This window comes from Pseudarthrobacter sp. alpha12b (assembly GCF_054130495.1).
The window spans coordinates 1939863-1997533 of sequence record NZ_CP196746.1; the positions used below are offsets into that span (position 1 = coordinate 1939863).

Consider the following 57671-nt stretch of genomic DNA (forward strand, 5'->3'; position numbering starts at 1 on the left):
TCCGGGATCTCGATGGAGTCTGTCTGCTCGATCAGCGGGATGACTTCAACGGCCGCGAATGACGTCTGGCGGCGGCCCTGGTTATCGAAGGGGCTGATCCTGACAAGACGGTGGGTTCCGGCTTCAACGCTCAAGGTGCCGAACGCGTAGGGAGCTTTTACCTCGAAGGTGGCCGATTTCAGGCCGGCTTCCTCCGCATACGAGGTGTCCATGACCGTGGTGGGATATCCGTGCCGCTCAGCCCAGCGCAGGTACATACGCATCAGCATTTCCGCGAAGTCCGCCGCGTCCACGCCGCCCGCGCCGGCCCGGATGGAAACCACAGCTTCGCGTTCGTCGTACTCGCCGGACAGCAGCGTGACCACTTCAAGGTCCTTCAGGGCTTTCTTGATGGACTCAAGTTCCGCAGCGGCCTCCCCCATCGAGGCGGCGTCGTCCTCGTCCTGCCCGAGCTCCACCAGGACCTCGAGGTCATCAATCCGGGCGGCCAGGTTGGTGAGGCGCTCCAGCTCGGACTGGCGGTGGGAGAGCCGGGAGGTGATTTTCTGCGCGGCCGCGGGATCGTCCCAAAGGTTCGGTTCCCCCGCCCGCTCGCTGAGTTCGGCGATGTCTTCCTTGAGTGCCTCGACGTCGGAGACGCGTTCGATGGACTCGTAGGTGGCGCGAAGCGCCCGGATTTCAGCGGAAAAATCAATATTGGCCATGGTGGTTTAAGCCTACGCTATCGGTGCATACGGGCCGGCTTGGCCCTTAGCTATGGTTTATCGGGTCAGCCGCGAGCGTGCAGTGGACGTCGCCTCGATGGGGATCCCGTCGGGAATGAGGAAGTTGACCACAGGCGGGTGCACTGCTGCCGTGAGGACAACGACGGCGGTGGAACCGTCCGGCGTACCCGTTGCCCCAGCGACGGCAAGACTCGAGAAGCGCTGCGAAGCGGGGCTCCTCGCAACGAAGTCGGCAGCCACGTTTCGGACGCGGGCCGGGTTGAGGAACGCCGAGGGGCTGCCGCTTTGTGCTGAAACTTCGCCCAACGTGTAACTGTCGGCAGCAGCGAGCGATGCCCCATCCGCCAGGGACAGCAGGCGTTTATGCTCCAAATAGACGGCCGATATCCCGATGACCACGGTCGCCACCAGGAGCGCCAGAACCACGTAGCCGACGATCATGACCATCAACTGGCCGCTCTCGTCCGGTTTCCTGCGCTTCACCGGTACCGCCCCACCAGCTGGGTGGAGGACGCTTCAACTTCTGTGGCGGACAACCCTTCAGCAAACGGGATGAACGGCAGCGGCACGCTCAGGTTCACGGTCACCGTCACTGTGCTGCCCGCGGCCTGGCAGTCAGCGGGGTTGCAGGTGGTGGTCATGCTGGCCCGGTCCGCCTGGTGCCCGAAGTCGGAGAGGGCAAGCGCCACCGCCTTCTCCGCAGCGGCCTCGGCGGTGGACGCATCGGGCTGGGCCACGTAGACCTTCGCTGCCTGGTCCGCGGCACCAACGACGGCAAAGGAGCCTCCCTGGATCTGCCCGACCGTGATGACAAAGTACACCAGCGGGACCATCAGCAGGAGTGCGAGAAGCGTGAATTCGACCACCGCGCTTCCCTGCTCGTGGTTCAGGACCGGCCGCTGGCGCCGCTGGTCCTCCCGGTGCTGCCGGTGCTCCCAGCGGGCAGGTGCGGAGCCCTGGAATGTATCTGTCGGGCCGGCGTCTCCGCGCCACTCCCGGCAGAGTGCTTCTGCCAGGCGGGTCCGGAAGCCTAACCGTACCTGTGAGCGCAGCACCGGTTTGGGGCGGGACATTGTCTGGGACCTGAACGAGGCAGGGCCCGGATCAGGGCTGAACAGCAGCATGCCCTTTCACCTCCAGCATGTCCCGCGGCCCGATCAGGCCGATGACGGGCATTGGGGACCGGACAGTCACTTCCAGGGTGCGCAGCCCCCGGACGTTTACTTCCTGCGTACTGACCTGTTCAGCAAAGCCCTCATTCAGTGCCATGCCAATGAGGCTGCGGGTCCGTTCTTCTGCGTCCGAGGCGTTGCGGTCGGCGAGCGTTCCGTACCGGGCGCCCGACGCGGCAGCATCGATGAGCGTGTTCCGGACGTGCAAAACCAGGGTCAACTGGATTATCGCCAGGAAGAACATCGTCAGCAGGCCACCAACCAGGACGAAGTCCACCACGGCCGAGCCCTGCTCACCCGCCCGGGACAGCTCAGGCCGCACCCCGGGCACCGGAGCGGACCTCCCCATGGTTCAGTTCCCCACCTTGTCCATTGCCTGGTTGAACATGGCCTCCAAGGCGGGGCCCGCGAGCGCCAGCAGGGCTGCAACCAGGACCGCGGACATCAGGGTAATCATCACCCAACCCGGGACGTCACCGCGCTCAGCGTCGTCGCTTGCCCCTGCCGGAAATACGCGGCTGTTGTTCCGGGTGCCGTCGCGTTGCGCGCCCTGAAGGCGGCGCGGCCGTACAGCACGCCTCATCTGAAGCTGCAGCAAAGCCGCAAGGCCAAGAAGCAGCATCACGCAGCGGTTTCCCATGGTTTTCATCTTGGGTCCTATTCCTGTTTCGTTGAGGGGACATGCAGTTGTTAGTGAAGTGCGGGCTGGATTTCCTCTTCATCAGAAGCCCAGGTTGATTGCCGCGAGGCCGGGGAAAACCGCAAACACGACGGTCAGGGGAAGCACTCCGAATACCAGCGGGACCATCATGGCGATCTCCTTTTTCCCTGCTGCTTCCATGAGGTCGCGCTTGGCTGAATCGCGTACGTCCTGTGCCTGGGCGCGGAGCACGTCCGCGAGGGGTGTCCCTCTTTCCACCGCAACGATGATCCCGTCGACGAACCTGACCAGCGGTGCAAGGTCCGTGCGTGCGGAGAACTCCTGCAAGGCCAGGACCAGAGGCTTACCCGCCCGTGTCTCCGCGAGGATTTTCGAGAATTCCTTGGACAGTTCACCTTTGGCACTTCTGCAGACCCGGTCCAGGGCACCTGTTGCGCTCTCCCCGGCGCCCACTGCCAGGGCCATCAGTTCGGCAAGGCTGGGAAACTCTGCCATCATCCGGGTTTCCCGCCGGCGGACCTGGGCGCCAAGCCAGTAGTCCCGCAGCACAAAGCCAGCTGCAGCGCTGCCAATGATCACCGCGGCCGCGAGGAAAGGGCTGAACCGCCCAGCCGCGGCACTAATGAGGATGGCGGTCAGCGAGAGAACGAAGCCTGCCGCCGCCCACAGCAACTGCTCCGCACGGAAATCGATGGGTGACTTGTTGATCCCCGCCTGCGCCAGCCGCCTCCCTGTGGCGCCCGGTGAGGGATTGAGCTTTCCCAAGGCAGAGAGCCAGTCCCGGAAGAAAGGACGGAGGATCCGCTCAAGGGGGCCGAACGGTGTCAGGTTCTGCTCGCCGGCACGGAGGAGCCGCGACTCCAGGTTCTGGGACTTCAGTTGGGGTTCAATCCGGTCCGACAGTGTTAAGGGGCGCATGGGAGGAGACCGGAAGATCACAAGCCACAGTCCGAAGCCGAGGCCCATTCCGCAAAGCACAGCTGCAGGGGAAACGATCATCGTCACCGGAGCACCCTTTCATCCTGCGGCAGGGCCCCGATCTTCAACATGGCCGTGTAGCAAACCAAAGAGACCACCAAGCCGCCGACCAGAACGGCGGCGCCCATGGGCGTGTTGTAGGCCTGGATTGCTTCCGGCCTGGTGGCGAGCAGGATCATGACGATCCACGGCGCAGCAACAGCAAGCCGGGCGGCATTGATGGTCCAGGACTGCCGCGCCTCGAGCTCGCTGCGGGTCCGGGCGTTTTCCCGAAGGAATTCTGCCAGTGTGCCCAGGAGCTTCCCCAGGTCGGAGCCGCCGACTTCCCTCGTCAGCCGGAGTGCCTCGATTATGCGGTCAGCCACGGGGTCGGCCAGTCGCTGTTTCAGCTTGTTCAGGGAGCCGTCGAACTGGCCACCGGCGCGGTAGTCGGCGCCGAACTCGCGAAAGATGGGCCGCAGTTCCTCGGGCCCCTTATCTCCAAGCTGGATGAGAGCCTCAGGCAGGGGCAGTCCCGCCCGGATCGCAGAACGGAGGTGATCGACGACATCAGGCCAAAGTTGGCGGAGCATCGCCGTCCTCTTCTTGGCCCGCCACCGCAGGATGGTAATCGGCAGCCACGCACCGAAAAGGCCGAAGCAGCCGGCAATGGGCCAGGAACGGCTAACGGCGTAGAAGACCAGCGCCACGAAGATCCCCAATCCAAGGCAGGTTCCCAACAGGGCGCGCGCCGAGACTTTGTCGACCCCCGCGGCTGCCAGCAGGTCAGCCAGGCGGCCAGGCTTGCGTTCCAGGTTCCCCCGGTTTGGCGTTTCCCAGCAGGACCACCAGATGAGGAAGAGGCCCACCCCCGCCACCGTTCCCACCAGCGCGGAGGTCACCGCGGATCCAGCAGCGCTGCGACGTCGTACCCTGCCCGCGAAAATTTCTCCGCGGACGGCATGGCGTTGGCGCGGGGATGCAGGACCCCGCTCTCCAGCGCAAACACCAAAGACGATTCGATGATGCCGTTTTCCACGCGGCGGCCCAACGAAAGGATTTCGGTAACCTGCCGCCGTCCATCAGCGTGCCTGCTGCAGTGCACTACGAGGTTGATGCAGGATGCAACAGTGGGAACAACGAACGCACTGGAGATGTTCTCCCCCGCCAGCAGCGGAAGTGTGCATATCTTGGTAACTGCATCGTGGGCCGAGTTCGCGTGGACCGTACACATTCCCGGCAAGCCCGGAAATTGTTCACACGCTATCCACTCGCTCGCTGGGTTGGCTTACCCGTGCCACCCGTACTATGGCTTCTATGTCCGATCCCAACAGGCCCCCCTGCCTCTTTTGCAACCAAACCACCGCCGCCACATCAGACGAGCACGTCCTACCGCACAGTTGGAAAAAGAACTTCCCCTCAGGCGATGGAGGGCAAGTCCAAATAGGTAGGGATAGGGATGGGCGCGATCGGACACCAGTCGAGAAAAAGCAGGTTTCACCGTACGACCTCAGGGTCAAAAAGGTGTGCAAAGACTGCAATGGGGGCTGGATGCGTCCCATGGACGAGGCAATCAAAGACATGATCTTTGACCTGGCGTGGGGCAAATTGGATCATCTCACCAGCGAGCAGGTCGAGCAGCTGTCGACTTGGTGCACCAAGATAGCTCTCTTGCGAACCCACCTCGACCGCAGCCGGGAACAGGAAAGCCCTTTGGAGTTGACCCACCGCTTCAATGCTGAGCGCAAGGCGCTGGGGCCGAATACAGTTCAGGTTGCGCGGGTCCTTGACACGGACTCAGCACTGTCCGGCAACATAGCCCGGGAGCTACGGGGGCCAGACAATTCCTCAACGAATTCCGGCGAACGGCTTGACGCCGTTCACCTTGTCACATTCCAAATTGGGCAGTTCTTTTTTCAGGTCGGGCTTTCTACGTCGTCCGACTGGTCCAAGCGAGAAATGAAAAGCCTACTGGCCGCTGGCCGCCGGAACAGGACGGAGAGGGTGCACATCCTTCGCGCTGGCGAGGATGTTGCCTTCGGTGACGGTCTGACCCAGGCGGAGGTATTGGACGTCATCGAAACCTGCCGGATGGTCTCGCAGGTATCGGCGCATCGAGAGACTCAGCTTATGAGGAAAGCCATGGCAAGCGTGGCTCGTGGGACGCGTGCTGGACTGTAATTCCGAGCCACCCCACGCAGCTAAACTACAGGCTGGGATTGACCGCCGCACTAAGGGAGCATCGAGGGTGGAGAACCGCTGGAATTTCAAGGGCACTCGTTACGGCAGCGCAGCCGATCGTACCGATCAGCCGCTGGTCTACAACTGGTATCTCCAAAGTGACTGGATCTCGGACGACTACACACCCAGTGAGATTTCGGCGTCCCGCCTGCTCGACCTCTGGCGCAAGAAACTGGACGTCGACACCGTACCAATCCACTGGATAGTGGAATGCGTGGGCGAGAACGCACCTTTCACGGGCGAAGACGAGGACTTCTTGAGCTTCTATGGATGGCCAACTCATGCCCTCTCCGGAGAAGCGGTGAACTGGCTCGCCGTGCCAGTTCAGGACAAGGGGTGGAACGAAGAAGCCGCCGACAAGGGCGGCTTCATCCAGGAAGTGTTGAAGTGGAAGCCTTCTCCACTCCAGGCTACGGTTCACGTTCCCACTCTTTTGCGTGCTGCCGGCATAACAATCTGAGCACACCCTTGGCTGCTTAGCGCTGGCCACGCCAGCGGATGCCGTGGTCCCGGCTATGAAAGGCTGTCTGCCATTTACATTCTGACCCTTGAAGCCGAGGCAACATCAGCTCAGGCTCTTGCCACTCACGGTGTCAACGCTCTGGAGCACCTAAGTAATGCCGCTACCGATGCGGACCCGGTACTGGCTTGCTTGGCTTTGGCATCCGAGAAGATGCTCAAGATGACAATAGGGATGACCTTGGTGGCCATGGGTGAGCCATGGCCCGACCGCAGACGGATGCAGGACTACAGCCACGGCATTACCAAGATGAATCGGGAAGCCATGGCTCTGCTCATGCAGCGAGTTGAGGAGGCGACCCATCCCCCAGTAGTGCTTAACACGGCCCTCGCCTCTGTGGATGTCTCTTGGACAGAACCGCTCCTCGCAGCCTTGTCCGACTACGGTTCCGGCGGACGGTTCTACAACTTGGACACCCTCGCTGGAACTGACCATAAATACCCCTCCCCCTCCCAGATGTGGATGACCATGGAGGACGCGGTCATTGCCGCCCATCCTGAGGTTCTTGATTTCATCGCCAACAACCGGGGCAGTAACGCCGAAGCCCGAGGACCCCTGAACGCTAAGCTGGCGCACGCGTTCAGAAGCTGGTGGGCTGTCTACGCCACCGCCTGGAAACATGGGCTCGCGGGCGAGGAAGCCCGCGCTCTTGGTTGGACCATAGGACTGGGCCGGTAGCTGGGGGCCATTCCGCTTGCAGGCTCCATGCCCCTTGAGCACACGACACCGCGACCACGGGCCTCTTCGCTGAGGCTACGCGGCCCCCACATCTTCACCCCGAAACAGCAGTGGTATTGCCCTAACTCTTGCTGGTGCGAAATGAGGGTTTTGCTTTCCGCGTTCCTTTGATTCTGTGGCATCCGCGACTCCCGGTAGGATCTTTCCCGGTAGTTATATAGGACAGATCGAGGCTCGTAATGGCAAGACCGAAAGCAACGCAACAGCGGAGCTGTCTTCGTTGTCTGGTGACGCTTCCCAGACACGAAAAGCCACCCGCGCACTACGCCGAGGGCCTATGTGAGAAGCACTACCGCCAAGAACAGCGAAAGCTACCCAAGTGCAAAGCCGACGGATGCAGTGCCCGCCTGAAGGGCAATCAGTCCAGGCAGGGATACTGCCGCATGCATGAACCGCTCCTGCTCAAGGAGCCTATCCGGAGTGCCGAGGCGATCGACCGCACCCTGCAAAAGTTTGTTGCTGGCATCACTCCGACTCGCGACGGCCTTGATGGCCTGTTCGGGTGCTGGCCGTGGACGGGCCGCAGGAATAAGGTGGCATCCGGTTCGGATGGAAAAGTCCGTCCAGGCTACGGCTTGATCAGCATCGGCAACCATGACTGGTTGGCGCACCGCTTCTCCTATAACTACTTTGTAGGTGGCCACCGACCCAAACTCACGCTGGATCACATTTGCCAAAATTCCTTGTGCGTAAGGCCGGATCACCTTATGCCGATGACTCAACGCCGGAACAGCGAGCTTGAACACCACCGGGCGTCGGATGACCCCGACGCTGTTCTGCGGGACCTAGCAAAGATTCCCAACATGCAGCCGGGTGTGGTGCTGTGGGCCACGTTGAAAAGGCTTCCTGTTGGACGTGGTAAGCCCGGGGAAGAGCCCTTCCCTTATGGTCTGGACGGGGAGGCATTCGAGTATGATCTGGGACCTGCTTCGTTTCCCTCCGTCAAAGAACTATTCCGCCCCAGCGGATCGCTTCTCGCCGTCCGCACCTAAGGCAGCATGAACAGCCCGGTCACCGTCGCCGCAAAGCTCATGGCCACGCCCGTGATGCCGAGCAGTGGACCACGGGCCTTGTCCCATCCGCGCTGTGGGCTGAAGTAAGGGGTTCCGTCAGTATCTTCTAACACGCTTGGCCGCCCGGACCACAGAATTCCAATCACCGCAGCAGCCGAGCCAATGACGCCGAGGGCAAGTAATACGAGCTTCGTTGAAGTCATGGTTGTTATCATGCCAGCCATCCAAACTGCCCCCTTCCACGGGTCGAAAACTTCAGAACCCGTACGCAACAAGAGGTGCTAACACCACCGGGGGGCCGCGCAACCGCGCCGGGGGTTACCCCCCCTCCCCCCTTGGTAGTAGTGGACGCAGGTGGGTGTCAGCGGTAGATCGCAAGGATGTCGAGCATTAGTGCTGGACCGTGCAGGTACTGGTCCTCCTTGCCCGCTTCTGGAGCTTGCCGCTCCATCTTCCTACGCTGCTCACGGGAACCCGCCCCCATTCCGGGGAAGCTCATAAATGGCTTCCATGTCCCGGCAGACATCACCTTTGTCACCTTGCCCACAACACGAGCTGGTCCGTCCAGCTCGCCATGCAGGTATTGGTCGTTGATCTGGCCAGCGACCTTCCACTCCGAGGTTTCGTCGTCTCCTACTACCAGCACCTTGACATTCACGCCCTTGAGAAAGTTGGAAGTCGCTTCCAGCGTGTCCTCACTGGGGAGCGGTTCCTCAGTCTGCAACCCCAAGCTCTTGGCAGCGGGCAACAGGGTGCGCATCATGTCAATCGCTCCAACCATCTCGCCAGACGCCGACATCATGCGAACGAACTCTGGAACATAGACCTCGCATTCCCACGAGACCATTGCGCCCACGCCAATGTTCTTGAAGTCCAGATCCGGCTGGGTGACCTCCACCCAGGCGAGCGCTTCCGCATCCTGGTCAGCGGCTTTCAGCAGTCGGTCGAACTGCGCCTCTTGAGTGTCCGCGTACTTGCGCGTTTCCTCATTCTCATGGCCACGCTCCATAGAGGCATCGGCAAGCTTGACGTTGACACCACCCTTGCCGCCGCCACGCTTTACCAACCGGGTTGTGGCCTCCGTAGTGAGCCCACCCTCCAAAGCGGCGATGTACTGACTGAGAGCTTGTGTGTTGAGGTAGAGGAAGTTGCGCAACATGGGATCACTCTACATCGCCTGTCTCACAACCCATGGGATTTAAGACACTTCGGTTATGAGACACATCCGCCTACGGAAGTGCCAGCAATGTGTCTCGTTGGACTGTCTCGAAAGTTCCTGTTAAGTTCAAGGTAATCAAACACTGTTGTGAGACACATAGAGAGGAAGTAGGACCATGGGAAAGCTGATCGGCTACGCGAGGGTTTCAACCAAGGCACAGGACACCGACAGGCAGGAGCAGGACCTTATCGCCGCTGGCGTGCGACGGGATGACCTGTATGTGGACCACGGGGTGAGTGGCGGCAGGGCTGAGCGCCCCGGCCTGACCCAGGCTAAGAGCGCTCTGCATGATGGAGACACATTGGTTATCACCACGCTGGACCGCTTGGGGCGGTCCACGCAGGACATGCTCAAGCTTGCCGAGGAACTGAAGGCACGCGGCGTCGGGCTCCGCGTGCTCAACTTGGGGGGCGGGGACGTGGACACGCGCACGCCCACCGGACAGATGATGCTTACCATCTTCGCCGCACTGGCTCAGATGGAGTTGGAGATCAAACGGGAGCGCATCGGTGACAGTGTGAGCAAGCGCCGCGCCGCCGGAAAGGACCTCGGTGGACGTAAGGCTCAGTTCACGACAAGCCAGATCAAGAACGCTATCCGCTTGATTGAGTCAGGCCAGCCAGCATCACAGGTCGCAAGGGATTACGGCATGTCCAGGGCAACCTTGTACCGCCGGATTGAAGCACTTCGCACAACCGACAAGCAATAGCCTTTAACGACCCCCGGGTTGCCGGGGGTCAGCCGTTCCTTCGGACACACACAGACACCGCCCGGGGACGACCCACAAGGGCCTAACAAGGGCGCGGTGGCCCCCGGGTACTCCCAAGCAATTTGAGGGCCTTAAAATCCCTCCTGCATCATCAGTCACAGGCAGGCAGGCAGGGGGCGTGCCTATGAGGACTTCCTGCTGAGTATCTCTTCTCTGATCGCCGCAAAGGTGGCATCCTTTTCCGCTGCCTTCGCAAACCTCTCGTTGTGCTTGCGGGACCTGTCGAAAGTGTTGCCGAACCGGTTGTCTCGGAAGCGCTGAAGCCACTTACCTGGGTCGTCGCCGAGAGAGGTGCGCTCCAAGGTAGCAATCTCGTCGCCATCCAGTAGGCGACGGGCCTCCCCCGGCTTCTTCAGGTGGACACTGACGGTGTTCGGATCGAAGGTGCGTGCCGATCCTTCGGTGTGGGGGTGGAGGATTACGTGGAATCGTGAGCGGATGTAGTCGCGCCGATCGTCGATCGGCAAGGCCAGCCATTCATTGAACCGCTGTTCTGTCGTGAACATCTCGCGGTCGAACTTTGCTAGAGGGTCCAGGTCCTCGCTTTGGTGAAAGCCAAGCTCGGCCATACGCCCCTCAAGGGCCTCACGCTGCCGGCGGATTGCTTCGTTGAACTCCCTCATCTGACCAACCGTCAAGTCACCGGCGGCGAGCGCACTGCCAGCTTCCCGCTCCCGCACTCCGAGCGCTTCCAGTTCAAGTGTGATGGTTTCCCGTTCCACCTTGTCCTCGGGGCTCTCAGATTGAGCCCCGACTGTCTGTGATATGTACCGGAACACCCAAAATTCCACCGCAGCGTCCACGTACTCTTCACGCTTGCCAACGTGCCCTTCGCCCTTGGAAGGACACCTATAGGCGATGTGTTTCTTTCTGGTCCCGGTCGTGGGGTCCTTCCGACCATATACGGTCCCCGACCGTACGGGCTGGCCGCAGTGGCACTGCGCAATTCCCGACAGGAGGTGAACGGCCTTGTTGCTCTGCGAGCGCCGCCGTTCTGGTGCTTCCAAAACCCGAACGACTGCACGCCAGATAGCCTCCGAAACTATGGGCGGGATTTGATCTCGGCTTAGTACGTCCCCGCGAAACTCATAGAGACCGGCGTTCCGGGGGCGCAGGAGCGCCTGGCGTAGTTGTGCGTATCCCCACGGCTTAGAGGCCGTGGTCATCAGCGGCTCTCCATCCCAGCCCTCTTCATTCCACTGCGCGATGATCGCGCCAAGGGACCTTCCCGCAAGCACTTCGGAGTGCGCCGCCGCGAGCGCCGCCGCTTCCCTCTCGTTGAGGACCAAGCGCCCGTTCTCTACGTTCCACCCGAACGGTCGCCTGCCGCCAGTCCAACGACCGTCGGAGGCCAATTGTTCAGCCTTGGCCCTTGCCCTGTCTCGTTTGGTGGCGGACTCAAACCTTGCCACCTGCCCCATGATGCCCGCTCGGAGCAACCCGTCTGCGGTGGAAAGGTCAACGACTCCACCACCCGTAACCGGGTATGTCAGGATCGGCGTATCTGTCCGCTTCCCTATGCAGACCTCTGCATACTCCTCGAACTCCATTGGGCGGCGGTGCAGCCTATCCATCCTCCAGCAGATGACTGCTTCGACGTCCCGGGCCTCCAGCCGCTTGAGCATGGCAACGTAGGCAGGTCGAGTCCTACCGCTGAACGCAGATGTTGAGTTGTCGCTGAACACCTCCAGCACTTCCATGCCGTGGCGTGCCGCGTACTCCCTGCAAGCTTCTTCTTGGCGCTGGACGCCCAGACCTTCCGCTCCCCTGTCTTGGGAAATGCGGGTGTAGATGAAAGCGCGTATGGTCACGCTGCCAGTCTATAGTGCATTGTGCATGAGTAATGTTCGGGAAGCCCGAGTTCAGTGCGATGAGCATGTCCAGGCTCTCGGCTTCGCGCACCTCCCCCACTACCAGCCGGTCCGGACGCATGCGCAGTGCTTCCTTCACCAGCCGGCGGAGTGGAATTTCACCCTCCCCTTCGAGGTTCGGTTGACGGCACTGAAGACCCACCACGTCCCGGAGCGGAAACTGGAGTTCAAAGATTTCCTCCACGGTGATGACACGCTCCCGGCTTCCGATGCTGGCCGCCAGGCAATTCAGCATGGTGGTCTTGCCTGCCTGGGTTGCCCCGGAAACGAGTATGTTAAGGCCGCTGGACACTGCCGCACCGAGAAAGCGTGCTGCTTGCGGGGACAGCGTTCCCAAGTCCACGAGATGTTCAAGCCTGCTTGCTTTCACTACAAACTTGCGAATGTTCACGGCCCAGTGGCGGCGGGTCACATCTGGGATGACCACGTGAAGTCTCGAGCCGTCCGGCAACGCGGCATCGACAAATGGCGATGACATGTCCAGCCTTCTACCGGAGCTTTTGAGCATGCGTTCCACGAGATCACGCACCTGCTGCTCCGTGAGGCTCAGCGAGGTCAGTTCTGACTCACCATTGCGCGCCACATAGATTTCGTTGGGTGCGTTGAGCCAAATCTCCTCGATCGAGGGATCATCGAGGAGCGGTTGAAGTACACCAAACCCTGCGACGGCGTCGAAGAGGAACCGGCGGGCTGCGTCAAGGGGACCAAGGGGCGGCAGAGGCCCCATCAAGGCCCGCTCGTCGTAGTCAGTGACCGCGGCTTCGACGAGCCGCCGGACCTCTCCTGCCTGCCTGAGCGGATCCAGCCCGCGGCGACGGATGAGCTCGCGGACTTCGTCCTCGACAATTCCCAGCGCGTCCATATGTTCCCCCATACAACTGCCGCCCCCGGCGGAGGCAGTGCGACTGGGGTACAGCCTAGGGAGCGTGCCCCTGCCGCAACAAGTCATCATTAGCGTTTGTGGATAACCGAGGAACCTCAAGATTCTCCCCGCGAGTGCTCAGGATTCCATCCAGATGACCACAGGATTCACATAAGTAACACCAGAATCACTGGTTCCGCTAGTAACACGGGTGCTATGGTGAGCGCGTTATTTATCGAAATAGCACTATCAGGTGCCTTCCTGGGGAAATCACCTGAGCAGTATCCAAAGAGGTGCTCGGGGGAGCGCCGCATTGTCTCCGGAGCACATATGAAGCGGAACCTGTCTCAGTCCCGTCGCCTAGTCCTGAGGTCTCTCGGGACCGCCCTGTTGGCCGTCTCGTTGCTCCTCGGCCCTGGCATAGCCGGAGTGGCCTTTGCGGTCGAGCCCAGCCCCACGCCTGCGCCAGCCCAAACTTCCGCAGCGCCATCGCCACAGCCAACCGCCACGCCGTCCCCGGCCCAGGCCACTGCAGGACCGACGCCCACAACCACGGCGTCTCCGCAACCTTCCGCCCAAGCGAGTTCCCCGGCGTCGGCTACCGCTGAATCCATGGCAAAGGCCATTGGAACCGGCGGGGCCCAAATGGGGCAGCGTTCAAAGCGGGTGACCTCTTCATCCCCCTCCGCAGCTGTCCAGAAGCTCAATACGGAGTCACTGGCCACTCAAGGCACGTGGATGCCTTCGTTTGGTGTCCAAGGGCTGGACGTCAGCGGATACCAGCCCAACGTCGACTGGCAACAGCAGTGGAACATGGGCGCCCGGTTTGCGTATGTGAAGGCCAGCGAAGGCAGTTACATGACGAACGACTACTTTGGGGCGCAGTACCAGGGAGCCAGAAACGTCGGCATGATCCGCGGCGCTTACCACTTCGCAATACCCAACTGGTCTTCCGGGGCAGACCAGGCGCGCTACTTCGTTAACAACGGCGGCGGCTGGTCAGCCGATGGATACACCCTGCCGCCGGTCCTCGACTTCGAGTTCAACCCATACGCGGGACGGACCGATATCCCGGGGTACACCCCTGGCAACACCTGCTACAGCATGTCCGCAAGCCAACTGGCTTCCTGGGTCCGGGACTTCGGCAATACGATGCTTTCGCTTACGGGGCGCCTCCCGGTGATCTACACCAACACGAGCTGGTGGAACCAGTGCCTCGGTACCCAGACCGGCTTTGGCGACTACCCGCTTTGGGTCGCAGCGTACCCCAGCTCCCCCAGCGATAACGCCGGCACCGTCCCCGCAAGCTGGAGCACTTACAGCATTTGGCAGTACAGCAGCACCGGGCCCCTTGCCGGCGACTCGAATGTTTGGAACGGCGACTACGCATCCCTCCAGCGCTTTGCGGGAAGCAGCACGCCCGCTATTCAGGTCCCATCCCAGGCGACCCAGCAAATCGCAGCCTATGCAAGCAGCCACCCGTCACTGAGCAGCCCAACTACCGCCATCACGTGCGGGTTGACCAGTGGCGGCTGCTACCAGGGGTTCCAAGGTGGAACGGTCATGTGGTCCTCCGCCTCAGGAGCCTTCGCTGTATCGGCAGGGCCTGTCACCGGCGCGTGGCAAGCCCTCGGCGCAGAACGCAGCCCGGCAGGCTATCCGACAAGTGACCTGATCTGCGGCCTGAAGAACGGCGGTTGTTTCCAGAACTTCCAGGGCGGCAGCATCATGTCGTCCCCGGCCACGGGTGCCGCGTTCGTTCCGTTCGGCGCCATCAGGGACTCCTGGGCAGCGCAGGGCTACGAGAACGGCCCGTGGGGCTACCCAACGAGCAATGCGACGTGCGGACTGCGGTCCGGCGGATGCTTCCAGCTTTTCCAGGCGGGGTCGGCGCTTTGGAGCCCTTCCAGCGGCGCCCACCTGGTAAAAGCAGGACCAATCCTGGACGCGTGGGCCAAGGACGGATTTGAGAATGGCCTCCTGGGGTTCCCAAGCAACGATGCAACCTGCACGGCGTCTGACTGCACGCAGCAATTCACCGGCGGGGTCATCGGATCGACATCCACAGCCGGCGCCTGGCCCATCTACATGGGCATCGGTGACACGTGGAAGGCAGCGCGGGCAAAGGGGGAACCGATCGGATTCCCCCTGGCCAAGGAAGTCTGCGGACTTCGAGGTGGCGGCTGCTACCAGCTGTTCCAGGGTGGAAGCATCCTTTTCTCGCCCGGGTCGGGGGCCTACGCCGTGACAGGTCGGATCCTCAACTACTGGACGCAATCGGGCTTCGAAAACGGCAAGCTGGGCTACCCGACCGGCCCGGCCAGTTGCGGCTCCGTTCAGAGCGAATGCTGGCAGCCCTTTGAAAACGGCATCGTCGCCTACTCCGCCACGACTCAGATCCAGACAATCCCGGCTGGCGCCATGGCCCAGGCATGGACGAATCTTGGTGCGTCCGGAGGGGCCCTCGGCTACCCTACGTCCGCACAAGTCTGCGGCCTCAAGGACGGCGGATGCTTCCAGATGTTTGCCAAGGGCGCCCTTATGTACTCACCCGCTGCCGGTGCGCAACCCAGCCTGCTGGGGCCCATTCGCGACCTCTGGCAGAAGCAGGGTTTCGAAAACGGAGCGCTCGGTTATCCTGCCTCAAATGTAATCTGCGGGCTCGTCGGCGCAGGCTGCTTCCAGAACTACCTTGGCGGGACAGTGATGTGGTCCAACGCCAGCGGGGCACACGCGCTGCCGTTCGGTCCGATCCGTGACGCATGGGCAGCTTCCGGATTTGAAAATGGGATTCTCGGCTACCCGCTGAGCGACCAGGTATGCGGCCTGCGGAACAGCGGCTGCTTCCAGAACTTCGTAAACGGAACCGTCATGTACTCGCCCACCACCGGAGCCCAAATCATGTCATCGGCGCCTATTCGGGACAAGTGGGCCACGACAGGCTTCGAGGGCGGCTCGCTCGGCTACCCCACCAGCGGTGTCATTTGCGGGTTGCGCAACGGTGGCTGCTTCCAGAACTTCGAGAAGGGAACCATCATGTGGTCTGCCGCCAGCGGCGCCCAGGTGATGATGCCCGGGCCCATTCAACAGAGCTGGGCCGGGCAGGGCTTCGAAAACGGTGCCTTGGCGTTCCCCACAAGCGGCCAGACATGCACCGCGGACAAGCTTTCATGCAGCCAGACCTTCCAGGGCGGGACCATCACCTGGACCTCCGCAGGCGGAGCAAAAATCCGGCTCAACTGACCAGACACGAGAAGAGGGGCGGGACCGCTTTCGCGGTCCCGCCCCTCTTCTCGTTTTGGCTTAGCGGCCGTGTTCCAGCAGATTAATGAGGTAAGAGCCGTACCCGCTCTTGACGAGAGGCTCCGCCCGCTCGCGCAGCTCATCATCCGTGAGGAACCCCAGGCGCCAGGCGATTTCTTCGGGAGCCCCGATCTTGAGGCCCTGCCGGTTCTCCGTGGTCCGCACAAAGTTCGACGCGTCGTTCAGGTCATTGAACGTTCCCGTGTCCAGCCATGCTGTCCCCCGCGGAAGAATCTCGACCTGCAGCTTGCCGCGCTCAAGATAAGTGCGGTTGACGTCGGTGATCTCCAGCTCGCCCCGGGCAGACGGCTTGAGGTTTTTTGCGATGTCCACGACGTCGTTGTCGTAAAAGTAGAGGCCTGGCACTGCATAGTGGCTCTTCGGTTCGGCCGGCTTCTCCTCCAGCGAGACTGCTTTGCCGTTTTCGCCGAACTCCACAACGCCGTATGCCTTCGGATCGGCTACCCAGTAGCCAAACACAGCCCCACCGTCAATATTCTCAAAGCGCCGCAGCTGGGTGCCCATGCCGTGCCCGTAGAAGATGTTGTCACCCAGGACAAGGGCCACGCTGTCATCCCCAATGTGCTCGGCACCAAGCACAAACGCCTGTGCGAGGCCATCGGGTGACGGCTGCTGCTTGTAGGTGATCGAAACACCAAACCGGGAACCGTCACCGAGGAGCCGTTCAAACTGCTCCGCATCATGGGGGGTGGTGATAATGAGGATGTCCCGGATGCCCGCAAGGATCAAGGTGGAGAGCGGGTAGTAGATCATGGGCTTGTCGTACACCGGGACCAACTGCTTACTGACGCCCAAAGTGATGGGATGGAGCCTCGAGCCGGTACCGCCGGCGAGTATTATTCCGCGCATGCACCCATCTTTCCTTTAGCTAAGTGCAGCGGCAAATCCGGTAGTCTTGGGAATTATGCAGCGACTTCTTGTTACCGGCGGCGCCGGCTTCATTGGCTCAAACTTTGTCCACTACGTTATTGAGAACACGGAAGACCACGTCACTGTTCTGGACAAGTTGACCTACGCCGGCAACCTTGCGTCGCTGCAGGGCCTTCCAGCAGACCGCTTCTCATTCGTTCAGGGTGACATTGCTGACCCCGCCCTCGTGGACGGACTCGTGGCCGGCGCGGATGTAGTGGTCCACTATGCAGCAGAATCGCACAACGACAACTCCCTGCACGACCCACGGCCTTTCCTCGACACCAACATCATCGGCACCTACACCCTCATCGAAGCAGCGCGGAAGCACAACAAGCGCTTCCACCACATTTCCACAGACGAGGTCTACGGCGATCTCGAACTCGATGATCCCGAGCGTTTCACGGAACAGACCCCCTATAACCCGTCCAGCCCGTACTCTTCCACGAAGGCCGGCTCCGACCTGCTGGTCCGTGCCTGGGTCCGCTCATTCGGGCTTCAGGCCACCATCAGTAACTGCTCCAACAACTACGGCCCTTACCAGCACGTGGAAAAGTTCATCCCCCGGCAGATCACCAACGTGATCGACGGCATCCGGCCCAAGCTTTACGGCAAGGGGGAAAACGTCCGTGACTGGATCCACGCCAACGACCACTCCTCCGCCGTGCTCGCCATCATTGCCAAGGGGCGCATCGGTGAGACCTACCTGATTGGCGCCGACGGTGAAAAGAACAACAAGGACGTCGTTGAACTGATCCTGAAGCACATGGGCCAGGCGCCGGACGCCTATGACCACGTCATCGACCGGGCCGGCCACGACTTGCGCTACGCGATCGATTCCACAAAGCTGCGGACCGAACTCGGCTGGGAACCCCGGTTCTCCAACTTTGATACCGGCATCGAGGACACTATCGCCTGGTACCGGGACAACGAGGACTGGTGGCGTCCGCAGAAGGCCGCCACCGAAGCCAAGTACAAGGAACAGGGCCAGTAAGGCATGTCCATCGAGTTCTCCAAAAAGCTCACCATCCACGAAACGCCCATTCCCGGCGTCGTTCTCTATAATCTTCCTGTCCACGGCGACAACCGTGGCTGGTTCAAGGAAAACTGGCAACGGGAAAAGATGGTTGCATTGGGCCTGCCGGATTTTCGGCCGGTACAAAACAACATCTCCTTCAACGAGAAGGCAGGTACCACCAGGGGCATCCACGCAGAGCCATGGGACAAGTTCATTTCGGTGGCCACGGGACGGATTTTTGGGGCCTGGGTTGACCTGCGCCAGGGACCCACGTTTGGTGCCGTTTTCACCGCGGAGCTGGACCCGAGCCAGGCGATCTTCATTCCCCGGGGCGTCGGGAATGCTTTCCAGACCCTTGAAGATTCGACGGCTTACACATACCTCGTAAATGACCACTGGTCCGCGGACGCGCAGGGTCAGTACACCTTCCTGAACCTGGCGGACGAAACCGCGGCCATCGAATGGCCCATTCCGCTCTCCGAAGCCGAACTGTCCGACAAGGACAAGGCGCACCCCCGCCTCGCGGACGTCGTACCCATGCCACCGAAGAAGACCCTGGTAATCGGGGCCAACGGCCAGCTGGGTAAGGCACTGCGGAAAAAGTACGACGGCGACACTTCCGTTGAGTTCGCATCGCGAAGTGAGTTCGACCTCGGCAGTCCGGACGCCTTCAAAGACCGCAACTGGAAGAACTATTCCACGGTTATCAACGCGGCGGCCTACACGGCCGTTGACGCTGCGGAGACTTCGGAGGGGCGCGCAGCCGCCTGGGCCACCAACGTGACCGCGTTGACGCAGCTTGCGCGAATTGCCGTTGAGCATGACCTCACCCTGGTCCATGTTTCCTCTGACTACGTCTTCGATGGCGCCAAGGAAATCCACGCGGAGGCGGAAGCACTCACGCCGCTTGGCGTCTATGGGCAGACCAAAGCAGCGGGCGACGCCGTCGTCAGCGTAGTTCCCCGGCACTACATCGTCCGCACCAGTTGGGTGATCGGCGAAGGCAACAACTTCGTCAGCACCATGGCCTCGCTCGCGTCACGGGGAGTGGAGCCCTCGGTGGTGAACGACCAGTTCGGGCGCCTCAGTTTCACCGAAGATATCGCGGCGGGTATCCGGCATTTGCTGGACACAGGCGCACACTATGGCACGTACAACCTGAGCAACGACGGCGAGCCACAGTCGTGGGCGGACATCGCAGCTGACGTCTACGAGTTATCAGGCAAAAGTAGGTCCTCGGTGACGGGTGTGAGTACCAAGGAATACTTCGAAGGGAAAAATGCTGCGCCCCGACCGCTGAACAGTGTTCTTGACCTGTCCAAGATCAAGACTGCCGGCTTCAAGCCCGTTCCCGCAGGCGACCGTCTGGCGGCGTACTTGAAGAATGGATCGGTCGAGTCTTGAACGCCCCATTGCGTCATCCGGACACCCTTGTGATCATGCCGGCCTGGAATGAGTCCGAGGCCATCGGCAATACGGTCCGGGAGGTATTCGAATTCGGCCCGCCGTGCGACATTCTCGTCGTCGATGACGGTTCCAGGGATAAAACAGCCAGTGTCGCCCGTGAAGCAGGGGCTACCGTACTGCAGCTTCCCTTCAACATGGGCGTTGGCGGCGCTATGCGCACGGGCTTTAAGTACGCAAAAACCCACGGCTACAGCCGCGTGATCCAGGTCGATGCTGACGGCCAACATGACCCAAGGGACATCAAGGCTGTACTCGACGGGCTTCAGCACGCCGACATCGCGATTGGTGCCAGGTTCGCCGATAAGGGTAATTACACGGTGCGGGGGCCAAGGAAATGGGCCATGAAAGTGCTCGCATGGACAATATCCCGAATCGCCGGAACCCCCTTGACGGACGTTACGTCTGGTTTCCGGGCAGCGAACACCAAGGCCATCCGGCAGTATGTGGATCACTATCCCGCAGAATACCTCGGCGATACCATAGATTCCCTTGTTGTTGCCATCCGTTCAGGCTGCACAGTAAAACAAGTACCGGTCTCGATGCGCGCCCGCCAAGGGGGCACACCCAGCCATGACCCAATGAAGGCCGCCATCTACCTCGGCCGCTCAGGAATGGCGCTGCTGTTCGCGCTGACGCGGAAGAAAACCGAGCCGTCCACCAACTAGGAATCCAAAAATGTCGCTCCTCATGGGCTCCATCGTCGTCGTGGCGATCCTCTTCTTTGTTTTTGAAATGCTCCGCCGGCAGAAACTGCGTGAAAAATACGCAGTGCTATGGATAGTCATCGGCATCGGAACACTTTTGCTTTCCGCATTCCCCTCGCTCCTGCAGCAAGCCAGTGGGCTCTTGGGGATCCAGGTCCCGGCCAACCTCCTATTCATCATGACGCTGGTGCTCCTGGTGGGCGTCTGCCTGCATCTCTCCCGCGAGCAGTCCCAGGCTGAAGACGAGGTCCGCATCCTCTGCGAAGAAGTCGCCCTTTTGAGGGCCGAACTCACTACGGTCAAGGAACAGCTTGGCAGCGGAACCGGCGACAGTCCGCAGCCCAACGGCACGCAATAACGGTCACGGCAGAGCGCCCGGCATCGGGCACGAAAAAGGACGCCCTTTCAAGGACGTCCTTTTTCGTTGTTACCGGCTAGCGGAGTTCGTTGTCACCGGCTAACGGACAATATGCTTTGCCAGCCGGGGCAGAGAATCAAATTTGCCTTTCCGCACTGCCTTTAGGACCAGGGTGGCAGCATTCAGCCGGGATGTGGTATGGAGGCTGGCCGCACGCGCGGCGCCCTTCCAACCAAGGCTGGTGAACCTCTCAGCCTGCGACTGGAAAAAGCGGCGTTCTTCGTCAAAACGCCGGCCGTCCAAAGCCCTGACAGAAGAATCCGAGGCAGAGTGCCTGCGGTAAAGGAAGGCCAAGACCGGATCAACCACCATGGAGCCATGTTCTGCAGCAATGTCCAGCAGTAGGGCCAGGTCCTGGACTACATCAAGCCCCTCCGTGAAGCCAATGCGTTTTACCGTTTCTGCGCGCCACGCAAGAGAAGGGAAGTAAGCCCAGTCTGCGCGCACCAGGCTTGTTGCCATGGCTTCACCCTTGAGCTCGATCCGCTCGCTGGTCTTTGGAGCGTAGATCTTCTTGACTGCATCCACGAGTGGTGTGCAAGCGATCCCTTGTTCATCGATCACTTGTACGCCAGGCTGGACAACGTCTGCCTTGGGGTACTCCTCGAAAGCACCCACCACCACGTCAAGGTAGTTGGGGAGCATTATGTCATCAGCCCCCATGATGACCACGTAAGGGGACTCAACCAGGGTCAAGGCTTTTCGGTAGTTGCCGTTCGCGCCGAGATTTTGCTCGTTCTTGAGGTAGGTCACGCGCGGGTCCGTAATAGATGAGAACCAGCGCTCCGGTTCCGGATCCGGGTAACCGTCGTCAATAACGATGAGACGCCAGTCTTTGTTCTCCTGGTTCATCACGCTTCGGGCTGCGAGCTTCATCTGATCGACATCGCCGTAGTAGGGCAGCATTACGTCAACGGTCATGGACCTTGGGATTCCTTCCGTGGGCTCCGCGCGAAGAACTCGGCGGCTTCCCAACGATTATAGTTGACGCCTCAGTGTCCGGTTCCAGCCACATGCCTTGCTAGACTGCTGAGGACCGGCCCCGCCCCGCCGGCGCAGATCGGGGGCCTGAAAGGAAACAATCTTGCTGGACCCCCAACCGAACGTGAATCCGCGCGTCAGCGTATGTATGGCTGCTTACAACGGCGCCCTCCACATCGAAGAGCAGATCCGGTCTATCCTGCCGGAACTCGGCCAGGCAGACGAAGTGATCGTCGTGGACGATCACTCCACGGACGATACGGTGGGGGTTGTCAAGGGCATCGGTGATCCGCGGATCCGCCTGATCTCTGCGGCGACAAACGCAGGGTACGTCCGCACCTTTGATCGAGCCCTCAGCGCAGCCCGCGGAGAGTTTGTGTTCCTGTCGGACCAAGACGACCTCTGGCTGCCCGGACGTGTGGAGGAGATGATTTCAGCACTGGACGGAAAGGATGTTGTGGTTAGCAACTGCAAACATTTCGATGGTCCTCTCGGGACTTTTCACGAAATACGGCTTCGAGCCGAGGATTCGTCCCGTACCGTGCGAAACATTATTGGGATAATCGTCGGCTACCGCCTGCATTGGGGCTGCGCCATGGCTGTCCGAAAACGCATCCTTGATCAGGTCCTGCCTTTTCCGCAACATATGACGGAGTCGCATGACCAGTGGATTGCCATGGTTGGCAACGTGAACCGCTCGATCATATACCTGGAAAAAGACACAATTCTGCATCGTCTGCATGGAGAAAATCTGACCCCCCATGGGGTTCGATCGATATCGAAAATCGTCCGGGCGCGGATAGCGTTCATCCGGAATCTGGTAGTAGCGATCCGCCGCTCCAGCAACTCAAGGCCGGCATGACAAGCAGCGGACCACTGGAACATGTCCAGCAAAACAATGAAGTATGCGCCGTCGTATCCACGTTCAATCCGGGACCGGAAACTGTCGAAAACATTGACTGGTTGTTCCGATACGTTAGTCGCGTCGTTGTTGTCGATGATGGCTCAAGCCGTGACGTCCAGTCCACGCTGGCTGCTCTGGAAGCACTGGGAGCTGCGGTCATTCGCCTGGAAACTAATTCTGGTATCGCTGCGGCCCTCAATACCGGTATTAGGGAAGCCCGGAACCGATGGCACCCCGAGTGGGTTGTCACCATGGACCAGGATTCGCGCTTTTCAGGTGACTATGTCAACGCCGCTTTAGCAACGGTTCGTTCCTCGCCGCATCCGGAGAGCGTGGGTATGGTTTGCGCGGAATCGCACAATGGTGTTCTCCTTCCCGCTCTCGGCGGAACAAGCGAGCCTGAAGTCTTTGATCCAATGACCAGCGGAAGCCTGGTTCGATGTGGCGTCTTCGATGAAGTGGGCTACTTTGACGAAGAATTCTTCATAGACTGTGTTGACACTGAATTCAACGCCCGTCTGCGCGACCGTGGTCTTCGTTCCCTGGCCGGTCATGGCTGCAACCTCGTGCACAGTCTCGGAAATGCCAGGCCAATGATGATCCTCGGCTGGAGGGTGCGCATCGGCCAGAAGAAACTCAATGTCTATTACCACCCTCCATTCCGGGTCTACTACATCACCCGAAACTCCCTCGTGATGGCCCATCGATTCTGGGCAAAACAGCCTGGCTGGGTCCTGCGACGCATGTACATGGAAGTACAGAGCCATATCGTTCGCTTCCTCTACGGCCCCGACCGGCGGAAGCACCTCATCGCCGCCACGGCGGGGGCAAGGGACGCACGGAGGGGTCGTCTCGGGAAGATCGACGAAGCGCTCGCTTCGCGTTTGCGTTGACCTGCGTCAGTCCAGTCTGTGATATTGAAAGAGTATTGTGAGCCATAACGCATCCAAGATTTTTGTCCTCTACCACCGTGGTCTGCGGACCGGAGGGCCGGAGGCCCTTCACCAGCTTGTGTCGACCCTTCGCGAACTGGGCCAGGACGCTTATCTTGTCCCCCACCACACAACCGCGGACCGTGACCGCGTTGCCCAATACTCCGTCTATGATGCACCTGAAGCAGACGCGATCGAGGACGCGCCGGGCAACTTCGTTGTGGTCCCTGAGACTTTTATCGAGGAGGTCTTCGGCTTCCAGCACGCAACCAAGATGATCTGGTGGCTAAGCATCGACAATGCGCTGACCTTTATGGCGGAACGGCAATGGCAGCGAAGCACGAAGAATTTGGCGGCGAAGATCGAGGAAACCTGGGTTCCTTTCCTGCGCATGCTCAAGCACGGCGATACCCCCCTGCAAATGCGGAAGCGCCGTGACATCGTTCACCTCGTTCAGTCCTCATATGCGTGGTCCTTCATCGCCTGCCGCCTGAACACGGTCCCATCCCTCCTCTCCGATTTCACACCGAGCGGGGAGTTCGGCCCCGCGGATGAAGCCAAGAGGAACCCACATGTTGTGACTTACAACCCTGCCAAGGGGGCCCACATTATCGAGGAAGTCAAGAAGGTAGCCGATCCGTCAATTCAGTGGCTGCCGATTCAGGGCATGTCACGTGGAGAGGTTATCGCAGCACTGCAGGGCTGCGGGATCTATCTCGACCTCGGCCACCACCCCGGCAAGGACAGGATGCCGCGGGAAGCAGCACTGTCCGGAGCGCTGAGTGTTGTTGCCCGCCGTGGTTCCGGAGCCTACTTCGCGGACGTGCCGATTCCGTGGGAACACAAAATTACGCCGGATACGAACGAGGTGGCTTCAACTGCCGCCGCACTTTCCGGGCTGATTGAAAACCTGCCGCAGGAGGTTCGCAAGCAAGATGCCTACCGGACCGCAATTGCGGGCGAAAGGGACCGCTTCCGCAAAGAAGTAGCCGACATCTTCATCAATAACCGGCTCGGCAAGGATGCTTATGACTACCTCTAGAGTGCTTGTGGAGGCACCTGGAGGATTGAGAGGATGATCAAGAGGATCGCCGCGTTCGCGGGTCTGCCGTTGATCGCTTCGCTGGCATCCTTCATCCTGCTGCCCATTGTCGCAAGAGTCGGCGGTGCACCCGTGTGGACTGCACTTGCGCTTGGCCAGGCGATCGGGTCCATTGCAGCAATTGTGGTCGGCCTCGGTTGGTCCCTCACTGGGCCGGCGGCGGTGGCAGCCTCACCCGATGCGGCAGTTCGACGGCGGCACTATGCCGTCAGTTTCACCACCCGTTCGCTGACATTTCTGGTCACCGTTCCCGTGATGGCTGTGGTTCTTTACCTTGCCGGCGACCCAGCCAGCTATTGGCTGGCGTTCCTCATGGCGTGCGCCCAGGCTGCGTCCGGGCTAACTCCTGCTTGGTACTGCATAGCGACAGGCCATCCCGGAAGGATCGCAAAGTATGACGTGGTACCGCGGATGATCGCCACGCTTGGCGTAATCCCGGTTCTGCTGACCATTGGGGAAATTTGGATTTACCCCGCGGCACTCCTTGTGCTCGGTCTTACCGGGACTTTGCTTTTCAACGCGCACTACGTCCGAAAGGTAGATTTCCGTGGCTTGTCCCTCGGCCGTGTTATCCACGAGATCTGGGCGTTGAGGGCGGGGGCCGGAGTCACTGTGGCGGCCGGCTCCTACGCGTCAACACCTATCATCATTGTGCAGTTCATGGTGTCAGCCAGCGGTGCAGCACCATTCGTGTCCGCGGAAAAGTTGTATCGAATCGGTCTGCTCGCGACAGCGGCGCTTGGTAACAGCTTGCAAGGCTGGGTAAGCGAATTCGGCGGCGACCATGCCCGACGTCGGAAATACTCGCTGATTGCTTTGTCCGGCCTGGGCATAGTGGGCTGGCTCGTGCTTGCCCTGGCAGGCCCGTGGGCAACGTCGCTTCTTTTCAGCGCTGCCCTGGCGGCAGACTTTTGGACCTGTTTCTGGTTTGGGCTGTCTTTTCTGCTGGTCTGCGTCACCAGTTCCACCGGGGCGCACTGGTTGGTCCCGGCCAATCGTATGCGCACAGTGTTGACCAGTACGATCTCGGGCGCCTTGGTTGGAGTTCCAGCAATGATCATCCTTGCCGGTCTGATGGGCGGGCCGGGCGGCGCGTTGGGCCTGGCCTTGGGCGAAATAGTGGTCACGGCAATTCAAATGCGCATCGTGCTCCGCATGTTGCGTGATCCCGACGTGAACAGCGCTACGAAGCAGGTAGCTCCATGACATGGATCGGCTTCTTGCCAATGATGCTCATCGCCATCGTACTGTTGTACTTGCCCGGGGCAGCCATCGCCAGGTGTCTTAAGTTCGGGCCTGGCGCCGTTTTCGGTATGGCACCTCTTCACTCGACTGCAGCTGCCGGCCTCGCAGGGGTCCTAACGGGTGCATTTGGTATCCGCTGGAGCATCATTCCCTATCTCGGAGTCTCCCTGGCCTTGGCTGGCCTGTCGTTGCTCCTTACTCGCCGGGTCCCACTTCCCAAAATGAAGACGACCCGCGAGGTCCTTCCGTACGTGTCGGTTTCGGTTGCACTGGTTCTCATCACGTGGCGCTTCGTGCAGCTTGTTGGTTCGCCGGGAAACCCTGCGCAAGTGTTCGACAACGTATTCCATCTCAACGCCGTTCGTTTCATCCTGGACACTGGAAATGCGTCTTCCCTGACATTGGCTTCACTGCAGGGAGTCACGGGGCTCGACGCAGTGTATCCGGCCGCCTGGCACTCAATGGCAGCACTTCTGGTGCAATTGACAGGAATCGATATACCGACGTCGCAAAACGCATTGAACTTGGCGGTCTCCGGTGTGGTCTGGCCCATGTCGTGCTTGTTTCTCGTGGCGTCGACGATCTCACGCCGACCTGCGGCAATGATTCTCACGTCGATCATGGCAAGTTCCCAGGTGGCGTTCCCCTACCTGATGATAGTTTGGGGCCCCTTGTTCCCTTACGCGTTGGCGGTTGCCATGATGCCGTCGGCAGTGACTGCAGTGCTGATCCTTGCGGGCGTCGCCCGAGGAGTGGGCGGCACCCCGAAAGCGTGGACTGCATCTCTGCTTTTGGCCATCGGCGGCCTCGCCTTGGCGCACACAAGTTCGATCAACACACTGCTGGCCCTCACAGCACCATTCCTCGTCGTCGTATGGTGGAAGCGCTTCAGAAGCCTGTCTTCCTTGTCGCGGAATGGTGGGCGACGACTCGCCGTATATTCCTTTAAGACGATCCTGGCACTGGGCCTCGCTGTGACATCCTGGTTGAAACTTCGACCCGCTCCCTATGACAACTGGGGTCCGACGGTCAAACCGGGGGCTGCTATTGGAGAGATCCTGACGGTCAGCCCCATGCAACTGGCAATACCTGCTGTCGTGGTTTCAGTCTTGTCCGTGTCCGGCCTTTACTTTGCCTTTCGAGGCCGGCGGATGGTGTGGCTGGCGGCATGCTACGGAGCAGCAGCTGCTCTATATGTAGTTGCCGCTGCTGCTCCCGTGGGCACACTTCGGGACCTACTCATCGGCACCTGGTACCAGGACACCTACCGGCTGGCGGCCCTGCTGCCATTGTTTGCCACCCCCCTGGCAGTGCTGGGCGGCTTGCGCCTGTGGGATCTTTGGCGGCAGTCAAGCGTCGCGGAACGCCTTGTCTCCTCGGTCCTCCAGCGCCGCTGGGTGCCATCCAGAGCGACGGGTGCAACCGTACTGGGGGTCGCAGTGGCTGTGACCGTGGCGTTGGGGGCAACGTTTGTGGGCCCCACGTCGCACTACATTTCCGGGGCCTCCACGGTTTACCGTTTTGACGCTCGCTCTCATCTCTTGAATCCGGACGAGAAGACCCTATTGCTAAGAGTTCCCGACCACGTTCCCGCAGACGCGGTGATCGCTGACAACCCTTGGAACGGCAGTTCCCTGGTCTATGCCTACACCGGGCGGAAAGTCCTCACCGCGCACTTGTTCTCTGGTAAGGACCCCACCCGGTCGCTCATAGACCAGCGCCTGAAGTTCGATGCTGGATCACCCCCCATCTGCGACGCCCTGCGCCTCAAAGGTGTGCAGTTCGTGCTCGATTTCGGCAACCAGTATCTTATTGACCTCGACGGAGCAAATGAGTTTCAGGGGGTTACGAACATTGGCGCGTCCCCGGGTTTTGAACTGATCGATTCGGAAGGTCCCGATGCAAAGCTTTACCGTGTCAACGCATGTGCCTGAAGACCTTTGGGCAGCCGCGTGGCGTTGGGCATGTCCAGACACCCCGGAGTCGCCCGTTAGGCTGGAGCTGTGATTTCTGTTTCTGCGCGAACCGTCAGACTATGCATAGCAGCGTATATGGCCGGGGTACTTTCTCTATCAGCCTGCTCGGAGACGCCACCGGACACGGTCCAGGGTGCTCTGACGGGAATCGGCAGCAAATCCGCACTAGGTGCCGTGAGTGCCTGGAGTGTCTCGTGGAGCAGCCAAGTGAAGGGGGCATCCGTGAGCTACTCCCCTGACGGCTCCATTGCCGGGCTGACGGCCTTCCGCGACGGGCAGGCGCACTTCTCTGCGAGTGGCAGTTCGCTCTCCGACCCAGAGGCAGCAACGGTGGCAGGACTATGCACCTCCGCTGGCGCACTTTCGTTGGCGGCAGGAGTCCTCCCGGTGGGTGTCGCCGTTAAAATCAAAGGGGTCAGCGACATCGTTCTGGATGCGCCCACGCTTGCGGGGATACTTCTTGGCACCATCGACAGATGGAATGATCCTCGAATTGCAGCTCTGAATGCCGGACAATCGCTCCCGGATGTTGCCATCACAGTCTTGACGGAGCAGGGCCCCTCAGAATCCACCCGCACAGTTAATGACTACCTTGCTAGGTCGTCCGGTCTGCCATGGAACCCGGAGCAGCCCGATCTGTGGCCATCCGGTGTGAAGGGACAAACACGGTCGCAGCCGTCTGACTTAGCCAACAAGCTTGATGACGCAGACGGCGGCATCACCATCCTTGACGGCAGTTTGATAGGAAACCGGTTTACGGCTGCTCAACTCGTTTTCGCCGGGCATGTCAGAAAAATGGATGCTTCCTCCGTCGTGGATGCTGTCGCTGCCGGTGAGGTCAAGACAACCGCAAGATCCACCGTCCAGACCCTCGATTCCGGATCAGGTTATGGCCTGGCGACAGTAATTTACGTCCAGGTTTGCCGGCAATACGCGGAGGAACCACTGAACCGCCTGGTTCGCTCCTTTGGCGAGTCGCTTCTGGGAGAGAAAGCCCAAAAGGATGCGAATTCCTATTCCTTTGTCGTGTCACCGAGCAAGAAGGCCATCAATGACGGATTATCGCTGGTGCGGGGAATCGGAGCCGCGCAATGAGCGTTGCTGAACGGATCAGAACGCGACGTGCAATTCCACGTCCGTTCCGGACATTCGTCCTGCTGACGGCCTTGTTCACTGCCTTACTCGCGTTGTGGTCGATTGCTACACCCCTGATGGGTTTCCCTGACGAGCCCGCCCACACCATTAAGGCGGCCGCGGTGGTGCGTGGCCAAGTGGTTGTTGAAGAGGGTGCCTCGTTTGGACATGGCGTTCATGTCAAGGTCCCTGATTACATTGCAAACCTTCACACACAGGGATGCTACAAATTCAACCCCGCACAGGCTGCCGACTGCGCCCCTCCGGTTTATGCCGACGATACCTACACAAATATCGGCGTGACCTCGGCCGGATCGTATAACCCGATGTACTACTGGCTTGTTGGCCTTCCCACGTTGGTGATGTCGGGCGCGCCGGCAATCTACGCAATGCGGCTCATCAGCGCTGTTGTCTGTTCCGTCTTCCTCGCAGCCGGATTCACTGCCCTGACTGAATTGCGGAGGCCACGTTATGCTGTGCTGATGGCCGCCGTCGCCATGACCCCTATGGTCCTTTTCCTCGGTGGAGGTATCAACCCAAATTCCCTGGAGATTGCGGCAACTCTGGCGGCCTTCTCCGGTTTCGTTGTTGTACTGGATAACTGGCGGAACACTTCGACCGTTGTTCCGGCGTTGGTGACAATTGGTGCCTCAACAGTGGTGTTGGCCAACGCGCGTCAAATCTCGCTTGTATGGCTCCTGTGCGCTCTCGTCGCTGGCGTTTGCTCCTTCAGGTTGAAAAGGACTATCCAGGTCTTCAAAGACAAACGGGTGCTCACGGCCGTAGCGCTGACAGTTCCCGGAACTCTTTTGGGTCTCCTGTGGATTTATGTAGCTGCGCATGGGCCAGCGAACGTCGGGGTTGCACCCGACGGCATCGCAAGCCCGCACCCTGATGCACCCCTTTACCGCGGATTCATGATCATGCTTGATCGCACGTTCAATTTCTTCCCCCAGTACATAGGCGTCATGGGATGGCTGGATACACCAGCGCCTGAACTTGTGATGCTCGTATGGGGAGGCCTCATGATCGTCGCCCTTGTCCTGCCTTTCTGCGTCCGGCCGTTGCGTAGCTGGTCAGGCTATTGGGTGTCATTGGCCATGCTTTACATCGTGCCTGCTCTCCTCCAAACGGTGCTGTGGCGATCCATGGGTTTCATCTGGCAAGGACGCTACACTCTTCCACTTGTTGTTGTGCTACTTGTCAGCGTTGGGCTGGGTCTCCGGCGCCTGCGCTTCAACCCAGCGCCAGCTGCGGCCAGAGTCGCTCGGATCGTCTTCTGGTTCATTGCCGGCTGCCATACCCTGACATATGTCTACGTCCTAAGGCGGTACGTCGTGGGCATCAGTGAGTCTGCTAACTGGCAGACATTGTTCTCATCTCCGCATTGGCAACCTCCCGGCAGTTGGTTGCTGCTGACCGTGTTGTATTTGGTTGCGGCTTCCGCCGGACTGGAACTTCTGTTCCGCTACCTCTACCCCGGCCACAGCCTCATCAGCCGCCGAGGGCCGAAACCCCAGCTTCACCGGGGACCAGCCAAGCCGTCGGCCGCCGGCCGTCCCCAGCACACTGATGCCCCGGTCGTCTGACTTGGGAGGTAGTGGCTGCTCGCTGATGTCACCTCAAGAAGCCGTGAGGTCTATTCAGCCGAGCTACTCGCCGCTCACCTGACACGCATCGACAAACAGGTCGCCGCCACTGCCGAAGCGTCCCGCTATACCCCGGTGATTGCTGCGCCGATGTGTCTGCATGGCATCCAGCTAACGACCGCATTTGGGTTGGCTGTGGAGATCGGAGGCTGGACCCGCTTTACCGGCTCTTCGTGGTGGGGAATTGAGTTCGTGTGGTTGAAGACAAGGGAGCCCATGGCCCTGCTGGGATAAGTGTGGCCAGCATTTGACCTGGAACAGGACCACGACCCGTGATCGAGCCTACTGGGGTCGCAGCCGATGCTGCCATCATACTTTTCGACGCGCCTGACTACCGCGTCATTTCCACCACCATCGCTGCCGGCCAGCGGCAGGTCATCATCGAAACCAACCACCCGTCGGGGTGCCTAAGCTGCGGTGTCATTGCCTCCCGGCGGAAGGAGCGCCGCTTCCAGCGGCTCCGCGATGTTGCGGTCGCTGGCACGGTGGAGGTGCTCTGGTCCGAGTACCGCTGGTACCGTGAAGAGCCAGCGTGCGACCGGCTGTCATTCTTGAATCCACGCCCCAGGTACCGCGCCGTGCCCGCTCAACCACCAGGCTGCGGGACCAGCTCGTGTACGCGGTCATCCGCTCAAGTCGGGGGGTGGCTGAAACAGCGGCCGGCTTCGCCGTGTCTGGGGGAACGGTCCGGGCAGCCGTGACTGAGGCCTTCCTGCTGCAACTGCCGGACGTCGACGAGTTCAGCCCCCGAATGCTCGGCATCGATGAACACCGGTTCCGGTCAGTTCGCTACTTCCAGGACCCGTCAACGAAGGCGTGGACGCGGTTCGAGCCGTGGATGACAACGACCGTTGACCTGGACACTGCACATGTCCATGGTCTCGTCGACGGAAGGAACCACAAGGGCGTCGGGGACTGGCTGTTCGCCCGACATTGGAGTGGCGCCTGGGGTGCAGGTCGTGGCGATCGATCCCCCGGCGGCCTTCCGGAAAGCGTTGCGGATGTGGCTTCCGCGCACCGCTGTCGCTGTCGATCGTTTCCACCTCTTCACGCTAGCTAATCAGGCCATGACGGAGACCCCGCAGAACCTTTCCCAGCTGGTCATGGGCGGCCGCGGACGGGCCATCGATAAAGCCTGGGCGCACCGCATGCTCCTGCTGCGCCGTGGCGACACCCTCAGTTACCGGGCCCCCGCTTGTCTCAAGGAAGTGTTCACCGTGGGACGATCCCACTGAGACCCCCAGGCCGTATGGAAAGTGCAGGAACAACTCCGAAGCCTGCTCCGAACAAGCTCACTGGAGGACGCCGCCGCGGCCAAGGAAGTACTGGAGGAACTGGTGAAGGCAGCCGCACGGCCGGTGACGAACAGGCTCTACCGCACCGTCTGCAGGCGCTGATAACAGATCGAAGTACTCATCATCACCGGCGCCACTATCGGCAAGGTCGAGGCCACAACACAGCAATCAAGAACATCAAACGCACGGCTCGCGGATACCGCAACGCCACCAACTACAAGTCAGTTATTCTCTGGAGAAGTGCCGTCCGGACGGCGGTATCACGCTCATTCCAGGAATCCATTTCCCCACGAACCGCGAAGAGCCGCTTTCCCGGCTCGACCATCGGGTCCTATCCTGGCTTGGTCCCCAGCGAGGAGTCCTCCGGCCCGTCCCGGCACCAGGGCCCGATCACCAAGGCCGGGAACACCTACGCCGCAAATTCCTGATCGAAGCGGCCGCCAGCGCCGCCGTCCCTATGCCCGGCCAGGGGAACGGCTGCTGCGCCAGCTTGTGCTTGTCGCCCCGGCAACGCGCGTCAGCGGCCTGGAAAGAAACCACCGGCTGCATCACAACCAGCGAGGCTTCGATAACCGATACAAGATGTCAATCAAGGACAACACTACGATCGCCCTTGAGCTGGCAGGCTGGTGCTGGTCATTAGCCACTCCGCTGCAGCAAGGGCAACGCATGGCCCCACTCCGGCAACAGCGTGCCTTCAGGAACGGGCGGAAATGTGCACGGCAGCATCCAAAGACAACTCGAGAAACGACTATGAGCAGTCGGACCTAACCGTCGACACAAGACCCGCCAACACACCCCTCCAGACCGGACCGCACAGGAAAAGCGGCCCCCGGAACCAAATCCGGGAGCCGCCCACCGATGCCCATTGACAACCAAAACTACATATCAGCCTTCCCCGTGGAAGGTTCTCCGCCAAGCCGCCATCGATACCAAATCCGCAAGCGCTGAGCGGTAGTCAGCTGCCAGCGCGTCCCAGTTCTTGTACAGCGCCGCGTGCTGAAGAGCCGACTGGCTCAGCATGGCTTTGAGTTTTTTGGGATCACGCTTGTACCACGAGGCAGCCGTCCCCTCGGCATTGGACACTACGACGGAATCAAACTGCGCCGTCCGGAACCACCTGTTGTCGACGTGGGCAAGGTAACCCTGCGGGCGTTCAAGCGAGGCCGCGGAGGGCTGCTTGAGCAACTGCCGGGCAACTGTCGTCAGGCCCCACTTGACCATGTCCTTCTTCGCGGGCATCTGGCTGTCACCCTGCCCCGAAAGCCCTGCCCCGAGGGAAGGTGCGGGAAAATCGTCTATGTCTTCATGCAGCTGTGCATCGGGGAAGGAGTCCCGCAGCTTGTTGATGCTTGCCAGTTTCGTGACGAGGGACGGGTGAAGGTGGGCTGGACCGGTCATTAGGTCCGACCGGGCCATCAGACGGTTCTGCGCAGTGAAGTACTGGAGCGAAACGAGGTGCTTCACGTCCTCCTGGAAAGATTCCCGCAACACGGAGCCGCCCTTTGGATGGGGGCTGTGGAGCAGAGCGGTTATCAGGCGGTTGCGGTTATGGAAGTATGCCTGCCACCCGACCAGATCGTCTTTATCAATCCATGAGATGTGCCACAGCGCCGCGCCGGGCAACGACACTGTCCGGTAGCCGGCGGCCCTGGCGCGCAGCCCATACTCCGAGTCGTCCCACTTGATGAACAACGGCAGCGGCAGGCCAATGTCGCGTATTACGGAAGTGGGTATCAAGCACATCCACCACCCGTTGTAGTCGACGTCAACACGCCTGTGAAGCCAGGGCGTCTGCCGGAGGTTCGACACACTGAAATCGTGCCGCATCTCCATGTCCTGGTGGGGCTGGCTTGGTGAGAACCGCCGGGAATCGATCGTCTCGCCCATCGAGTACAACGTGCTGCGGCTGTACAGGTCGAACATGTGTCCACCCACAATTGTGGGCTTCCGGCACCGGCCGGAGAAGGCCATCATGCGCAGGACGCTTTCGGGCTCCATCACAACGTCGTCATCCAGGAGCAGAACGTAGTCACTGCCGTTTTCAACGGCTTCATACATTCCGCGGGCAAATCCTCCGGAACCACCCAGGTTCGCTTGGTTGATCACTCGGAGCTTGGGACCGATGAGGGCTGCCAACTCCGCAAAGCCGGGTTGGTCGGCAACCTTTACTGTGCCCTGGTCAACAATCAGCACTTCCCTGGCCACTTCGAGCGCTTCCGGGTGTTCTGCCAGAGCACGGACGTTGGCAAGGCAGAAGTCCGGTTTGTTCATTGTGGTGATCTGGATGGTGGCTGACTCGAGGGGTCGCTCCGCGGGCGCCCCCTCCCAGCGGGCCTCACCCAGAATGAGGTCGCCCCGGCTTGAGGCCAGGTCAAACCAGTACCACCCACCGTCCCCGAAGGGTTTGATGGAGAGGTTGAACTCGGTTCGTGCGTCGCCGTCGACCCGCGTCCCCTCAACACGTTGAATGGTGCCGCGCGCGTTCGATTTGTAGACGGTGATGGATCCGTGTCCGGAAGTTTCAACCACCAGGCGAACCTCACGCAGATGTGTCCACCGGCGCCAGTAACTGGCAGGAAATGCGTTGAAATACGTCCCCAGCGAGATCTGTTCCCCGGAACGCACCCTGATGGAAAATCGGGACAACAGGTCGTCGAAGTGCACCTCCCGTTGACTGGAGCCTACAAGGCGCAGCTTTTCCTCTGCCCGTTTGGGATTTCGCGCCGACTCATCGCTTTCCCGGAAGCGTATTCCTGATGCCGGGCCAGGGTCCGCGTAGAGCGACATCGTGTCAACTCCGGATTCCGGCGGGAAGATCACCCGCTGGAGTGTCGCCCAGCCCGGCGATCCGCTCATGCGTCTACGCCTCCGCTTTCCAGCTTTGCGCCGCTTTCGAAGTGCGGCCTGATCTTGTTGTCGAACATGCTCAGCGCAGCACCGATGGCCATATGCATGTCCAGGTACTTGTAGGTGCCCAACCGACCGCCGAACAGGACATCCCTCTCCGCCGCGGCAAGGTCACGATACTTGAGCAGCCGCTCCCTGTCAGCGGAGGTGTTCACCGGGTAATAGGGCTCGTCGCCCTTCTCGGCGAAACGCGAGAACTCACGCATGATGACCGTCTTTTCGGTCTGGTACTCGCGCTCCGGGTGGAAGTGGCGGGGTTCGATAATGCGGGTGTAGGGGACATCGTCGTCGTTGTAGTTCACAACGGACGTGCCCTGGAAGTCGCCCACCTCAAGTACTTCTTCCTCGAAGTCGATGGTGCGCCAGGACAAGTCACCCTCGGCGTAGTCGAAGTAGCGGTCAACCGGGCCGGTGTAAATCACGGGGATGTTGCCCACCACTTTGTTCTTGCTGTACTCGTGGGACTCATCGAAGAAATCGGTGTTGAGCCGCACCTCGATGTTCGGGTGCTCCGCCATCTTTTCGATCCACGCGGTGTAACCGTTGGTGGGGAGGCCCTCGTACTTGTCGTTGAAGTAACGGTTGTCGTAGTTGTAGCGCACGGGCAGCCGGGAGATGATGCCAGCCGGCAGGTCCTTGGGATCCGTCTGCCACTGCTTCCCGGTGTAGTGCTTGATGAACGCTTCATACAGCGGGCGGCCGATCAGCTGTATGCCTTTGTCGTTCAGGTTTTGCGGGTCGGTTCCCGCCAGCTCGCCGGCCTGCTCCTGGATGAGGTCCCTCGCCTGGCCGGGTGTGAGGTTGGCCCGGAAGAACTGGTTGATGGTAGCCAGGTTGATGGGCAGCGAATAGACCTCGCCCTTGTGGACGCCATAGACCTTGTGCACGTAGTCCGTGAAGGTGGTGAACCTGTTGACGTACTCCCACACCCGCTCGTTGGAGGTGTGGAAAAGGTGGGCGCCGTACCGGTGGATTTCAATCCCGGTCTGCTCTTCCTTTTCGCTGTACGCGTTGCCGCCGATGTGATGGCGACGGTCGATGACGACGACCTTCAGGCCGAGCTCAGTGGCGGCCTGTTCTGCGATTGTCAGGCCAAAAAAGCCGGACCCTACGATGACGAGGTCAGCGGTCACAAAATCTCCTGGTTCGAATGCGGGCAGCGCAATGATGCGCATTGTCTGCTGCTCCAGCCTACCCGAGGGACTGGACGGGCCGTCGAATCAGCCTGCCCGCTGTGAGGCGGCACACACACTTGCATCAGCCAGCGCGCAGAACCCCGTCCTCCTCAAGGTAAGCATCCCCCGTCGCCGGACAGATCCACTGCCCTCCCTCCTGCCGGAGCGGCTGGCCCGCCTTCCCCACCCATCCGATGCGGCGCGCGGGAACCCCCGCCATAAGGGCAAAGTCCGGCACGTCCTTGGTAACGACGGCGCCTGCCGCCACCATCGCCCACGCACCGATGGTCATGGGTGCTATACAGACTGCCCGGGCACCGATGGCGGCTCCCCGCCGGATGGTGACGCCCACCTTGTTCCAGTCGTCCTCCGTCTTCAGGCTGCCCTGGGGATTTATGGCGCGGGGAAAGACGTCATTGGTAAGCACCGCCGCCGGGCCAATAAAGACTCCGGCCTCCAGGACTGCGGGCTCGTATACCAGCGCGTAATTCTGGACCTTGCAGTTCTCCCCCAGGACCACTCCGGGGCCGATGTACGCGCCACGGCCAATGACGCAGTTCTCCCCCAGGCGTGCCGCCTCCCTGATCTGTGCGAGATGCCAAACCTTGCTGCCTGCCCCTATCTGGGCGCCGGCATCGACGTCCGCGCTGTCAGCGATCGTGCTCACGGTGGCTCCTTTCGCAGCTGTCGGACCACCTGGCCAGGCCCAGGGGTGTAGTGATCCTAACCGGGCTGTCCCCTTCCAGGGAGCCCGGAAACCACACGTTTATCCACATAGGTTCCAGGGCGTCTCCCCAGCGCTGCCCGCTGTAACTAGCGTGTGGGTACATGCACGAAGGATCAGCAACCCATGACTCTTAATTGCACACTGGTTGGCGCCTCGGAATCAGCGCATTTCCGGCCACCGGTGGAGCTATCCATTGACGCTCCCGCCGGCACGGAAGGCCTCGTCATTCACGAGCAGTTGGTGCAGAAGTTTGGCGCGGGCGTCATCACCGTGGATGGGGAAGACCTGCGATCCCTGGTCCTCGGCGTGCCGCCGCTTGTAGAGGCGGCGATCCTTGTCGACGGCGGCACCGCCCCTTCAAGCCGGCGGCCCCGGCGCGGGCCGGCACCTGAAGCTGCGGCACCCCTGGCCCTCGCCATCGACAGCGGAGCAGCAGCAGGAACGGTGGTGCCGTTACGGCGCGGCAGTTACAGCATTGGCCGAAGCGGCACCCGGATAGTCATCCCGGATCCGGAGCTGTCGCGTGAACACGCACGGGTTGTGGTCACGGACACGGACATTCTGTTGATTGACCTGGACAGTGCCAACGGCACGTATGTCGACGGTGAAAGGATCCGGACCAAGGTCATCTCCACGGATTCCAGCATCCGGTGCGGCCAATCGACCTTATCGCTGGTCTTTGCGGATCCGCCCGGCCGGGCACTTTCAGATGCAGGAAATACTGTTGCGGAGCCCATCGTGGTGCGCGCCCGTGCTGACGCAGGAAACCGTGCAGTACTGGTTTTGACCGCAGTTCTCCCGCTGGCAATCGGGGTGCTGCTGGCTGTCCTCACCGGAATGTGGATGTTCCTTGCCTTTTCCGCGGCGTCCGCATTCTCCGTCCTTGTGCCCGCTATCAGCGGACGGCGGCAGAGACGGGAACTGTCCGTCGCCGTGCGGGCCGCTGTCGCGGAAGACAGGGACCGCCGACGGCGGAGCGCCCCTTCCCTGTCCCTCGTTGCGTTGGCAGCACATCGGGCCAAGGAGACGTTCAGTCCCGGCTCGGGCGGCGACGGCATTTGGTTGCGGCTGGGCCAGACAGAACAGGTGGCCAATGTCAGGATTGAAACAACAGGTGCCGGCCCATCGGTTCCGCCGGCAGGAATGGTTCCCGTCGTACTCGACCCCGACCGCCAGCTGACCACCATCGGCGGTCCGCGGTCCGCCACCGATGGCGCCCTCCGGTCCTTTCTCATGCAGCTGGAAGGGTACCCGCGCGCGGGTACGACGCACGTCCTCGTTCATGGACAGCCAGAAAGCCTGCCCCTCGCTGCACGGTATCTTCCCGGGGTGACTCTTACGGCAACACCACAGGCCGCCCTCAGTGTTGTAAATAGCAGCCATCCCCGTGGCTGCGAACGCGCAGTCCTTTTGATTCTGGGGGAAAGATCTACCGGGGCCGCTGATGATTCGGTACGTGACTCGGCGATCCGTCGGGGATGGCAGGTACTTCACTTCCTGCCTGAAGATGGAGGCATGCCCGCACCTGACCTTTTTCTCTCCGAGCGCAGGTCGGTCCTGCTGCAAGACCTCCGTGAGACCGTATTTGTGCCCGACCTGGTGCCGGGCCATGTGTTCACCGGCTTCTGCCGGCGCATGGCAGGCGCACGGCGGCAGGACAATGAACAGGTGAGATCCGTTCCCGCTGCCTGCAGCCTTGACGAAGTCCTGCCCCTGACGCTTGCGGCTACTGCGGACCGATGGGGCTCCGGCGCGCTCAATGACGGACTGGCCGTGCCACTTGGGCGCAGTGCATCTGGAACGAAGACCCTGGATCTGCAGTCCGACGGGCCCCACCTCCTGGTGGCCGGCACCACCGGCTCCGGGAAGTCGGAACTGCTTCGGAGCCTCACGCTGGCACTCGCACTCAGCTATCCGCCCGAGCGGGTGAACTTCTTCTTCATCGATTTCAAGGGCGGTTCAGGGCTTGGTCCACTGAGTGACCTCGTCCACTGCGTGGGACTGCAGACGGACCTTTCCAGCTCCGAAATGGAGCGAACACTGACCTCGCTCCGCGCCGAGGTGCAGCTCCGTGAGAGGTGCCTTTCCGCGGCCCGGGTACCGGACATATCCGCCTATCGCTCCAGCACCGCGGCGGAGGACTTTGTCCTTCCCCACCTCGTCATCGTCATCGACGAGTTCAGGATGCTGGTTGACGATGCGCCGGAAGCGCTCCGTGAGTTGCTGCGGATAGCATCGATCGGGCGCTCCCTGGGCATCCATCTGATCATGGCAACGCAGAGGCCGCAGGGAGCACTGACGGCGGACATCCGTGCAAACGTCACGTCCAGCATCGCCCTCCGGGTGCAATCCGACATGGAGTCGGTCGATATCGTCAATTGCAAAAGCGCTGCGGCCATCAGTGTCGACGCTCCAGGCCGAGCCTTCCTGGCACGCGGGGCGGAGGCCGCGGAGGAGTTCCAGGCGGCATCCCTGGGGTCGGTGACCGCAGGCGGAGGCTCCCGCGTCGTTAGTGTCCAAAAAACAGTGGACTTTCTCGCCGGCCAGGTAGCTGAACCGGGCAACGCGGCCGGCCCTGTGCCACCCCCCGCCCAGGCGGTGGAACCGCTGGCAGCCATGGTGAAGAGCCTCTGCACGCAGCAGGAGAAGCTGCTCCCCAGAAGGCCTGTCGCCGCTCCACTGCCGGCGGACCCGGAAGAACCCGCTCCGGGTGGTCCATCCTCCGGTTTTACGGTCCCCGGCTCTTGGCCTCTTGAACCGGTGATCCCGGCAGGGGACGTTCGCCTCGGCCTGATGGACGTGCCCGAAAAGCAACGGGTGGAAGCCCTCGTGTGGAGCCCTGCGCGCCACAGCCACGCAGCGTTCATCGGCAGTCCTGCGTCCGGCGCCGGGGCGGCCCTGGAACTGGCCGTCCACAAACTGATAACCGGACCCGGGGAGGTCCACTTCTATATCCTGGACGCCGCGGGAGGTTTTCTGCCGCTGGTCAAAGCAGGCCGCCTTGGCGCGCGGGCAGGACTGGACGACCTGCGCCGGGGAGTACGGATCCTGGAGCGGCTTGTCCAGGAGATGGGTCAACGGCTGCGCCATCCAGCTTCCGGGAAGGTGCCGATTGTCCTCGTCGTCTCCGGTTGGGGGTCCTGGGTCTCGGCCTTCCGGTCAGGGCCGTTGGCCTGGGCTGAGGATCTGGTCCATGACCTCGTCCGCGACGGTGCCAGAGCCGGGATCACGCTGCTGCTCTCCGGGGAGCGCGAGCTTGTCACCGCACGGTACTTTGGCGCTCTTCCCAACCGTTTCTACTTTCCGGCCGGTTCCACCGAAGAGGGCCGCGCCATGTGGCCCCGAATGCATTCGATGCCTGCCATCCAAGGGAGGGCTGCTGCCTTCGGCCCTGTCTCGAGTGACGGCCCGGCTGTCTGCCAGTTCTATCGCTGCCCTGCCCCGGAATCGTTGGGTAAAAGCGGCGCATACCCGCCTGCCTCGTCGCCGCCATTCCGGGTGGAACCCCTCCCGGCAAAAATCAGTGTCAAGCAGGTTGGAGCGATGGCAGGACGGCCTCCGGCACGATCTCCATCAGTCCGAGCCCACTCAGGCCAGGAACCGCTGGCTAAGGGACGAGAGGCCATGCGGTCGGTAACCCTGGGGAGACAAGGCGACGTCTTCCTGGGAGTGGCCGGGGATGAGCTCGCCGCAGCATCGTTCCGTATTCCGTTCAGCGGTGTACTTGCCGTTCTTGGCAACCCCGGAAGCGGCAAGAGCAATGCCCTGTCCGCGTTGGAGGTACTCAACCCCGGGCACCTGTGGTGCACGCACCATGGGCCACCCCAGGCCGCGGGAGATTTTTGGGCGGACATGCTGTTGCAGGCGGATAGTGGTAATTTGCCGCGGGAAACCACGCTGCTGGTTGACGACGTCGACCAACTCGGCCCGTCAGTGTTGAGGGATCTGGGCGATCTGCATACGCTCGGCCACTCCTTGGTGGTAACTGCTGCTTACAGTCCAATGCTTCTCCATCGCGTCCCGCTGATCATGAATGCCCGGGCTTCGGGCGTCGGGCTTCTGCTTGGCCCGCGGTCAATGGCCGATGGCGACCTCTTCGGGATACGGTTCGACGTTGAGTCCCATCCCCCGCCGGGACGCGCTGCCCTGATCTCCGGCGGCCGCTCCGCCCCCGTCCAGGTGGCTTGGGCGGGAGCAGAAGAATGACCGGCGGCCGTTCCAGCAGAGGCACAGCTCCAGTCGATTGGGAGGGAAGATGCAGGCCCGGGTCAGAGAGTTGGGGGCGCACTCCCCGTACGGGAGGCATGGTGGACCACTTTGTTGGAAAACAGCAGGACGATGGCGATGACCGCCGGAACCAGCATTGCCAGTCCGGCAAAAACCAGGCCGCTGGTTATCGCGGGCACCCCGATAGTGAGGACAAACAACTGCGCTACCAACGCAGCCGCCCTGGTCCACCGGTAACCCCGGTAGAGGAAGACTGCCACTGAATACAGCCACACCGAAAAAGCCAGGAGGAGCCCCAGGGTGAAGACGGCACCCCAGAAGGACAAGACAGGACTGCCACTGAACAGTTCGTAGGCATACCAGCCTGCCGCCGCCAGGAGGGCCGTAGCTTCGGCAGCGGCCACGACCGCCACCACCCAGACTGCCCCGGGGACGGGGCCCGGCCGCCCATCGACTGTGCGGTCGGGGCTGCTGCCGGGATCGTCGGAAGAGGAGGGGGTACCTGATGGATTTACCGGGGGTCTTGACACACTGGCACCCTACCGGACATAGTCGGACACTGGTGAGGGCCGGAGCCGCCACTGTGATGCATCGCTCAGGTTTCATGGGATATCGGGCGTTATTACCCCTTGTTTACACAGCGTTAACATGACAGGCTTGATGCAGATGACCAAGGGGGCCCAGAGGGCCCCTTTCCTTTGTAGCCACTAGTGAATAATTTCACAAAGGCCTTCCCAGAAATGGAGCAACTGATCAGCATGGATTGGCGTAACCGCGCAGCGTGCCTCGACAAGGACCCGGAACTGTTCTTCCCCGTTGGGAATACCGGACCGGCGCTCCTGCAGATCGAGGAAGCCAAGAGCGTCTGCCGCCGGTGCCCCGTTGTCGACACCTGCCTGCAGTGGGCCCTCGAGTCCGGCCAGGACGCCGGCGTTTGGGGCGGCATGAGCGAAGACGAGCGTCGCGCCCTTAAGCGGCGCGCTGCCCGCGCACGCCGCGCTTCCTAGGAGCCCGGCACCGGCAAAGCGTCGGCTGAGAACGGCGCAACCGGCACACAGAGGCCCCGGGACAATCCACATGGACCGTCCCGGGGCCTTTGTCATTTTCACCATCGGTTCCGGCCAGGACAATCACTGACCGGACCCCGCTTTCTACTTGCCGGCCAGGCTGAGCCGGATCTTGACCTCGGTTCCGCCGCCCTCGCGGCGCTCCCATGTGATGGTCCCGCCCAGCTCACTGGTAACGAGCGTCCGCACAATCTGCAGGCCCAGGCCCTCAACGTGGGGGGTCTGCGGAAGGCCCACCCCGTCGTCGGCGATGGTCACGGTCAGCTCTTCACCGTCATCCCCTTCGGAGCGGTCGGCAACGAGCCACACGGTTCCCGCCCTCCCCTCGAGGCCGTGCTCCACAGCATTGGTTACCAGTTCGTTGATGACCAGGGCAAGCGGGGTGGCGAGATCGCTGGGGAGCTCACCGAAGGTGCCGGAGCGTTCGGTCCTGACCTGCTGGGAAGGGGAAGCCACTTCCGCAGAGAGCCGGAACTGGCGCCCAATCAGTTCGTCGAAATCAACACTCTGCGTCAGTCCCTGCGACAACGTTTCGTGGACCAGTGCTATGGTTGCCACGCGGCGCATCGCCTGTTCCAGGCCCTGCTTTGCTTCATCGCTCACCATGCGCCTTGACTGCATCCGCAGCAGCGCGGCCACAGTCTGGAGATTGTTCTTGACCCGGTGGTGGATTTCGCGGATGGTGGCGTCCTTGGTCACCAGTTCCATCTCTCGGCGGCGCAGTTCTGAGACGTCCCGGCAGAGAACCAGGGCGCCGAACCGCTGCTGCTCGTCCCGGAGCGGAATGGCCCGCAGGGACAGGCTGACTCCCCTGGACTCAATCTCGCTGCGCCAGGGCATCCGGCCGGTGACGACAAGAGGCAGGGTCTCATCGACCAGCCGGCGGTCCTTGAGCAGGCCGGCAGTGACTTCAGCGAGCGAGCGTCCTTCAAGGGATTCCCCGTCACCCAGGCGGCGGAAGGCCGAAACTCCGTTGGGGCTCGCGTATTGAACCACGCCGTCGGCATCCAGCCTGATCAGCCCGTCGCCCACGCGGGGAGCTCCCCGGCGGGAGCCCGTGGGTGAGGCAAAGTCCGGCCATAACCCCAGTGTCCCCATCCGCAGGAGATCATACGCGCACTGCCGGTACGTCAATTCCAGCCTGGACGGCATCCGTGAGCTGGACAGGTCCATGTGGGTGGTGACAACCGCAAGCGTCCGGCCGTTACGCACCATGGGGACCGCCTCCACCCGCAGCGCCATCTCGCTGTTCCAGTTCGTCTCGCTGGACCGCTCGATGGACCGTGAATTCCACGCCTTGTCCACGAGCGGCTGCAGGTCGGACCGGATTCCCTCGCCCACAAAGTCGCTGTGGAACGCCGTGTGCGTGGTGGAGGGGCGTACGTGGGCCAAGGCGATATAGCCGAGGTCCGGGTGGGGGAACCAGAGCGCCAGGTCGGCGAACGCAAGGTCCGCCACCATCTGCCAGTCCCCCACCAGGAGGTGCAGCCACTCGGCATCGCCAGGCCCGAAATCAGCATGCTCCCTGATGGGGTCCGTAAAGATTGCCACTGCACCTCCAGTTGCGGCGCCTGATTTTCTAGCGCCGGACGATTGACCTCAAGAGCCTCAATGCTACCGACAGTGAGGCCATGTCGTCGGCCTCCAATGCGTTCACCTCGTCGAACATACTCTTTGCCCTGCCCAACTGCTCGGCATTTTGTGCCTCCCAGTCCTCGAGCCGGGCATCCGGGGACTCGGCCGCAGACGTAGCGTCCAGCACCGCCGTCGTCATGTCCGACACTGTCGAGTACAGATCATCGCGCAAGGCTGCCCGTGCCAGCGCCTGCCACCGGTCCTGCCGGGGCAGGCTGCTGATCCGTTCAAGCAGCGAGTCCGCGTGGAAGCGGTTGAATACTGTGTAGTAAACAGCCGCGATCTCCTCGACCGGGTCCTTCCGTGAGCGGGCGATCTTGGCGATGTCCAGCAGCACGAAGCTCTCGAACAGCTCCGCCCAGCGCAGCGCAAGGCCTTCGGGGAGTTCCCACTCGCGGCCCTTTGCCAGCCAGGCTGCCACCCGCTCGCGGTCGTCGCCGCGCAGGTAGTCCAGCAACCGGGCGCGCATGGGATCCATCAGCGGCTTGAACTCTGCCACAACCTCGGCGATGGGACGGGAAACACTTTCCTGGCTGAGCAGCCACCGGACTGCCCGGTCGAGGAGCCGCCGGATATCAAGGTGGACCGTGCTCCAGTGCTCCGTGGGGAACGCAGCAGGAAGGTTGTTCAGCTCCCCCACCATCGCATCCAGTTCGTACACCTCGCGCAGCGCCACGAAGGCCTTCGCCACAGCAACTTCACTGGCCGAGGTTTCCTCCATGACCCGGAACGCGAAGGTGATGCCGCCGAGGTTGATCATGTCGTTCGCCACCACTGTGGCGATGATCTCCCGGCGCAGCGGGTGGGTGTCCAGCTCGGCGTCGAAGCGTTCGCGCAGCTGGTGCGGGAAGTAGGAACGCAGCGTGTCCCGGAACCAAGGGTCGTCTGCAAGATCGCTGTCCCGCAGGGCCGATGCCAGCTCGATCTTGGCGTAGGCGGCCAGCACTGACAGCTCCGGAGAGGTCAGGCCCTGTCCCTGCTGCAGCCGTTCCCGCAGTGTTTCTGTGGTGGGCAGCGCCTCGAGGTCGCGCTTCAGGTCCGCGCTCTTCTCCAGCCAGTCCATGAGACGTTCGTAGCTGGGGCTCCACTCCGCCACCCGGGTCCGGTCGTTCAGAAGCAGGATGTTCTGGTCGATGTTGTCCTCAAGGACCAGCCGGCCCACTTCATCGGTCATGGATGCGAGGAAGTCTGCGCGTTCCCCGGCCGGCAGCTTGCCGGCCGCGACCATCCGGTCGACGAAGATCTTGATGTTCACCTCGTGGTCGGAGCAATCCACGCCGGCGGAGTTGTCGATTGCGTCGGTATTGAGGATGACCCCCTGCAGGGCTGCCTCAATCCGGCCGCGCTGGGTCATGCCCAGGTTGCCGCCTTCGCCCACCACCTTGACGCGCAGGTCCCTGCCGTCCACGCGGATCGCATCGTTGGCCTTGTCGCCCACGGATGCGTTGGACTCGGAGGCCGCCTTGACGTAGGTCCCGATGCCACCGTTGTACAGCAGGTCCGCGGGGGCCAGCAGGATGGCACGCAGGAGTTCGGGAGGGCTGAGTTCGGTTGTCTCCGCCGGAAGCCCCAGCGCGGCCCGCACCTGAGTGGAGACCGGGATGGACTTGGTCTGCCGGGCGAAGACCCCGCCGCCGTCGCTGATCAGCGACTTGTCATAGTCGTCCCATGAGGACCTGGGCAGTTCGAACAGCCTTCGCCGCTCCGCAAACGAGGATTCCTCATCCGGATTAGGATCCAGGAAGATGTGCCGGTGGTCGAAGGCGGCAAGCAGGCGGATATGCCGGGACAGGAGCATGCCGTTGCCGAACACGTCGCCGGACATGTCCCCCACGCCCACCACGGTGAAGGGCTGGGTTTGCGTATCCAGGTCCAGCTCGCTGAAGTGCCGCTTCACCGATTCCCAGGCGCCCCGTGCGGTGATGCCCATGGCCTTGTGGTCGTACCCCACGGAACCGCCCGAGGCGAAGGCGTCACCGAGCCAGAAGCCGTACTCCGCGGACAGCCCGTTGGCGATGTCCGAGAAAGTAGCCGTTCCCTTGTCAGCGGCGACCACCAGGTAGGAGTCGTCGTCGTCATGCCTGACAACGTTCGACGGCGGCACAACCTTCTCGCCGTCGCCTTCAGTGAGGAGGTTGTCAGTGAGATCCAGCAGCCCGCGGATGAACGTCTTGTAGCTTTCAACGCCTTCCGCCATCCAGGCCGCCCGGTCCGTGGAGGGATCCGGGAGCTGCTTGGCGAAGAAGCCGCCCTTCGCGCCGGTGGGGACGATGACGGCGTTCTTCACCGTCTGCGCCTTCACCAGGCCCAGCACTTCAGTCCGGAAGTCCTCCCGCCGGTCCGACCAGCGGAGCCCGCCGCGGGCAACCTTGCCGAACCGAAGGTGCACGCCCTCGACCCGCGGGGCGTAAACCCAAATTTCGAACATGGGCCGCGGGAACGGCAGTCCTTCAATCCGGGCGGGATCCAGCTTGAAGCTCAGGTGCGGCTTGTTCTGGTAAAAGTTGGTGCGAAGGGTGGCCTCGATGAGGTTGACGAAGGTGCGCAGCACGCGGTCGGCGTCCAGGGTGGCCACCTTCTCGATCGAGGCTGCGAGTTCCTGCCGCACGGAAGCCTGCGCCTCAGCGCGTCCGCCATCGCTGAGGGCGGGATCAAAGCGGGCCGCGAAAAGTGCGCTCAGCCCCTTGGTCACGTCCGGGTTGGCCAGGAGCGTGTCCGCCATGAAGCCGAAGGAACTGCTGTTGCCCATCTGGCGCATGTACCGGGCGTAGGCGCGCAGCACCGTGATCTGCCGCCAATGCAACCGCTCCCGCAGCACCAGGCGGTCAAAGTTGTCCGATTCGGCAGCACCGGTGACGGCCGCGCCAAAGGAGTCGGCAAGAAGCTCGCCTGTGGACAGCGGGTCCACTCCCGCGGGGTATTTCAGCCCCAGGTCATACAGGAAGAAGTCCCGGTGGTCTGCGGTTTCGATTTCAAAGGGACGTTCATCCAGGACCTCGAGCCCGAGGTTATGGAAATACGGCAGGATTTGGCTCAGGCTCTTTGGCTCCAGCATGTAGAGCTTGACCCGGGCATCCTCCTCCAGCGTGGCACCGGCACCTTCGGGGAGGTACACGTGAACACCGGGCCGGTCCTGCCGGGCCCCGGTGGTCCGTTCGGAGGCGGCCCCGTACTTTTCGAACCGCGCAATGTCTTCGAGCGCGTCCTCTACTTCGTAGTCCACCCGGTAGCTGGCAGGGAACGCCTCGGCCCACATGGCGGCGAGTTCCTTGGCCTCGGTTGCATCCCGGCCCTCGCGCAGGACCTCGGCGATGCCTTCACTCCAGGACCTCGCCGCGCGGACCAGCCGCTTTTCCAGCTCGTCGCTGTTGACGTGGCTGACGTCGGCGTCTTTGGGCAGCCTGATACGGAAAAACAAACGCGCCAGCGCCGACTCGGTCATGCGGGCTTCGTAGTCGATCGAGACTGCCTGGAAGGTTTCCCGCAGTTCCTGTTCGATGCGGAGCCTGACATTGGTGGTGTAGCGGTCGCGGGGCAGGTAGACGACGGCGGACATGAAACGCCCGTAAATGTCGGGCCTCAGGAACAGCCGGGTGCGCCGCCGTTCCTGCAGTTTCTGGATACCAAGCGCGGTCGCGGCAAGATCGGGAATTTCAATCTGGAACAGCTCATCGCGGGGGTAGGTTTCAAGGATTCCCAGGAGGTCCTTGCCCGAGTGGGAGTCCGGCGGGAAGCCAGCGTTCTGCAACACGGCGTCCACCTTTTCCCTGACGATGGGAATGTCGCGGACGGAACCGGCGTAGGCGCTGGTGGCAAACAATCCGATGAAGCGGCGCTCGCCGTTCACGTTGCCCGCAGCGTCAAAACTTTTAATGCCGATGTAGTCCAGGTAGGCCGAACGGTGCACCGTGGAACGTGAATTGGCTTTGGTGATGACGAGGGCGCGCTTCTCCCGCGCCTTTTTGCGGCCGGTGTCGGTGAGGTGCTGGATGTGCGGGGAGTCTGCGGCCGCGCGCAGCAGGCCGAGGCCGCTGTCCTCGCGCAGTTCCAGGACATCTTCGCCGTCGACGTTGAGCAGGTCGTATTCACGGTAACCCAGGAACGTGAAGTTCCCGTCGTCGAGCCACCGCAGCAGGTCCTTGGCCTGCCGCACTTCGGCAATCTGTGCGGAGTTTGCAACCCGGTCCAGGCTCTCGGCGATCTCCAGTGCCTTTTGGCGCATCCGGGGCCAATCCTCGACGGCGGCCCGGACGTCCTTCAGGACGCGCGTCAGGCCCGCGAGCAGGGAGGTCTTCGCTTCGTCGGAGATGCGGTGGATTTCGACGGCAATCCAGGACTCCATGTGCGAGGCGTTGTCGCCCTGCGCGATGAGGTGGGAAAGGTTGGGCATTGCCGCGGTGTCCCCGCTGGAAATGCCCAGGTGCGCCGGGACCCTGTTGACCTTGACCAGTTCACCGCTTTCCCGGTTCCTGCTGGCTACAAAAAGCGGGTGGACAACGAGTCTGATGGCCGCGTGCTGCCGGACAAGTTCGGCGTTGACGGAATCAACCAGGAACGGCATGTCGTCAGTGACGACGAAGATGACGCTGCTGTCCTCTTCGTCGACAATCGAGACTTTTGCCTGCCCGGGCTGCCGGACCGATGCTGTCCGGCGGTGCTCCTCGGCACGGGCCTCCAGGACATCGCGAGGGTAGCTTCGGGCATCCTCCTCAGCCAGGTGCTGGTAGTAGTCCCCCATGAAACCTTCAAGGCCTTCAATGGAGAGGGGCTGGTCCTCCACACTGGATCCAGACGACATCGACAACGCCTCCATCAGAGATATTCGCCGCACCTTTGCAGCTCTTATGGCGAGCCTAGTCTCTTGCCCTTCGCCGTGGTGTGGAAGAAAATACAGAGGATTTGGCTTTTCGATGGTCAGGTGCACAAACCAGCCCACGGATCGCACGCCGAAGAGCGGAATCCGGGGCGACTTCGAGCAACAATGATCCTGCCAGAAGTGCTGAATCTGCGGCGGCGGGGTCGTAGGGCAGGAACGCCTTGAGCTCGGAAGCGGGGCCATACCGTTCCCACGCGTCCAGCAGCTGGCGTTCCGGCGCTCTCCCCACGGAGGAGGAACGCACCTTATTCATGACAACAGTGGGTGACGCCTGCGGTACCGCCCCTTCCAGTTCGGCAAGGGCACGCACCATCCGGGGTACGCCCACGGGATCAGCAGCGCCAACGGCATAGACGGCGTCGGCCAGTTCCAGCGGACGCAGTGTCGCTGCGTTCCGTCGCGGTGCCATGGTGTCGAAGCTCAGTTCCTCATCCGCCTCCAGGCAAAAGCCGGTATCGACCACCACAACGTCGGCAATCTGCCGGGCCCGCTCGAGAACCAGCGCCAAGGCAGTGGCGCGGAGCTCGGTCCATCGGTCCGCGCGGGTTATGCCCGTAAGCACCCGGAAGGTCCCGGACGCGGTGGCGACGGTGGCGGCCACTTTCCGGAGGGCGTCCGCGTCCAACAGACCCTGGTCGGCAAGCCGGCAGGCCTGGGCAAGCCCTGCCGACTCATCCAGGAGACCCAGCACGGCCGCGACGCTGGCACCGTATGTATCGGCATCGACCAGCAGGACATCCCGGCCGTCGGCTGCCATCTCCCCGGCGATGTTCACCGCGATCGTGGTCCTGCCGGGCGACCCCGCGGGGCCCCAGACGACGATGAGCTTTCCGGTTGGGCGTTCTTCCGCGTCAAGCTCCGGCTGGATGGGATCTGTGGTCAGTGCCGCCCCGGTGTCGGCGGCCGCGCTCAGGTTGGCTGGACGGGCCGCACCTGTCAGTTGGGCAACGGCATCTGCGATCCTGTCCGAAAGTTCCGCGGACTCAACGCCCGTCAGCGCCGAGGCGACACCAATTTTGCGGAGCCTTGCCGCCTCCTCATCGCTGTCCGTCAGTGCGATGACCGCCACCCCAACAGCTCCAAGGCGGTCAACGAGGGAAGCAGTCAGACCCTCGCAGCCCTCGGCCACCACGGCAGCCCTGGCCAGTCCGCTCTGACAGGCCGCGAGAAGCTCGGGAAGTTCCGCGCATCTTCGAACCACCGTAACCGGACCGTGGAGTCGTTCAAGGCCGCCCACCAGATCCTCCCGGCTCTGGCCCACGGTGACAACCGGGATGCTCATCGCGCGCCGCCCGGATTCCACACAACGGATATTTTGGCGTCATTGGCCTGGGCCCCCAGCAGTGCAGGCATCTGCTTGTCCTCGACCAAGACCATCAGCACGGTGGTCTTCGACGATCCAAGGGCAGTGGATCCGGTGGTGACCTCAGCGATTTCCGCTCCGGGGAGGAGCAGCTTCGGCTCGCTGAATCCGTTTTTCGCATCCGGCTGGGCCACCCAGACGTCCACCCTGGCACCGGCGACTGCCTGTGACGGCAAGGTCTGCGTGATGCTGAGGGCTACTGGTTTCCGGTTCAGCTGGTCCACCCCACCGAGGCTTGCCCTGGGAACCAACTGGTCCTTTGCGATCCGCTGCATGGCGACGACGTCCTGGGGCAGTCCATCCTCCACCGTGATGTAGTGCTGTTCCGTATCGCCCAGGCGGACCTTGGCGCGGATCACGTTCTCAGGCGTCAGGCGCTCACCAACGGCAATGCCGTCCCGCGCGGCGAAGACCTCTGTGGTGCGGTCTGCACTGCCGATGAGGAAGGTGACCCCCGCGATGGATACCAGGACCAGGAGAACGCCGACCAGCAGCCGCGGATCCTTCCACGATGGACGCTTCAGCCGTGGTGCAGTGGCGCTTGACTCAGGAACCATCCCGCTCTCCCCCTAGGTATACCGGACCTGCCCGCTGTGGTCCGGACTCCTCATTGTTACCGCAAGCCCCGGCGAACAAAAGTCATTTACTTAAATGTCGGCTATCTGTGGAAAACGGGCACAAACTACGCCATGTGATGGCAAAATGGGTTCATGCCAAGGTTCCTCACGCTCGCGGACGTCGCGGAGCAGCTCCAGATCAACTCCCCTGCCGCGTACGCCTTGGTCCGCAGCGGTGAACTGAAGGCCATCCAGGTGGGCGGGCGCGGGCAGTGGCGCGTTGAAGAGAAGATGCTGGAGCAGTACATCGAGGAACGCTATGCCGAGGCCAGCCGCATGATCCAGGAGTCACGCTCCAAGTCCGTGTGACGCCGCTAGGCTCCGCCGGCTTTAGGAGACCTGATCATCGCCAGCGCAGTAAAGGGTATCGCTGAAACCTGCCCAACGCTTTGCGTTCTCCGCGCCTCGCCCGGAGCAACCGTGGCCAGGTCAATGTAATCTTTGCCAACCCGGTCGATGACCCCGGCCAGCCGTACGTGTCCGGCTCCGCCGCCGACCGTCACCGACAGCTCTGCCCGGTCGCGGGCAAGGGCACGCAGGGAATGGGCCAGCCCGATCGATCCGCGGACTACTGAGGTCTCAGCCCGAACATATCTTCCCAGGCCGACATAGCGGGCTGCGGCCGCATAGGGAATGAGCACCTGGTGCCGGTCTTCATCCAGGACCAGAGCGTCGGCTCCAGCATGCGTCAACTGACCTTGTGCCGACTCGCCGCACAGGAGATGGACGCCAATCCTGTAACCGACCGCCGCCCGTAACCTGTGTTCCAGCCGCAGGCCAACCATTTCGGCCCGTGTGCGCTCACTGATCTCGCTGTCGAGCGCCAGCCGGTCGGCCTCCGCGAGCTGGCTTTCCATGTCATTGAAGAGTGCATCCCAGCGCATTCCGTCAGCGTAGGGGGCCCTGCCCTGCCCGTCAACGCACACCTTTTTTCACTCCAACGTCTGGACAAACACTCTGAAGGCGGTTCACACTGGGTCACGTGATAGCAAACAGCATCAAATGACATCAAAGGTGGAATAATGAGGTACTCCGGAAAGAGGGAATGGTCGGATGCCGCCATGGCATTGGCATTGCTGGTGCTTGGCAGTTTCCTCTGCATCCTCGGAGCGGGCCTGCTTGAGCAGTGGCAGGTCTCTGCTGACCGTCACCAGGACTCATCCGTTGAGATACTCCTGGCATTTGCCGCAACAGCTGCCGGCATCGGCCTTCTGCTGTGGTGGGCATTTTCGATCTTGTGTGCAGGAGCCTCTGTACTGCTGGAGCGTTTGGGACGACACCAGGCCGCAGCGGCCGCTCGCAGGCTCTCGCCCGCATTCATGCAGAGGACAGTTGTTGCCGCCCTTTCGATACAGCTGTTGGCCGGGGCCGCGGCAAATGCGGCCACCACCACGCCGGGGCCGGAGTGGACACCAACGCAGGCACATTCCTCAGCGGCTTCCTCCAGTCCTGCAACTGCCGAAGACACTCCAACGCCCGGCCACACCGACAGCCCGGGTGTGCATACCCCGGTTCAGCGGGTAACGGCGGAGGTACCACCAGCCGTTCAGGAAGGCGAGTCGCCCGCCTGGGAGCCCTCCGCCGCCACGCCCACCGCCACTGCGCTCAACCCGGGCTGGCAGCCTGCCTCCCCCGTGGTGGAGCCTGGCATGCTCGCCGCACCGGCAATGAGGAGCACTGCCGGTCCGGAGCCGGGCGCGCCCACCACGGGCGGCGAGGCTGATGTGGTGACCGTGCTCGCCGGCGACACACTGTGGGACATCGTGGCGGCCTACCTGGGGCCGGAAGCATCAGATGTGGACATAGCCCTTGAATGGCCGCGGTGGTATGCAGCGAACCGCGGGCTGATCGGTGGAAACCCCGATGTCCTGCTTCCCGGCCAAATCCTCCAGGCACCGGCAGCTCCCTAGCCGGTGACGATTCCTCACTGTCCCGGAACCGCAGTCGGAGACTGCCAAAGATCCACACAACGTGGCTCGAGCCAAGTCCCATCAAGCCACCGTGCCATCAAACGGGTCCGGCCTGCCCAGCGGCGTTGTCCAACGTGCCAGGCAGCCCACAAGACCATGAGCCATCGAACCACAAGGGGAACACAATGACCGCAGTGACACCTCCCAGGGCCATCCGGGGGCTGGCCTCCAACACCGTAAATGGCGGGAGGGCCCTCGGGGAATCCGCGTCTGCATCAAGGACGGCGTCAGCCCCACGGCAATCCCCCGGTGCCAAGCCACCGTCCCTGCGGCCGGTAAGTGAGGCAGCCGAAATAAAGGCCCTTACCAGGGGGACGGTACAGGCGTCCATGGAGGTCCTCGCCGGAATCCGTCCCATCCACCAGTTGGCGCGGCGCCTGGATCCGCGATGCCTGGCATCGCTGCAGCATCGGGCAGCCCTGATCAGGCGCGAACTTACCAGGACGGGCAATCCCGCGCTGGCCCGGCTCCACCGGAATTCCACGGTCCGCTCCGTCCGGGTGTGCGAGGTGGCCGATGGAATCTACGAGGCAAGTGCCGTGGTGGTGGATGACGTCCGGGCCCGTGCCGTTGCTGTCCGGCTGGAGCGCAGCAAGCAGGTCTGGCGGATAGTTGAACTCGTCATCGGCTGACCCTTTGGGAACGCCGGAGCGTGCGGAAATGCAGACCGGGCGGCAAGCACATAAAACGGCGAGCACACGAAGTGAGATGCAAACAGGGCAGGGACGCGTTGGCCCCTGCCCTGTTGTTCATCGCCCCGTTGGGCGTCTGCGGTTGTCCTGCTAGCGCTTCTTCTTCTTCGCGGGGCGCTTGGCAGCATCCTGGACAGCCGCCTTGGCTGGATTGCCGGAGCGTCCGCCCCCTGACCGGGTTTCCACCCGGGTCTGGGTTCCGCCGCCCTCGTCGGGAGCTGTGTACTGCAGTTGCGCGGGCTTCTCGGGGGCCTCAAGCCCAGCGGCATGCACCTGCGGGTCCACGTGCTCGGTGTGTCCGCCGGCAGCATCCGGAACCACTACATCCTGGGCCGGGGTTACTTCCACCTCAAGGTTGTAGAGGAATCCGACGCTTTCCTCCCGGATGGCTTCCATCATGCTCTGGAACATGGCGAAACCTTCGCGCTGGTACTCAACCAGGGGATCACGCTGCGCCATGGCGCGCAGGCCAATCCCCTCCTTGAGGTAGTCCATCTCGTAGAGGTGCTCCTGCCACTTGCGGCCAATCACGGAAAGAACCACGCGGCGTTCAAGCTCCCGCATGCTTTCGGATCCAATGACCTCCTCACGCGCCTGGTACACCAAACGTGCGTCGGAAAGGATCTCCTCCTTCAGCAGCTCCACGGTAACCCTGGACTTGCCGCCAGCCTCTTCGATGATGTCTTCAGCGGTAACGCTGACAGGATAGAGCGTCTTGAGGTTCGTCCACAGCTGGTGGAAGTCCCAGTCGTCGCCGTTTCCTTCTGCGGTTGCGGCGTCAATCAGGGCCGTGATGGTGTCTTCGACAAAGTACTGCACCTTCTCGTGCAGGTCGTCGCCCTCCAGGATGCGCCGGCGGTCGCTGTAGATGGCTTCGCGCTGCCGGTTGAGGACGTCGTCGTATTTCAGCACGTTTTTGCGCTGCTCGGCGTTGCGGCCTTCCACCTGTCCCTGGGCAGAGGCGATGGCCCGCGACACCAGCTTGGATTCCAGCGCAACGTCGTCCGGCACGGAACTGTTCATCAGCCGTTCCGCCGCCCCGGAGTTGAAGAGCCGCATAAGGTCATCAGTCAGCGACAGGTAGAACCTGGATTCGCCGGGGTCGCCCTGGCGGCCGGAGCGGCCACGGAGCTGGTTGTCGATACGGCGTGATTCGTGGCGTTCGGTGCCCAGGACGTAGAGGCCGCCGAGGTCCAGGACTTCCTCGTGTTCATCCTTCACTGACTGCTTGGCTGCTTCGAGCGCAGCGGGCCACGCGGCCTCGTACTGTTCGGAGTTCTCCTCCGGATCCAGCCCGCGCTTGGCGAGCTCGGCGACCGCTGTGAATTCGGCATTGCCGCCCAGCATGATGTCAGTGCCGCGGCCGGCCATGTTGGTGGCCACGGTGACAGCGCCTTTCCGGCCCGCCTGGGCGATGATGGCAGCTTCCCGGGCATGGTTCTTGGCATTCAGGACCTCGTGGCGGATGCCTTCCTTGGCGAGCAGCTTGGACAGGTACTCGCTCTTTTCCACGCTGGTGGTGCCCACGAGGACGGGCTGGCCTTTTTCGTGCCGTTCTGCGATATCCCGCACCACGGCGTCGAACTTTACAACCTCGTTCTTGAACACGAGGTCCGCCTGGTCGATCCGCTGCATGTCCCTGTTGGTGGGGATGGCCACGACGCCCAGCTTGTAGGTGCTCATGAACTCGGCCGCCTCTGTTTCGGCGGTACCGGTCATTCCGGAAAGCTTGCCGTACATGCGGAAGTAGTTCTGCAGCGTCACAGTGGCCAGGGTCTGGTTTTCCGCTTTGATCTCGACGCCTTCTTTGGCCTCGATCGCCTGGTGCATGCCCTCGTTGTAGCGCCGGCCTGCCAGGATGCGGCCGGTGTGCTCATCAACGATCAACACTTCACCGTCCAGGATGACGTAGTCCTTGTCCCGTTTGAACAGTTCCTTGGCCTTGATGGCGTTGTTCAAGAACCCGATCAGCGGGGTGTTGGCGGATTCGTACAGGTTGGAGATGCCGAGGTAGTCCTCGACCTTTTCGATGCCGCTCTCCAGGACGCCCACCGTGCGCTTCTTTTCGTCGACTTCGTAGTCCTTTTCGGGCTGCAGCCGGAGCACCACTTTGGCGAATTCGCTGTACCAGCGGTTGGTGTCGCCCTGCGCCGGGCCGGAGATGATCAACGGCGTGCGCGCCTCGTCGATGAGGATGGAGTCAACTTCATCGACGATGGCGAAGTTGTGGCCGCGCTGGACCAGCTCTGTCCGGTCCCACGCCATGTTGTCGCGCAGGTAGTCGAAACCGAACTCGTTGTTGGTCCCGTAGGTGATGTCGGCGGCATACTGCTGACGGCGAACGGCCGGGTCCTGGTTGGCCAGGATGACGCCGCTGGTCAGGCCCAGGAAGCGGTATACACGTCCCATCAGCTCGGACTGGTATTCGGCGAGGTAGTCGTTGACCGTGACCACGTGGACGCCCTTGCCGGTAAGGGCATTCAGGTAGGCGGGAGCGGTCGCCACCAGGGTCTTGCCTTCACCGGTTTTCATTTCGGCGATGTTGCCCATGTGCAGGGCGGCGCCGCCCATCAGCTGGACGTCGAAGTGGCGCATCCCCAGGGTGCGGGAGGAGGCTTCACGCACGGCGGCGAAGGCTTCCGGAAGCAGGTCATCGAGCTTCTCGCCGTCTTGGTGACGTTCGCGGAGGCGGTCGGTCTCCTCACGCAGTTCCGCGTCGGTAAAGGTCTTGAATGAGTCTTCGAGGGCGTTGATGGAGTCGGCATAGTTCCGCAGCTGCCGGAGTGTTTTCTTGTCACCCGTGCGGAGAATTTTTTCGATAAGTGATGCCACGTGAAGATGCTCCCAGTCTGATGCCGCCGAATTCTGGCGTGTTCAGTCTACGGGAGAGACACGCGGCCGGTGCCCCTTTTCCCTGAGAGCGGATACTCCTTACTGGCGTGCCAGTTCCTGCCCAAGCCGGGCGGCGAGGTCCCCAGCCGGCCCTACTTTCACATCAGGCAGGCCAAGCCATTGACTCATGAGCTTCAGCTCCGCAGCGAGTTCGACGGCGGTATCCGCCGGTGCGTCCGGCTCGGCGAAGGCGGATCTCACCAGCAGCCGGCCGGCCGCCCGGTCCGCTTTTAAATCCACCCGGGCCACCATCCTGTCGCGCAGCAGGAAGGGCAGCACGTAGTAGCCGAACCGCCGTTTGGGCTCCGGGGTGTAGATCTCGATCCGGTAATGGAAGCCGAACAGTTCGGACAGGCGCCGCCGCTCAAAGACCAAGGAATCGAACGGGCTCAACAGCGCCCGGCCGGTGGCCCGGCTTGGCAGTACCGAGTCCACGTGCCGGAAGACTTTCCGCCCCCAGCCCGCCACGTTGACGGGTTCCAGCCTGCCTTGCCCCACCAGGTGCTCAACGGAAAGCGCCGTAGCCTTGACCGGAGTCCGGAAGTAGTCGGCGAAGCAGCGGATGCTGCCGATCCCGTGTGCCTGGGCGGCCGCATCGGTCAGGCGGTGGAGTGCAGCCGCTGGATCCCCTTCCCGTGCCGCGGGAGCAGCGGATGGGAGGACTTTGGAGGTCAACGTGTATCTGCGCTCGAACTGCCCGGTCCTGGAGGCTGCCGATACCAGGCCTTCTTCGAAAAGGTGTTCAAGGACCCGTTTCACGGCGTTCCAGTTCCACCCCCAGTTGTCCGCCTGCTTTTCCTCGACGTGCCCAATCCGCGCCGTCAGTTCCGATGCCGTCATGGGCCGGGACCGGGCGAGGACCGCCAGGATTTTGGCCGCTACGTCATTGCGGAGCACGGGGTCCAGGCGGGAGGCACCCACCCAGGCCCGTTTTTGCCACAGAAGCAGGTCCGGGTAATGCTCCGGCCGGATGTAGCTCGCTTCGTGAGCCCAGTATTCAAGCATCCGCCGCGGGTGGCTGCCGGACATGCGTTGGAGGATGTCGCGGTCGTAGTTGCCAAGGCGGGAATAGAAGGGCAGAAAGTGGCTGCGGACCAGGACGTTCACGGAGTCGATCTGGACGAGCTGGAGACGGGCAAAGGTACGGCCCACCGCCCGCGCTGTCACGGGGCCGGTGGGCCGTCCTTTATGGAGTCCCTGCGCTGCCAGTGCGATCCGCCGTGCCTGCTCAAGGCTCAGCGTTGCTGACAATTCAGTCCTCTCTGGTGGTGGTTGGTGCCAGCCTAAACGTTGGCGGCTGCGTCGTCGGAGCGGTACGCGATGACCTTTTCCTCCACGACGGTGTCTCCTGGCTCGCATTCGTGGTCCAGGGTGATGACACCGTAGGTCCAGCCCCGGCGGCGGTAGACGACGGACGGCGTGTTGGTGGCCTTGTCCACGAAGAGATAGAAGTCGTGGCCCACGAGCTCCATGTTGTCTACGGCATCATCGAGGGAAAGGGATGCAGCGGGAAAGACCTTGCGCCTGATCAGTACCGGCGAGTCTCCGGCCGGGATGTCATTGTCCACATCGTAAGGGGATTTTTCTTCCGGAGCCTGTGCGGTTTCGCTCCGGTGGTTGGCCTCAAGGTACAGCGGTTCGTGGGCGCTGGCTGGTTCAAGGGAGGCGGTTGCCTCGCGGACAGCCTTGGGGGTGTGGCGGCCGTGGTGGACCT

49 protein-coding genes and 2 pseudogenes (2 of these 51 cut by a window edge) are annotated in these 57671 nt (G+C 62.0%); 25 read left to right on the top strand and 26 right to left on the bottom strand.

The window, feature by feature from the left end; translation table 11 throughout:
- From prfB to ACTAQI_RS08885, 8 genes and pseudogenes are all read right to left on the bottom strand, one after another.
- On the bottom strand, positions 1–704 hold the 5' portion of the coding sequence (gene prfB, locus ACTAQI_RS08850) for a peptide chain release factor 2 (RefSeq protein WP_457950646.1). 412 nt of this gene lie to the left of the window's left edge; the window shows 704 of its 1116 coding nt (coding positions 1–704); its start codon is at positions 702–704; its stop codon lies off the left edge, out of view.
- A 57-nt stretch (positions 705–761) separates the two neighbouring features.
- Positions 762–1208 (bottom strand): pilus assembly protein TadG-related protein, encoded by a 447-nt coding sequence (locus ACTAQI_RS08855; protein WP_457950647.1) that lies wholly within the window; start codon positions 1206–1208, stop codon positions 762–764.
- The gene (locus tag ACTAQI_RS08860; RefSeq protein WP_457950648.1) at positions 1205–1798 is read right to left on the bottom strand and encodes a hypothetical protein; all 594 of its coding nucleotides are present in this window, start codon (positions 1796–1798) and stop codon (positions 1205–1207) included. The genes ACTAQI_RS08855 and ACTAQI_RS08860 overlap by 4 nt, the downstream gene beginning before the upstream one ends.
- A gap of 31 nt (positions 1799–1829) precedes the next feature.
- Entirely contained in the window at positions 1830–2246 is a 417-nt protein-coding gene (locus ACTAQI_RS08865) for a TadE family protein (RefSeq protein ID WP_457950649.1), read from the bottom strand.
- Positions 2247–2249: 3 nt separating this feature from the next.
- Complete coding sequence (locus ACTAQI_RS08870; RefSeq protein ID WP_457950650.1) at positions 2250–2546, bottom strand: hypothetical protein; 297 nt, start codon at positions 2544–2546, stop codon at positions 2250–2252.
- Between the two features lie 72 nt (positions 2547–2618).
- Positions 2619–3557 carry a type II secretion system F family protein gene (locus tag ACTAQI_RS08875; protein WP_457951023.1) on the bottom strand — a complete coding sequence of 313 codons (939 nt, stop codon included), beginning with the start codon at positions 3555–3557 and terminating at the stop codon, positions 2619–2621.
- Between the two features lie 2 nt (positions 3558–3559).
- Complete coding sequence (locus ACTAQI_RS08880; RefSeq protein WP_457950651.1) at positions 3560–4417, bottom strand: type II secretion system F family protein; 858 nt, start codon at positions 4415–4417, stop codon at positions 3560–3562.
- Positions 4414–4761 (bottom strand): annotated as a pseudogene (locus ACTAQI_RS08885) (CpaF family protein); the annotation flags it as partial. The gene ACTAQI_RS08880 and the pseudogene ACTAQI_RS08885, both read right to left, overlap by 4 nt.
- Positions 4762–5075: 314 nt before the next feature.
- Between ACTAQI_RS08885 and ACTAQI_RS08890 the strand changes: the two are divergent.
- The 4 genes from ACTAQI_RS08890 to ACTAQI_RS08905 all read left to right on the top strand — a co-directional run bounded on the left by ACTAQI_RS08890 (position 5076) and on the right by ACTAQI_RS08905 (position 8006).
- Positions 5076–5696 carry a hypothetical protein gene (locus ACTAQI_RS08890; protein ID WP_457950652.1) on the top strand — a complete coding sequence of 207 codons (621 nt, stop codon included), beginning with the start codon at positions 5076–5078 and terminating at the stop codon, positions 5694–5696.
- Positions 5697–5763: 67 nt separating this feature from the next.
- Complete coding sequence (locus ACTAQI_RS08895; RefSeq protein ID WP_457950653.1) at positions 5764–6216, top strand: hypothetical protein; 453 nt, start codon at positions 5764–5766, stop codon at positions 6214–6216.
- A 222-nt stretch (positions 6217–6438) separates the two neighbouring features.
- Positions 6439–6954, top strand: coding sequence for a hypothetical protein (locus ACTAQI_RS08900; protein ID WP_457950654.1), 516 nt, complete (start codon positions 6439–6441; stop codon positions 6952–6954).
- Positions 6955–7397: 443 nt separating this feature from the next.
- Positions 7398–8006 carry an HNH endonuclease gene (locus tag ACTAQI_RS08905; protein ID WP_457950655.1) on the top strand — a complete coding sequence of 203 codons (609 nt, stop codon included), beginning with the start codon at positions 7398–7400 and terminating at the stop codon, positions 8004–8006.
- On the opposite strand, the gene ACTAQI_RS08910 is transcribed toward ACTAQI_RS08905, so the two are convergent.
- Together ACTAQI_RS08910 and ACTAQI_RS08915 are read right to left on the bottom strand one after the other, a co-directional pair.
- The gene (locus tag ACTAQI_RS08910; protein ID WP_457950656.1) at positions 8003–8230 is read right to left on the bottom strand and encodes a hypothetical protein; all 228 of its coding nucleotides are present in this window, start codon (positions 8228–8230) and stop codon (positions 8003–8005) included. The two genes, ACTAQI_RS08905 and ACTAQI_RS08910, sit on opposite strands and share 4 nt — an antisense overlap.
- A 158-nt stretch (positions 8231–8388) precedes the next feature.
- A complete protein-coding gene (locus ACTAQI_RS08915; RefSeq protein ID WP_457950657.1) occupies positions 8389–9186 on the bottom strand; it encodes a DUF6414 family protein in 798 nt (265 codons plus the stop codon).
- A 175-nt stretch (positions 9187–9361) separates the two neighbouring features.
- On the opposite strand from ACTAQI_RS08915, the gene ACTAQI_RS08920 reads away from it, so the two are divergent.
- Positions 9362–9955, top strand: coding sequence for a recombinase family protein (locus ACTAQI_RS08920; RefSeq protein ID WP_457950658.1), 594 nt, complete (start codon positions 9362–9364; stop codon positions 9953–9955).
- A 182-nt stretch (positions 9956–10137) separates the two neighbouring features.
- Here ACTAQI_RS08920 and ACTAQI_RS08925 read toward each other — a convergent pair whose 3' ends face one another.
- Together ACTAQI_RS08925 and ACTAQI_RS08930 are read right to left on the bottom strand one after the other, a co-directional pair.
- On the bottom strand, positions 10138–11769 hold the full coding sequence (locus tag ACTAQI_RS08925) for a recombinase family protein (protein WP_457951024.1): 1632 nt from the start codon (positions 11767–11769) through the stop codon (positions 10138–10140).
- The gene (locus ACTAQI_RS08930) at positions 11663–12748 is read right to left on the bottom strand and encodes a CpaF family protein (RefSeq protein WP_457950659.1); all 1086 of its coding nucleotides are present in this window, start codon (positions 12746–12748) and stop codon (positions 11663–11665) included. The genes ACTAQI_RS08925 and ACTAQI_RS08930 overlap by 107 nt, the downstream gene beginning before the upstream one ends.
- A 738-nt stretch (positions 12749–13486) precedes the next feature.
- Here ACTAQI_RS08930 and ACTAQI_RS08935 point away from each other — a divergent pair.
- Positions 13487–15991, top strand: coding sequence for a GH25 family lysozyme (locus ACTAQI_RS08935; protein WP_457950660.1), 2505 nt, complete (start codon positions 13487–13489; stop codon positions 15989–15991).
- A gap of 60 nt (positions 15992–16051) precedes the next feature.
- Here the strand turns inward: ACTAQI_RS08935 and rfbA are convergent, their stop codons facing one another.
- Positions 16052–16921, bottom strand: coding sequence for a glucose-1-phosphate thymidylyltransferase RfbA (rfbA, locus tag ACTAQI_RS08940; RefSeq protein ID WP_457950661.1), 870 nt, complete (start codon positions 16919–16921; stop codon positions 16052–16054).
- A gap of 55 nt (positions 16922–16976) precedes the next feature.
- Here rfbA and rfbB point away from each other — a divergent pair, with 55 nt between their 5' ends.
- The 4 genes from rfbB to ACTAQI_RS08960 are packed head-to-tail and all read left to right on the top strand — an operon-like array spanning position 16977 to position 20528.
- Complete coding sequence (gene rfbB / locus ACTAQI_RS08945; RefSeq protein WP_457950662.1) at positions 16977–17975, top strand: dTDP-glucose 4,6-dehydratase; 999 nt, start codon at positions 16977–16979, stop codon at positions 17973–17975.
- 3 nt (positions 17976–17978) lie between these two features.
- Positions 17979–19403 carry a sugar nucleotide-binding protein gene (locus ACTAQI_RS08950; protein ID WP_457950663.1) on the top strand — a complete coding sequence of 475 codons (1425 nt, stop codon included), beginning with the start codon at positions 17979–17981 and terminating at the stop codon, positions 19401–19403.
- On the top strand, positions 19400–20131 hold the full coding sequence (locus ACTAQI_RS08955; protein WP_457950664.1) for a glycosyltransferase family 2 protein: 732 nt from the start codon (positions 19400–19402) through the stop codon (positions 20129–20131). Before ACTAQI_RS08950 ends, ACTAQI_RS08955 begins: the two co-directional genes overlap by 4 nt.
- Before the next feature lie 22 nt (positions 20132–20153).
- Positions 20154–20528 carry a DUF2304 domain-containing protein gene (locus ACTAQI_RS08960; protein WP_457950665.1) on the top strand — a complete coding sequence of 125 codons (375 nt, stop codon included), beginning with the start codon at positions 20154–20156 and terminating at the stop codon, positions 20526–20528.
- Positions 20529–20627: 99 nt separating this feature from the next.
- Here ACTAQI_RS08960 and ACTAQI_RS08965 read toward each other — a convergent pair whose 3' ends face one another.
- Positions 20628–21509 (bottom strand): glycosyltransferase family 2 protein, encoded by an 882-nt coding sequence (locus tag ACTAQI_RS08965; protein ID WP_457950666.1) that lies wholly within the window; start codon positions 21507–21509, stop codon positions 20628–20630.
- A gap of 163 nt (positions 21510–21672) precedes the next feature.
- On the opposite strand from ACTAQI_RS08965, the gene ACTAQI_RS08970 reads away from it, so the two are divergent.
- The 10 genes and pseudogenes from ACTAQI_RS08970 to ACTAQI_RS09015 form a co-directional block, all read left to right on the top strand.
- Positions 21673–22431 (top strand): glycosyltransferase, encoded by a 759-nt coding sequence (locus tag ACTAQI_RS08970; RefSeq protein WP_457950667.1) that lies wholly within the window; start codon positions 21673–21675, stop codon positions 22429–22431.
- Complete coding sequence (locus tag ACTAQI_RS08975) at positions 22428–23366, top strand: glycosyltransferase (RefSeq protein ID WP_457950668.1); 939 nt, start codon at positions 22428–22430, stop codon at positions 23364–23366. The genes ACTAQI_RS08970 and ACTAQI_RS08975 overlap by 4 nt, the downstream gene beginning before the upstream one ends.
- Positions 23367–23403: 37 nt before the next feature.
- Positions 23404–24447, top strand: coding sequence for a hypothetical protein (locus tag ACTAQI_RS08980; RefSeq protein WP_457950669.1), 1044 nt, complete (start codon positions 23404–23406; stop codon positions 24445–24447).
- Positions 24448–24480: 33 nt separating this feature from the next.
- Entirely contained in the window at positions 24481–25713 is a 1233-nt protein-coding gene (locus ACTAQI_RS08985; protein WP_457950670.1) for a lipopolysaccharide biosynthesis protein, read from the top strand.
- The gene (locus ACTAQI_RS08990; protein ID WP_457950671.1) at positions 25710–27686 is read left to right on the top strand and encodes a DUF6541 family protein; all 1977 of its coding nucleotides are present in this window, start codon (positions 25710–25712) and stop codon (positions 27684–27686) included. The genes ACTAQI_RS08985 and ACTAQI_RS08990 overlap by 4 nt, the downstream gene beginning before the upstream one ends.
- A 117-nt stretch (positions 27687–27803) precedes the next feature.
- Complete coding sequence (locus ACTAQI_RS08995; protein ID WP_457950672.1) at positions 27804–28823, top strand: substrate-binding domain-containing protein; 1020 nt, start codon at positions 27804–27806, stop codon at positions 28821–28823.
- The gene (locus ACTAQI_RS09000; protein ID WP_457950673.1) at positions 28820–30451 is read left to right on the top strand and encodes a DUF2142 domain-containing protein; all 1632 of its coding nucleotides are present in this window, start codon (positions 28820–28822) and stop codon (positions 30449–30451) included. Before ACTAQI_RS08995 ends, ACTAQI_RS09000 begins: the two co-directional genes overlap by 4 nt.
- A 1061-nt stretch (positions 30452–31512) precedes the next feature.
- On the top strand, positions 31513–31746 hold the full coding sequence (locus tag ACTAQI_RS09005; protein ID WP_457951025.1) for a transposase: 234 nt from the start codon (positions 31513–31515) through the stop codon (positions 31744–31746).
- A 21-nt stretch (positions 31747–31767) separates the two neighbouring features.
- Positions 31768–31908: a hypothetical protein gene (locus tag ACTAQI_RS09010; RefSeq protein WP_457951135.1), complete on the top strand. Its 141-nt coding sequence runs from the start codon at positions 31768–31770 to the stop codon at positions 31906–31908.
- Between the two features lie 227 nt (positions 31909–32135).
- A pseudogene (locus tag ACTAQI_RS09015) lies at positions 32136–32263 on the top strand (transposase); the annotation flags it as partial.
- A 431-nt stretch (positions 32264–32694) separates the two neighbouring features.
- Here ACTAQI_RS09015 and ACTAQI_RS09020 read toward each other — a convergent pair.
- The 3 genes from ACTAQI_RS09020 to ACTAQI_RS09030 form a co-directional block, all read right to left on the bottom strand.
- Complete coding sequence (locus ACTAQI_RS09020) at positions 32695–34665, bottom strand: glycosyltransferase (RefSeq protein WP_457950674.1); 1971 nt, start codon at positions 34663–34665, stop codon at positions 32695–32697.
- Positions 34662–35849, bottom strand: coding sequence for a UDP-galactopyranose mutase (gene glf / locus ACTAQI_RS09025; protein WP_457950675.1), 1188 nt, complete (start codon positions 35847–35849; stop codon positions 34662–34664). The genes ACTAQI_RS09020 and glf overlap by 4 nt, the downstream gene beginning before the upstream one ends.
- A 124-nt stretch (positions 35850–35973) precedes the next feature.
- Positions 35974–36558: an acyltransferase gene (locus ACTAQI_RS09030; RefSeq protein ID WP_457950676.1), complete on the bottom strand. Its 585-nt coding sequence runs from the start codon at positions 36556–36558 to the stop codon at positions 35974–35976.
- Positions 36559–36741: 183 nt separating this feature from the next.
- On the opposite strand from ACTAQI_RS09030, the gene ACTAQI_RS09035 reads away from it, so the two are divergent.
- On the top strand, positions 36742–40824 hold the full coding sequence (locus ACTAQI_RS09035) for an FtsK/SpoIIIE domain-containing protein (protein WP_457950677.1): 4083 nt from the start codon (positions 36742–36744) through the stop codon (positions 40822–40824).
- Between the two features lie 62 nt (positions 40825–40886).
- Here the strand turns inward: ACTAQI_RS09035 and ACTAQI_RS09040 are convergent, their stop codons facing one another.
- Positions 40887–41375, bottom strand: a complete 489-nt coding sequence (locus ACTAQI_RS09040; protein ID WP_457950678.1) for a hypothetical protein — start codon at positions 41373–41375, stop codon at positions 40887–40889.
- Between the two features lie 228 nt (positions 41376–41603).
- Between ACTAQI_RS09040 and ACTAQI_RS09045 the strand changes: the two genes are divergently transcribed.
- Positions 41604–41852 (top strand): WhiB family transcriptional regulator, encoded by a 249-nt coding sequence (locus ACTAQI_RS09045; RefSeq protein ID WP_003804966.1) that lies wholly within the window; start codon positions 41604–41606, stop codon positions 41850–41852.
- 144 nt (positions 41853–41996) lie between these two features.
- On the opposite strand, the gene ACTAQI_RS09050 is transcribed toward ACTAQI_RS09045, so the two are convergent.
- From ACTAQI_RS09050 to ACTAQI_RS09065, 4 genes are read right to left on the bottom strand one after another with little or no spacing between them, the layout of a single operon-like run.
- Positions 41997–43463 carry a sensor histidine kinase gene (locus tag ACTAQI_RS09050; protein ID WP_457950679.1) on the bottom strand — a complete coding sequence of 489 codons (1467 nt, stop codon included), beginning with the start codon at positions 43461–43463 and terminating at the stop codon, positions 41997–41999.
- A 28-nt stretch (positions 43464–43491) separates the two neighbouring features.
- Complete coding sequence (locus tag ACTAQI_RS09055) at positions 43492–48345, bottom strand: NAD-glutamate dehydrogenase (protein WP_457950680.1); 4854 nt, start codon at positions 48343–48345, stop codon at positions 43492–43494.
- A gap of 55 nt (positions 48346–48400) precedes the next feature.
- Complete coding sequence (locus ACTAQI_RS09060) at positions 48401–49705, bottom strand: AAA family ATPase (protein WP_457950681.1); 1305 nt, start codon at positions 49703–49705, stop codon at positions 48401–48403.
- Positions 49702–50343, bottom strand: coding sequence for a hypothetical protein (locus ACTAQI_RS09065; RefSeq protein ID WP_457950682.1), 642 nt, complete (start codon positions 50341–50343; stop codon positions 49702–49704). Before ACTAQI_RS09065 ends, ACTAQI_RS09060 begins: the two co-directional genes overlap by 4 nt.
- A gap of 153 nt (positions 50344–50496) precedes the next feature.
- Here ACTAQI_RS09065 and ACTAQI_RS09070 point away from each other — a divergent pair, with 153 nt between their 5' ends.
- Positions 50497–50712, top strand: coding sequence for a helix-turn-helix domain-containing protein (locus ACTAQI_RS09070; RefSeq protein ID WP_018768505.1), 216 nt, complete (start codon positions 50497–50499; stop codon positions 50710–50712).
- 5 nt (positions 50713–50717) lie between these two features.
- Here ACTAQI_RS09070 and ACTAQI_RS09075 read toward each other — a convergent pair whose 3' ends face one another.
- Positions 50718–51287, bottom strand: a complete 570-nt coding sequence (locus tag ACTAQI_RS09075; protein WP_457950683.1) for a hypothetical protein — start codon at positions 51285–51287, stop codon at positions 50718–50720.
- Between the two features lie 138 nt (positions 51288–51425).
- Here ACTAQI_RS09075 and ACTAQI_RS09080 point away from each other — a divergent pair, with 138 nt between their 5' ends.
- Complete coding sequence (locus tag ACTAQI_RS09080) at positions 51426–52313, top strand: LysM peptidoglycan-binding domain-containing protein (RefSeq protein WP_457950684.1); 888 nt, start codon at positions 51426–51428, stop codon at positions 52311–52313.
- A gap of 185 nt (positions 52314–52498) precedes the next feature.
- Positions 52499–53005 carry an Rv3235 family protein gene (locus ACTAQI_RS09085; protein WP_457950685.1) on the top strand — a complete coding sequence of 169 codons (507 nt, stop codon included), beginning with the start codon at positions 52499–52501 and terminating at the stop codon, positions 53003–53005.
- 150 nt (positions 53006–53155) lie between these two features.
- Here ACTAQI_RS09085 and secA read toward each other — a convergent pair whose 3' ends face one another.
- The 3 genes from secA to hpf all read right to left on the bottom strand — a co-directional run.
- Positions 53156–55897 carry a preprotein translocase subunit SecA gene (gene secA, locus ACTAQI_RS09090; protein ID WP_457950686.1) on the bottom strand — a complete coding sequence of 914 codons (2742 nt, stop codon included), beginning with the start codon at positions 55895–55897 and terminating at the stop codon, positions 53156–53158.
- A 99-nt stretch (positions 55898–55996) separates the two neighbouring features.
- A complete protein-coding gene (locus tag ACTAQI_RS09095; protein ID WP_457950687.1) occupies positions 55997–57208 on the bottom strand; it encodes a winged helix-turn-helix domain-containing protein in 1212 nt (403 codons plus the stop codon).
- A gap of 32 nt (positions 57209–57240) precedes the next feature.
- Positions 57241–57671, bottom strand: the 3' portion of a protein-coding gene (hpf, locus tag ACTAQI_RS09100) for a ribosome hibernation-promoting factor, HPF/YfiA family (RefSeq protein ID WP_457950688.1). The gene runs 295 nt beyond the window's last position; only the last 431 of its 726 coding nucleotides appear in the window; its start codon lies beyond the right edge, outside the window — the gene reads right to left on this strand; its stop codon occupies positions 57241–57243.

Bases quoted from the DNA above. Each gene is read 5' to 3' on its own strand.
- ACTAQI_RS08965 (WP_457950666.1), bottom strand. From the start codon at position 21,509: ATGACCGTTGACGTAATGCTGCCCTACTACGGCGATGTCGATCAGATG.
- ACTAQI_RS09070 (WP_018768505.1), top strand. From the start codon at position 50,497: ATGCCAAGGTTCCTCACGCTCGCGGACGTCGCGGAGCAGCTCCAGATC.
- ACTAQI_RS08875 (WP_457951023.1), bottom strand. From the start codon at position 3,557: ATGATCGTTTCCCCTGCAGCTGTGCTTTGCGGAATGGGCCTCGGCTTC.
- ACTAQI_RS08995 (WP_457950672.1), top strand. From the start codon at position 27,804: ATGGCCGGGGTACTTTCTCTATCAGCCTGCTCGGAGACGCCACCGGAC.
- ACTAQI_RS09035 (WP_457950677.1), top strand. From the start codon at position 36,742: ATGACTCTTAATTGCACACTGGTTGGCGCCTCGGAATCAGCGCATTTC.
- ACTAQI_RS09005 (WP_457951025.1), top strand. From the start codon at position 31,513: ATGTGGCTTCCGCGCACCGCTGTCGCTGTCGATCGTTTCCACCTCTTC.
- ACTAQI_RS08915 (WP_457950657.1), bottom strand. From the start codon at position 9,186: ATGTTGCGCAACTTCCTCTACCTCAACACACAAGCTCTCAGTCAGTAC.
- ACTAQI_RS09045 (WP_003804966.1), top strand. From the start codon at position 41,604: ATGGATTGGCGTAACCGCGCAGCGTGCCTCGACAAGGACCCGGAACTG.
- ACTAQI_RS08930 (WP_457950659.1), bottom strand. From the start codon at position 12,748: ATGGACGCGCTGGGAATTGTCGAGGACGAAGTCCGCGAGCTCATCCGT.
- ACTAQI_RS08870 (WP_457950650.1), bottom strand. From the start codon at position 2,546: ATGAAAACCATGGGAAACCGCTGCGTGATGCTGCTTCTTGGCCTTGCG.
- ACTAQI_RS08920 (WP_457950658.1), top strand. From the start codon at position 9,362: ATGGGAAAGCTGATCGGCTACGCGAGGGTTTCAACCAAGGCACAGGAC.
- ACTAQI_RS08860 (WP_457950648.1), bottom strand. From the start codon at position 1,798: ATGTCCCGCCCCAAACCGGTGCTGCGCTCACAGGTACGGTTAGGCTTC.
- ACTAQI_RS09000 (WP_457950673.1), top strand. From the start codon at position 28,820: ATGAGCGTTGCTGAACGGATCAGAACGCGACGTGCAATTCCACGTCCG.
- ACTAQI_RS08950 (WP_457950663.1), top strand. From the start codon at position 17,979: ATGTCCATCGAGTTCTCCAAAAAGCTCACCATCCACGAAACGCCCATT.
- ACTAQI_RS08975 (WP_457950668.1), top strand. From the start codon at position 22,428: ATGACAAGCAGCGGACCACTGGAACATGTCCAGCAAAACAATGAAGTA.
- ACTAQI_RS09065 (WP_457950682.1), bottom strand. From the start codon at position 50,343: ATGGTTCCTGAGTCAAGCGCCACTGCACCACGGCTGAAGCGTCCATCG.
- rfbB (WP_457950662.1), top strand. From the start codon at position 16,977: ATGCAGCGACTTCTTGTTACCGGCGGCGCCGGCTTCATTGGCTCAAAC.
- ACTAQI_RS09055 (WP_457950680.1), bottom strand. From the start codon at position 48,345: ATGTCGTCTGGATCCAGTGTGGAGGACCAGCCCCTCTCCATTGAAGGC.
- ACTAQI_RS09020 (WP_457950674.1), bottom strand. From the start codon at position 34,665: ATGAGCGGATCGCCGGGCTGGGCGACACTCCAGCGGGTGATCTTCCCG.
- ACTAQI_RS08910 (WP_457950656.1), bottom strand. From the start codon at position 8,230: ATGACTTCAACGAAGCTCGTATTACTTGCCCTCGGCGTCATTGGCTCG.
- ACTAQI_RS09060 (WP_457950681.1), bottom strand. From the start codon at position 49,705: ATGAGCATCCCGGTTGTCACCGTGGGCCAGAGCCGGGAGGATCTGGTG.
- ACTAQI_RS08990 (WP_457950671.1), top strand. From the start codon at position 25,710: ATGACATGGATCGGCTTCTTGCCAATGATGCTCATCGCCATCGTACTG.
- ACTAQI_RS09085 (WP_457950685.1), top strand. From the start codon at position 52,499: ATGACCGCAGTGACACCTCCCAGGGCCATCCGGGGGCTGGCCTCCAAC.
- ACTAQI_RS08960 (WP_457950665.1), top strand. From the start codon at position 20,154: ATGGGCTCCATCGTCGTCGTGGCGATCCTCTTCTTTGTTTTTGAAATG.
- ACTAQI_RS08905 (WP_457950655.1), top strand. From the start codon at position 7,398: ATGCATGAACCGCTCCTGCTCAAGGAGCCTATCCGGAGTGCCGAGGCG.
- ACTAQI_RS09075 (WP_457950683.1), bottom strand. From the start codon at position 51,287: ATGCGCTGGGATGCACTCTTCAATGACATGGAAAGCCAGCTCGCGGAG.
- ACTAQI_RS09080 (WP_457950684.1), top strand. From the start codon at position 51,426: ATGAGGTACTCCGGAAAGAGGGAATGGTCGGATGCCGCCATGGCATTG.
- ACTAQI_RS08935 (WP_457950660.1), top strand. From the start codon at position 13,487: ATGCCTTCGTTTGGTGTCCAAGGGCTGGACGTCAGCGGATACCAGCCC.
- rfbA (WP_457950661.1), bottom strand. From the start codon at position 16,921: ATGCGCGGAATAATACTCGCCGGCGGTACCGGCTCGAGGCTCCATCCC.
- ACTAQI_RS08985 (WP_457950670.1), top strand. From the start codon at position 24,481: ATGATCAAGAGGATCGCCGCGTTCGCGGGTCTGCCGTTGATCGCTTCG.
- ACTAQI_RS08865 (WP_457950649.1), bottom strand. From the start codon at position 2,246: ATGGGGAGGTCCGCTCCGGTGCCCGGGGTGCGGCCTGAGCTGTCCCGG.
- ACTAQI_RS08900 (WP_457950654.1), top strand. From the start codon at position 6,439: ATGACAATAGGGATGACCTTGGTGGCCATGGGTGAGCCATGGCCCGAC.
- ACTAQI_RS08890 (WP_457950652.1), top strand. From the start codon at position 5,076: ATGGACGAGGCAATCAAAGACATGATCTTTGACCTGGCGTGGGGCAAA.